At 36.1% G+C, this 54,895-nt stretch carries 42 protein-coding genes; 16 read left to right on the top strand and 26 right to left on the bottom strand.

Annotated elements, in window-relative coordinates; all coding sequences use genetic code 11:
• Positions 1 to 313: 313 nt before the first annotated feature.
• Positions 314 to 979 carry a uracil-DNA glycosylase gene (locus tag L1967_RS18040; RefSeq protein ID WP_249602899.1) on the bottom strand — a complete coding sequence of 222 codons (666 nt, stop codon included), beginning with the start codon at positions 977 to 979 and terminating at the stop codon, positions 314 to 316.
• 169 nt (positions 980 to 1,148) lie between these two features.
• Between L1967_RS18040 and L1967_RS18035 the strand changes: the two genes are divergently transcribed.
• The 3 genes from L1967_RS18035 (at position 1,149) to L1967_RS18025 (ending at position 4,307) form a co-directional block, all read left to right on the top strand.
• Positions 1,149 to 3,335: an endonuclease MutS2 gene (locus tag L1967_RS18035; protein ID WP_249602898.1), complete on the top strand. Its 2,187-nt coding sequence runs from the start codon at positions 1,149 to 1,151 to the stop codon at positions 3,333 to 3,335.
• Complete coding sequence (locus L1967_RS18030) at positions 3,335 to 3,748, top strand: thiol-disulfide oxidoreductase DCC family protein (RefSeq protein WP_249602897.1); 414 nt, start codon at positions 3,335 to 3,337, stop codon at positions 3,746 to 3,748. The genes L1967_RS18035 and L1967_RS18030 overlap by 1 nt, the downstream gene beginning before the upstream one ends.
• Positions 3,749 to 4,067: 319 nt before the next feature.
• On the top strand, positions 4,068 to 4,307 hold the full coding sequence (locus L1967_RS18025; protein ID WP_249602896.1) for a hypothetical protein: 240 nt from the start codon (positions 4,068 to 4,070) through the stop codon (positions 4,305 to 4,307).
• A gap of 328 nt (positions 4,308 to 4,635) precedes the next feature.
• Here the strand turns inward: L1967_RS18025 and L1967_RS18020 are convergent, their stop codons facing one another.
• Together L1967_RS18020 and aroC are read right to left on the bottom strand one after the other, a co-directional pair.
• Entirely contained in the window at positions 4,636 to 5,946 is a 1,311-nt protein-coding gene (locus tag L1967_RS18020) for a dicarboxylate/amino acid:cation symporter (RefSeq protein ID WP_249602895.1), read from the bottom strand.
• 21 nt (positions 5,947 to 5,967) lie between these two features.
• Positions 5,968 to 7,035 (bottom strand): chorismate synthase, encoded by a 1,068-nt coding sequence (gene aroC, locus L1967_RS18015; protein ID WP_249602894.1) that lies wholly within the window; start codon positions 7,033 to 7,035, stop codon positions 5,968 to 5,970.
• A gap of 257 nt (positions 7,036 to 7,292) precedes the next feature.
• Here aroC and L1967_RS18010 point away from each other — a divergent pair, with 257 nt between their 5' ends.
• The gene (locus L1967_RS18010; RefSeq protein WP_249602893.1) at positions 7,293 to 8,108 is read left to right on the top strand and encodes a UDP-2,3-diacylglucosamine diphosphatase; all 816 of its coding nucleotides are present in this window, start codon (positions 7,293 to 7,295) and stop codon (positions 8,106 to 8,108) included.
• 50 nt (positions 8,109 to 8,158) lie between these two features.
• On the opposite strand, the gene L1967_RS18005 is transcribed toward L1967_RS18010, so the two are convergent.
• Positions 8,159 to 9,370 carry a proline dehydrogenase family protein gene (locus L1967_RS18005; RefSeq protein ID WP_249602892.1) on the bottom strand — a complete coding sequence of 404 codons (1,212 nt, stop codon included), beginning with the start codon at positions 9,368 to 9,370 and terminating at the stop codon, positions 8,159 to 8,161.
• A gap of 97 nt (positions 9,371 to 9,467) precedes the next feature.
• Between L1967_RS18005 and aroB the strand changes: the two genes are divergently transcribed.
• Complete coding sequence (aroB, locus tag L1967_RS18000; RefSeq protein WP_249602891.1) at positions 9,468 to 10,532, top strand: 3-dehydroquinate synthase; 1,065 nt, start codon at positions 9,468 to 9,470, stop codon at positions 10,530 to 10,532.
• Between the two features lie 189 nt (positions 10,533 to 10,721).
• Entirely contained in the window at positions 10,722 to 11,018 is a 297-nt protein-coding gene (locus L1967_RS17995; RefSeq protein ID WP_249602890.1) for a hypothetical protein, read from the top strand.
• A 65-nt stretch (positions 11,019 to 11,083) separates the two neighbouring features.
• Here the strand turns inward: L1967_RS17995 and L1967_RS17990 are convergent, their stop codons facing one another.
• The 6 genes from L1967_RS17990 to L1967_RS17965 form a co-directional block, all read right to left on the bottom strand.
• On the bottom strand, positions 11,084 to 11,632 hold the full coding sequence (locus L1967_RS17990; protein WP_249602889.1) for a type 1 glutamine amidotransferase domain-containing protein: 549 nt from the start codon (positions 11,630 to 11,632) through the stop codon (positions 11,084 to 11,086).
• A 175-nt stretch (positions 11,633 to 11,807) separates the two neighbouring features.
• Positions 11,808 to 12,824, bottom strand: a complete 1,017-nt coding sequence (locus tag L1967_RS17985) for a YihY/virulence factor BrkB family protein (protein ID WP_249602888.1) — start codon at positions 12,822 to 12,824, stop codon at positions 11,808 to 11,810.
• Positions 12,821 to 13,342: a DinB family protein gene (locus L1967_RS17980; protein WP_249602887.1), complete on the bottom strand. Its 522-nt coding sequence runs from the start codon at positions 13,340 to 13,342 to the stop codon at positions 12,821 to 12,823. The genes L1967_RS17985 and L1967_RS17980 overlap by 4 nt, the downstream gene beginning before the upstream one ends.
• A 3-nt stretch (positions 13,343 to 13,345) precedes the next feature.
• Positions 13,346 to 15,928: a phosphoenolpyruvate carboxylase gene (locus L1967_RS17975; protein ID WP_249602886.1), complete on the bottom strand. Its 2,583-nt coding sequence runs from the start codon at positions 15,926 to 15,928 to the stop codon at positions 13,346 to 13,348.
• A gap of 93 nt (positions 15,929 to 16,021) precedes the next feature.
• Entirely contained in the window at positions 16,022 to 16,501 is a 480-nt protein-coding gene (locus L1967_RS17970) for an Lrp/AsnC family transcriptional regulator (protein ID WP_249602885.1), read from the bottom strand.
• Between the two features lie 76 nt (positions 16,502 to 16,577).
• A complete protein-coding gene (locus L1967_RS17965) occupies positions 16,578 to 17,741 on the bottom strand; it encodes a M14 family zinc carboxypeptidase (protein ID WP_249602884.1) in 1,164 nt (387 codons plus the stop codon).
• 277 nt (positions 17,742 to 18,018) lie between these two features.
• On the opposite strand from L1967_RS17965, the gene L1967_RS17960 reads away from it, so the two are divergent.
• Entirely contained in the window at positions 18,019 to 18,456 is a 438-nt protein-coding gene (locus L1967_RS17960; protein ID WP_249602902.1) for a helix-turn-helix transcriptional regulator, read from the top strand.
• Between the two features lie 31 nt (positions 18,457 to 18,487).
• Complete coding sequence (locus L1967_RS17955; RefSeq protein WP_249602883.1) at positions 18,488 to 18,865, top strand: DNA topoisomerase IV; 378 nt, start codon at positions 18,488 to 18,490, stop codon at positions 18,863 to 18,865.
• Positions 18,866 to 18,986: 121 nt separating this feature from the next.
• Here the strand turns inward: L1967_RS17955 and mscL are convergent, their stop codons facing one another.
• The 7 genes from mscL to L1967_RS17920 form a co-directional block, all read right to left on the bottom strand.
• Complete coding sequence (gene mscL / locus L1967_RS17950; RefSeq protein WP_249602882.1) at positions 18,987 to 19,442, bottom strand: large conductance mechanosensitive channel protein MscL; 456 nt, start codon at positions 19,440 to 19,442, stop codon at positions 18,987 to 18,989.
• Positions 19,443 to 19,444: 2 nt separating this feature from the next.
• Positions 19,445 to 22,072 carry a DNA gyrase/topoisomerase IV subunit A gene (locus tag L1967_RS17945; protein ID WP_249602881.1) on the bottom strand — a complete coding sequence of 876 codons (2,628 nt, stop codon included), beginning with the start codon at positions 22,070 to 22,072 and terminating at the stop codon, positions 19,445 to 19,447.
• A gap of 3 nt (positions 22,073 to 22,075) precedes the next feature.
• A complete protein-coding gene (locus L1967_RS17940) occupies positions 22,076 to 22,558 on the bottom strand; it encodes a hypothetical protein (RefSeq protein WP_249602880.1) in 483 nt (160 codons plus the stop codon).
• Positions 22,555 to 24,417: a DNA topoisomerase IV subunit B gene (locus L1967_RS17935; RefSeq protein WP_249602879.1), complete on the bottom strand. Its 1,863-nt coding sequence runs from the start codon at positions 24,415 to 24,417 to the stop codon at positions 22,555 to 22,557. The genes L1967_RS17940 and L1967_RS17935 overlap by 4 nt, the downstream gene beginning before the upstream one ends.
• A 446-nt stretch (positions 24,418 to 24,863) precedes the next feature.
• Positions 24,864 to 25,958, bottom strand: a complete 1,095-nt coding sequence (ychF, locus tag L1967_RS17930; RefSeq protein ID WP_249602878.1) for a redox-regulated ATPase YchF — start codon at positions 25,956 to 25,958, stop codon at positions 24,864 to 24,866.
• Between the two features lie 210 nt (positions 25,959 to 26,168).
• The gene (locus L1967_RS17925) at positions 26,169 to 27,371 is read right to left on the bottom strand and encodes a hypothetical protein (RefSeq protein WP_249602877.1); all 1,203 of its coding nucleotides are present in this window, start codon (positions 27,369 to 27,371) and stop codon (positions 26,169 to 26,171) included.
• A 116-nt stretch (positions 27,372 to 27,487) separates the two neighbouring features.
• Entirely contained in the window at positions 27,488 to 28,219 is a 732-nt protein-coding gene (locus L1967_RS17920; RefSeq protein WP_249602876.1) for a class I SAM-dependent methyltransferase, read from the bottom strand.
• A gap of 250 nt (positions 28,220 to 28,469) precedes the next feature.
• On the opposite strand from L1967_RS17920, the gene L1967_RS17915 reads away from it, so the two are divergent.
• The 3 genes from L1967_RS17915 to L1967_RS17905 all read left to right on the top strand — a co-directional run bounded on the left by L1967_RS17915 (position 28,470) and on the right by L1967_RS17905 (position 34,258).
• Positions 28,470 to 29,429, top strand: coding sequence for a glycoside hydrolase family 43 protein (locus L1967_RS17915; protein WP_249602875.1), 960 nt, complete (start codon positions 28,470 to 28,472; stop codon positions 29,427 to 29,429).
• A gap of 128 nt (positions 29,430 to 29,557) precedes the next feature.
• The gene (locus tag L1967_RS17910; RefSeq protein WP_249602874.1) at positions 29,558 to 31,852 is read left to right on the top strand and encodes a GH92 family glycosyl hydrolase; all 2,295 of its coding nucleotides are present in this window, start codon (positions 29,558 to 29,560) and stop codon (positions 31,850 to 31,852) included.
• 9 nt (positions 31,853 to 31,861) lie between these two features.
• Positions 31,862 to 34,258, top strand: a complete 2,397-nt coding sequence (locus tag L1967_RS17905) for a GH92 family glycosyl hydrolase (protein WP_262917464.1) — start codon at positions 31,862 to 31,864, stop codon at positions 34,256 to 34,258.
• A gap of 371 nt (positions 34,259 to 34,629) precedes the next feature.
• On the opposite strand, the gene L1967_RS17900 is transcribed toward L1967_RS17905, so the two are convergent.
• Both L1967_RS17900 and L1967_RS17895 read right to left on the bottom strand, forming a co-directional pair.
• Complete coding sequence (locus L1967_RS17900) at positions 34,630 to 36,498, bottom strand: hypothetical protein (protein ID WP_249602873.1); 1,869 nt, start codon at positions 36,496 to 36,498, stop codon at positions 34,630 to 34,632.
• Positions 36,499 to 36,996: 498 nt separating this feature from the next.
• On the bottom strand, positions 36,997 to 39,918 hold the full coding sequence (locus L1967_RS17895; protein WP_249602872.1) for an FAD-binding and (Fe-S)-binding domain-containing protein: 2,922 nt from the start codon (positions 39,916 to 39,918) through the stop codon (positions 36,997 to 36,999).
• Positions 39,919 to 40,055: 137 nt separating this feature from the next.
• Here L1967_RS17895 and L1967_RS17890 point away from each other — a divergent pair, with 137 nt between their 5' ends.
• Positions 40,056 to 40,550, top strand: coding sequence for a hypothetical protein (locus L1967_RS17890; RefSeq protein ID WP_249602871.1), 495 nt, complete (start codon positions 40,056 to 40,058; stop codon positions 40,548 to 40,550).
• A gap of 34 nt (positions 40,551 to 40,584) precedes the next feature.
• On the opposite strand, the gene bshA is transcribed toward L1967_RS17890, so the two are convergent.
• The 7 genes from bshA to L1967_RS17855 all read right to left on the bottom strand — a co-directional run bounded on the left by bshA (position 40,585) and on the right by L1967_RS17855 (position 49,633).
• Complete coding sequence (bshA, locus tag L1967_RS17885) at positions 40,585 to 41,733, bottom strand: N-acetyl-alpha-D-glucosaminyl L-malate synthase BshA (RefSeq protein WP_249602870.1); 1,149 nt, start codon at positions 41,731 to 41,733, stop codon at positions 40,585 to 40,587.
• 60 nt (positions 41,734 to 41,793) lie between these two features.
• Positions 41,794 to 44,730 carry a serine hydrolase domain-containing protein gene (locus tag L1967_RS17880; protein ID WP_249602900.1) on the bottom strand — a complete coding sequence of 979 codons (2,937 nt, stop codon included), beginning with the start codon at positions 44,728 to 44,730 and terminating at the stop codon, positions 41,794 to 41,796.
• Between the two features lie 2 nt (positions 44,731 to 44,732).
• Positions 44,733 to 45,218 carry an ABC transporter ATPase gene (locus L1967_RS17875; protein WP_249602869.1) on the bottom strand — a complete coding sequence of 162 codons (486 nt, stop codon included), beginning with the start codon at positions 45,216 to 45,218 and terminating at the stop codon, positions 44,733 to 44,735.
• A gap of 114 nt (positions 45,219 to 45,332) precedes the next feature.
• Positions 45,333 to 46,124 (bottom strand): (Fe-S)-binding protein, encoded by a 792-nt coding sequence (locus L1967_RS17870; protein WP_249602868.1) that lies wholly within the window; start codon positions 46,122 to 46,124, stop codon positions 45,333 to 45,335.
• Positions 46,125 to 46,148: 24 nt separating this feature from the next.
• The gene (locus tag L1967_RS17865) at positions 46,149 to 47,489 is read right to left on the bottom strand and encodes a 4Fe-4S dicluster domain-containing protein (protein WP_249602867.1); all 1,341 of its coding nucleotides are present in this window, start codon (positions 47,487 to 47,489) and stop codon (positions 46,149 to 46,151) included.
• Between the two features lie 7 nt (positions 47,490 to 47,496).
• Positions 47,497 to 48,447, bottom strand: coding sequence for an MlaD family protein (locus L1967_RS17860; RefSeq protein ID WP_249602866.1), 951 nt, complete (start codon positions 48,445 to 48,447; stop codon positions 47,497 to 47,499).
• Positions 48,448 to 48,502: 55 nt separating this feature from the next.
• The gene (locus L1967_RS17855) at positions 48,503 to 49,633 is read right to left on the bottom strand and encodes an N-acetylmuramoyl-L-alanine amidase family protein (protein WP_249602865.1); all 1,131 of its coding nucleotides are present in this window, start codon (positions 49,631 to 49,633) and stop codon (positions 48,503 to 48,505) included.
• A gap of 193 nt (positions 49,634 to 49,826) precedes the next feature.
• On the opposite strand from L1967_RS17855, the gene L1967_RS17850 reads away from it, so the two are divergent.
• The 4 genes from L1967_RS17850 to L1967_RS17835 all read left to right on the top strand — a co-directional run bounded on the left by L1967_RS17850 (position 49,827) and on the right by L1967_RS17835 (position 54,738).
• Positions 49,827 to 52,493 (top strand): putative LPS assembly protein LptD, encoded by a 2,667-nt coding sequence (locus L1967_RS17850; RefSeq protein WP_249602864.1) that lies wholly within the window; start codon positions 49,827 to 49,829, stop codon positions 52,491 to 52,493.
• 16 nt (positions 52,494 to 52,509) lie between these two features.
• Positions 52,510 to 52,896, top strand: coding sequence for a RidA family protein (locus L1967_RS17845; RefSeq protein ID WP_249602863.1), 387 nt, complete (start codon positions 52,510 to 52,512; stop codon positions 52,894 to 52,896).
• Between the two features lie 307 nt (positions 52,897 to 53,203).
• Positions 53,204 to 54,022, top strand: a complete 819-nt coding sequence (locus L1967_RS17840; protein WP_249602862.1) for a sulfurtransferase — start codon at positions 53,204 to 53,206, stop codon at positions 54,020 to 54,022.
• Between the two features lie 116 nt (positions 54,023 to 54,138).
• Positions 54,139 to 54,738, top strand: coding sequence for a GNAT family N-acetyltransferase (locus L1967_RS17835; RefSeq protein WP_249602861.1), 600 nt, complete (start codon positions 54,139 to 54,141; stop codon positions 54,736 to 54,738).
• Positions 54,739 to 54,895: the final 157 nt, after the last annotated feature.

Genomic DNA, 54,895 nt, shown 5'->3' with positions numbered 1-54,895 from the left:
GGTCAACAAACTTTTAAAGCAGGCCTTTGCTATTGCTACACAAAAAACCTATTACACCGAAAATAACTTAAATTTATCTTGTATATAAACACAGTTCATCTCGACCGAAGTGGAGAGATCTTTTTCTGATAGAAGTTAGAATATAGAGAAGAGACTAAGAGTTAAGAATCAAGAGTCAAGAGCTAGGAAACAGGACTGTGAATTTTGAATTTTGAAGGAGTTTATACCATATACCGCATATTGTATAATGTATACTGAAAAACTTCGCGATACAACAACTTTTGAACCTTGAACTTTTTAAACTTTAAACTTATTACCATTCAATCGGTTTTTTACCATGTGCTTTTAAATAATCATTTGCTTTGGTAAAATGTTTATTTCCAAACCAGTAACCACGGTTAGCACTTAAAGGAGAAGGATGTCCGCTAGTTAATATAAGATGTTTTGAGCTGTCAATTTTTGAGGCTTTTTTCTTGGCATAGCCTCCCCAAAGCACAAAAACAACATTTTCTTTTTCGGCAGAAACAATTTCGATCACGCGATCTGTAAATTGCTCCCATCCCTGCCCCTGATGTGATCCTGCCTGATGCGCCCTTACCGTTAATGTGGCATTAAGCAATAATACGCCCTGATCTGCCCAGCGTTCCAGATTCCCCGATTGTGGCATTGCGCTGCCGGTATCATTCTGGATCTCCTTAAAAATATTCACCAAAGACGGTGGTTGCGCGATTCCATCATTTACCGAAAAACAAAGTCCGTTTGCCTGTCCCGGTCCGTGATAAGGGTCCTGCCCTAAAATGACCACCCGGGTATCTTCAAAATTAGAATGATCGAAAGCAGCAAAAATGTGTTTCCCTTTAGGATACACTTTAAAGTTTGAATATTCATTTTTAACAAATTCAACGAGATTTTTAAAATAATCTTTCTCAAATTCGGTTTCTAAATGCGTTTTCCAGCCTTCGTTGATATTTACGTTCATTATAATTTTAAGTAAATTTGCAATGTTCCAAAATTAGGAAAAATAAAACAACCTTTGGGAATGGAACAAACGCTAGAAGCGATAAAATTTTAAAATTGCTATGAATACCGATGGATATCAAAAAAATCGGTTGAATATTGAAAATTAAACCCTCCATGAGGGATTGTCTATGATAAAGATTACAGAAAAAAGCCTTGCAGATTTAGAGTTTCCGGTAGTAAGAGAACAAATAAGCGAATTATGTGTGACAGATCCCGGAAAAGCTAAAGCTTTAGAGATTACACCTTATAAAACCTATAAAAAAACCTATTTTGGATTACATCAAACCAATGAATATGTAAGTTCTAAACTACAGGAAAGTCCAATTCCCAATCACGGGTTCGATCAAATCAATAATGAGCTTAAATTATTGAATATTGAAGAAACCATTCTGGAAGTTTCGGGCTTTAGGAAAATTGCGGGGTTATCGGAAACTGTAAATACCCAGATTCGGTATTTTAATAAATTTCAGCAGATTTATCCAAATTTGCACCAAACGGTTGCTGAAGTTGAATATACCACAGTACTCATCGATCAGATCAATAAAATTGTAGATCGTTTTGGTGAAATTAAAGATGATGCTTCTCCCCTTTTACAAAGTCTTAGGCGCCAAATAAATTCGGTTAAAGGACAGATTAATGGTAGTTTCAACAGTGCTTTAAGCACGTATTCTTCTTACGGTTATCTTGATGAAATTAGAGAAAGTGTCGTAGAAAATGTTAGGGTACTTGCCGTAAAAGCCATGTATCGCCGTAAGGTGAAAGGCGGAATTATGGGAAGTTCTAAAACTGGAAGCATTGTTTTTATCCAGCCAGAATCTACTTTTCGGTATACCCGGGAGCTTAATAACCTTCAGTATGAAGAAAAAGAGGAAGTCAACCGAATTTTAAAGGAATTAACCGAGTTTGTTCGACCATTTAGACCACTTTTAATTGAGTATCAAAAATTACTGACCAAGATCGATGTAATCGCGGCAAAGGCCAAATATGCCGAAAAGATCAATGGTTTACTGCCAACCATTACAACAGATCAGGAAATTCAGCTTAAAGAAGCCTATCACCCGTTATTGCTTATTAGTAACAATAAAAAAGGAGCAAAAACCTATCCCCAGGATATCGATTTAAGTAAGGATAACCGTATTGTAGTGATCTCAGGCCCCAACGCTGGCGGGAAAAGTATCACGTTAAAAACAGTGGGCTTATTGCAATTAATGTTACAGAGCGGAATATTAATTCCGGTTCACGAGTTCAGCAGGGTTTCTTTTTTCAATAGGATTCTAACCGATATTGGCGATAACCAGTCGATCGAAAATCATTTAAGTACCTATTCGTACCGACTAAAGAATATGAATTATTTTCTTCGGAAATGCGATGATAAAACGCTGTTCTTAATCGACGAATTTGGTACCGGTAGTGACCCGGAGCTGGGCGGTGCTTTAGCTGAAACTTTTCTTGAAGTGTTTTACGAAAAAGAAAGTTTTGGGATCTTAACTACACACTACGCCAACCTGAAGAAATTAGCGAGCGAATTGCCCAATATGAGCAATGCAAACATGCTATTTGATTCCAGAAGTTTAGAACCCATGTTCAAACTTCGGGTTGGGGAAGCCGGGAGTTCATTTACTTTTGAAGTAGCGCAAAAAAACGGAATCCCCTATAGCCTGATTAACCGTTCCAAGAAAAAAGTAGAGCGTGGTAAGATACGGTTTGATCGTAGTATTGCTAAACTTCAGCAGGAACGCAGTAAGCTTCAGAAAACAACCGATTCTTTAAAGCAAAAAGAACAAAAAGCTGCGGTACAGAAAGATAAGCTTGAAGAAACAAATTCCCGCATTCAGCAGAAATTAGAAGATTATCAGGAGCTTTTTGATACCAATCAGCGTATGATCTATTTAGGCCAAAAAGTAAATGATATCAGCGAAAAATTCTTTACCAATAATAACAAAAAGGAGCTTATTGGCGAATTTCTGAAGGTGGTAGCAATAGAGAACTCGAAACGTAAAAAACAAAACGCCAAACAGCGAAAAGCGGAAAAAGCGCGGGAAGAAAAAATAAAAGTTGAAGCTGAAAAGAAAGTTGAAGTAATTCGACAAAAGAAAAAAGAAGAGAAAAAGAAGGAAGAAATAGCGGCTCAAAAGGAAGCAAATAAACCTAAAGCTAAAGTAAAACTTGGTGATCGTGTACGTTTGGAAGACAGTCGAAGCGTAGGAACCCTCGATAAAATTGAAAAAGGAAAAGCAACGGTGAATTACGGAATGTTCACTACACAGGTGGATATTGAAAAATTAGAGCTGGTACAGGCCATGAAAAAATCATAATGAATATTCCTGAAAATAAGAAAATCGTGCTTTTTGATGGCGTTTGCAATCTTTGTAATGACGCTGTGATATTTATTATAAAACATGATAAAAACGACCAATTTCGCTTTGCCTCCTTACAAAGCGAAGTTGGCCGAAAACTTCTTGAAGAACGTAATATCGATCCTAATTATTTAGATTCGATTATTCTTATTAAACCGGGTATTGCCTGGTATGAAAAATCTGATGCAGCCTTAGAAATCGCTAAAGATCTTAATGGGATTTATAAAAGCTTAAAAATCTTCAAATTTTTACCAAAAGGACTTCGAGATGCAGCATACAAAGGTATTGCTAACAATCGATATAAATGGTTTGGTAAAAAAGAAAGTTGTATGATCCCAACACCACAGCTTAAAGCAAAATTCTTGGATTAATTTTATACCTTATCCTCTAAAAAATATATTCATGGAGCCTCATTAGCATTGCGAACTTTGCGAATATCAAGATATAAGTTTTAAAAAGGGAAATATTTGCGGATTAATCGGAGATAAACCGAGTTTTACAGATACTTGCCATAAAATCGAATTTGGAGAGAAAAGAGGACGAAAAATCGTTGATACCAATGCAGAATTTCAGAAAGTATTGAAAAATAAATGGTGGGTATATAGCTATTTTATTCTGTTTAATATTTTTGCTATTGCACTATTCTATTTAGATTATTTTTTCCTGGACTATTTAAAATACTTCTCCGTTATGACTTATGTAGTCCCTATTATAATCGCTGCAATTGCAATAACATTATTGGGAATGGGATGGGGTGCTTTGAATAATTATAGAAATAATCTAAGTATTGCTGAAGCCAATAAATCTAAAGTTGACTCCATACTTTTAGCCTACAATATTGATTATGAACTTAAGTTAGATTTTATAAAAACTTTTCATGAAGGACTAAAAGTAAAAAGCGATTTGAGATTTAAAATAAGAAAAGGTTGATGTAAAACTTCTTATCGTAAACTTATAATTGCTTTATCCATCGTTTAAAAAGAATGGATTAGTATAACAATACATTAGGCCTTAGCTTAGCGTAATTGAGAAATCTGTTTACAATTAGCAATGTGCCGTGCCAGGAAAAAAGAGCAACTCTTATCAAGTGTTTTTATTGAACTTTAAATTTTAAACCTTGAATTTAAAACCTAAATACTTTGAACTTTTAGACTTTATACTCTGAAAGAATCAAGAACCGGGAAGAAAGACTAAATTTCGGAATATTGAAAACTTTTAACTTTATAACCTTGAACTACTTTTAACTTGGAATCATTTTTTAATGCTTCTTTTTCGAATATTCTTCGTCCCATTCTTTAACGTTTGGTGGTCCCATCATGCCTACAGATTTTGCAACCATCACAGAAACGGCTGCATCTCCGGTAACATTTACCGTAGTTCTGCACATATCTAATGGTCGGTCTATGGCGAAGATAAGGGCTAAACCAGCTTCCGGAATTCCCGCTTGCGCTAAAACAATTACCAGCATTACCATCCCTGCTCCCGGTACGGCGGCCGAACCTATTGAAGCAAGTGTTGCTGTAGCGATAATCCCTAATTGCGCGCCTATACTTAAATCGATACCAAAAGCCTGCGCGATAAAAACTGCTGCAACTGCCTGATATAAGCTAGTACCATCCATATTAATTGTGGCTCCAATGGGTAACACAAAACTGGTCACTTCTTTATGTACCCCCATGTGTTCTTCTACCCTCTCCATCGTTACCGGCAAAGTGGCAGCACTAGAACTTGTAGAAAATGCCAATAGTTGCGCAGGAGCAATTCCGTTGATAAAAAAGGATGGTTTGTTTTTAGTGAAAACCCAAACCAGAAGAATATATACGCCAATCATTAATACCAAACCAATCAACACGGTTAACGCGTACATGGCCAGGGCAGCAAAAAGATCTGTACTCGGCGATTCTACAACCAATGCGGCTAGTAAAGCAAAAACACCAAAAGGCGCAAAAAGCATGATTAAATCAATTAATTTTAGGATCACCTCGTTAAATCCATCAAAGAAATCTTTAACCGGTTTTGCAGTTTCTTCATTGATTAATATTAAACCAATCCCAAAGAAAATAGCAAAGAAAATCACCTGAAGCATATTTCCGTTATCACTTGCTGCGGCAAAGATGTTACCGGGTACCAAATCTTCCAAAGCCTGTAAAGGGCCTGCTTCTTTTTGTTTAGCGGCATTAGCCTGTACGCCTACGGCATCACCTTCGTAACTGGTAATTAATTCCTGTCTGGTATCTTCCTCAATCGTTCCGCCGGGATTAATAAGGTTTACCATCACCAGACCTATACTAACCGCAATAATGGTGGTGGCAATATAAATCCCAATGGTACGAAAGCCCATTTTAGATAATTTGGAGATATCTTTTAAATCTGAAATCCCTTTAATCAAAGAGGCTAAAATTAGCGGAACTGCAATAAGTTTTAAGGCATTAATAAAAATGTTCCCAAATGGTTTTATCCAATCACTAACAAATTCTGCTCCCCAGCTAAAATTGGTCATGATCAGGGCAAAAACAACTCCAGCAAACATTCCTAGTAAAATCTGCCAATGCAGCGCTAATTTCTTCATAGTGTGATTTTCTGTATTGTTTTATTCTAGTTTAGAAGATTTATCCTGAAGGAAAAAATCGGCTATGGTAAGTGCGGCCATGGCTTCTACAATGGGTACCGCTCTTGGAACTACACATGGATCATGGCGACCTTTCCCCTGCATTTCAATAATTTCTCCGTCTTTATTAATAGTATCTTGTTTTTGCATAATCGTAGCTACAGGTTTAAAAGCGACATTAAAATAAATATCCATTCCGTTTGAAATTCCGCCCTGTATACCTCCACTTAAGTTGGTTTTTGTAGTACCATCTTCATTAAAAAGGTCGTTGTGTTCACTTCCTTTCATTTTAGTACCTTCAAAACCACTACCATATTCAAAGCCTTTTACAGCATTTATAGAGAGCATGGCCTTTCCTAATTCGGCATGCAGTTTATCAAAAACCGGTTCGCCCAATCCTTTAGGGACACCGCTAATCACGCAACGCACCGTACCTCCAACGGTATCGCCTTCAGATCTGATTTGCTTAATATAAGCTTCCATTTCTTCAGCTTTTGCTTTATCCGGGCAACGTACCGGATTGGTTTCAATTAACGAAAAATCTACTTCATAATGCGGCTTATCCAGGAAAATCTTCCCTACAGAATCTACATAAGCTGTAATTTTAACCGCTTTAAGCATCTGCTTTGCAATAGCACCTGCTACTACCCTGCTCGCTGTTTCCCTGGCCGAACTACGGCCACCACCGCGATAATCCCGTACGCCATATTTTTCATCATAGGTATAATCGGCATGCGAAGGACGATAGGTATCTTTTATGTGAGAATAATCTTTTGATTTTTGATTGGCGTTATGAATTACAAAACCAATAGGTGTCCCTGTAGTCTTGCCTTCAAAAATACCGGAGTAGAATTCTACCGTATCCGGTTCTTTCCGCTGTGTAACAATAGCAGACTGGCCGGGTTTTCTTCGGTTTAATTCTTCCTGAATTGCTTCAAAGTCTAGTTGTAATCCTGCCGGGCATCCATCGATGATCCCACCAATTGCCGGCCCATGTGATTCACCAAAAGTGGTGAGTTTAAAAAGTTTTCCGAAGGAATTTCCTGCCATTTGATCGATTTTGAACAAATGTAATTTTTTAGCCTATAAATTAAAAATTGATTTTAGTAAAACATTTCATTTATAGTAGAAAATGCGGGATATCTGCCTAAACTTTAATTTTTGTTTTGAAAATTTTAATGGAAACCTTCACTATTCTCCCATTTTAAAATTAACTGACCAGAATAACAATTAATTGAAGATTGCTTAAAATCATCTTAATATGATTTTTTAAAAAACAGCATTTCTTTGCAAAAAAGAAGACTATATTGGGAAGTAAGCGAAAAATTGATTTGTTAGTGATTTCAGATGTTCATTTAGGGACATTTGGATGTCACGCAAAAGAATTATTGCTATATCTTGATAGCGTAGCACCTGAGAAAATAATCCTGAATGGTGATTTTATCGATATCTGGCAATTTAGAAAAAGTTATTTTCCTAAATCCCATCTGGAAGTCATCAAAAAAATTATCGATTTAAGTACCAGCGGGACTGAAGTAATTTATATTACGGGAAACCACGACGAAATGCTTAGAAAGTTTAGTGAAACTTTTATGGGCTCGTTTTCAATTGTAGATAAACTTGTTTTAGAGCTCGATGGTAAAAAAGCCTGGTTTTTTCACGGGGATGTTTTCGACGTTTCGATACAAAACGCTAAATGGATCGCAAAACTTGGTGGTTGGGGCTATGATTTTTTAATTTTGATTAACCGGTTTTTAAACTGGTGCTTAGTAAGAATGGGGAGAAAAAAATATTCTCTTTCTAAAAAGATTAAAAATAAGGTTAAGGGTGCTATTAAGTTTATAGATGATTTTGAGAAAACCGCAACCGATCTTGCTATAGAAAATGGCTATAAATACGTGGTATGCGGGCATATTCACCAGCCCAGAATTGTAAGAAAAACCAATAAAAAAGGGACGTGTTTATATCTAAATTCCGGCGACTGGATCGAAAATCTAACCGCTTTGGAATATCATAATAAACGCTGGGAACTTATCAGGTTTCCAGAACTTAATATGAAACAAATTAAAGAGCCGCAGTTACTCACCGCCATCACCGTGCTAAAACGTAGTAAGTCAAGGTAAAATATAAATGCCAATAACGGAACCATGGAATTAACCTCTTTAATGAGAGATTAGAAACTTTCCTTTTCCTGGCGATGATGTCTTGCTTCCTGGCCTTTTCTGCGTTTTCGTTCTTCTAATAACAATGAAAGTTCTCTACCTGTTTGCCCTTTTACCGAAGAATTTTCCTGTGCTCTACGCATTAAATACGGCACTACATCCTTAACGGGGCCAAAAGGAACAAGTTTAGCCGAATTATAGCCCTTCTTTGCTAAATTATAACTTAAGTTATCACTCATCCCAAACAACTGACTAAACCAGATATGTGGATGATTTATGGCATAACCCTTATCCTCGATGATCTGTAATGCCAGGTAATTGCTTACCTCGTTATGGGTACCAATATACACAGAAATATCATCGAGATTAGCCAAACAATAGGACATAACGCTATTAAAGTTCACATCGGTAGCTTCTTTACTTTCGCAAATAGGAGAAGGATAACCTAAACGCTTGGCGCGTTCATTTTCTTTTTCCATATAGGCACCACGAACAATTTTAGCCCCTATTTTAAAACCTTCAGCCTTTCCTTTTTCATGCAGGTCTTTAAGATATTCTATCCTATCCCAACGATAACATTGTAACGTATTAAAAATGAGTGCTTCGTCTTTGTTGTATTTGCGCATCATTTCTTCCATTAAATCATCTGCTGCCGTTTGCATCCAGGTTTCTTCACCATCGGCATATAATCTTACTTTTAGATCGTAAGCGGTTTTACAAAGTTTTTCTACCCGATTTTCGATATTTTCCCACTCTTTTTTTTCATCGTCAGATAAACTGACTTTGGCGGTCATTTTTTCCCAAATTTCAAACCTACCTACACCAGTGGGCTTAAAAACAGCAAAAGGGATTTCTTTTTCTTCTTTTGCAAACTTAATAAGCTCTAATTTTTTAGCCACTGCGGCATCAAACTGCTCTTCTGTTTCTTTTCCTTCAACCGAATAGTCTAAAATACTATGCAATTTGGCCTGGTACATGGTTTTAATAGTAGGCTTGCAGTCCTCCATTGTTTCCCCACCGGCAAATTGTTCAAAAATGGTCTTTTTAATTAGGCCTTCTACGGGCAAATTCAATTTTAAAGACATTTTGGTAAGTGCAATACCAGATTTCACTAAAGTTGGCTTTCCCATCATACTAAATAAAAAAATCGCTCTATCTAACTCTGTATCTGATTTTAATTTAAAAGCCGTTTTGGTATCGTTAAATATCTTTTTTCTAATCATGGAGATCTCATTAATTAGCGCAAATATAATTATTGAATATTGATTTCGATTTAATATTTTCTCCTTATTTTCGAAACTGATTTAAAGATTAAAAATCATGACAAACACGGCAAAAGGAACCGTTTTTTATAAAGAAGAAGCATATCAAAAAATTAACGAATATCTATTAGAACAAAAACCGTCTAAGATATTTATTCTCGTAGATACAAATACACACGAACTTTGCTTACCGGCATTTTTACCTAAAATAACAACAGAAATCGCCATTGAAATTATAGAAATTGAAGCTGGCGAGCCTTTTAAAAACCTGGATACCTGCATGGGGGTTTGGCAAACAATGTCTGATCTTGAAGGCGATCGTAAAAGTTTAATGATTAATCTTGGTGGTGGCGTGGTTACCGATCTTGGGGGATTTGTAGCTTCAACTTTTAAACGCGGTATTACCTATATTAATGTCCCTACTACCCTGCTTTCTATGGTAGATGCTTCAGTTGGTGGTAAAACCGGCGTGGATCTTGGGAATCTTAAAAATCAGATTGGTGTGATCTCGAATGCTGAAATGGTGATTGTAGATTCTGATTATCTGGCTACACTTCCTTCCGAAGAGATGCGAAGTGGCTTAGCTGAAATCTTAAAACATGGCCTGATTGCCGATGAGGCCTACTGGGAAAAAGTAGGTAAACTTAGTGAACTAACCCTAAATGATCTGGATGATATTATACGAGTTTCAGTAGCGATTAAAGCAAAGGTGGTTTCCGAAGATCCTTATGAGAACGGGTTACGCAAAACCTTAAATTACGGACATACTTTAGGGCACGCTATAGAATCGTATTGTTTAACGCATACCCAAAAGAAGACTTTATTACATGGAGAAGCCGTAGCTTTGGGGATTATCCTGGCTACTTATATTTCTAAGGAGTTAAAAGATTTTCCTACGGAAAAACTTGATAATATCACCAGACGTATTGTAGAACTTTATGGCAAGGTCGAGTTTTCTAAAGAAGATATTGATGCGATTATCGATTTAATGAAATATGATAAGAAAAATGAAGCCGGAAAAATAAACTTTGTACTCCTTAAAGACATAGGAGAAACTGAAATTGACTGCCAGGTACCAAATAATATAATATTTGATGCCTTTGAATTTTATCAAAACGCCTGATTATTATAAATTTATTGGCACCGCCAAAGGGTTTAATACCCCGAGGCTTGCCTCGGAATTGAAATTTTATGTCTATCGAATGCCTCGTGGGCTTGCCCCTAGGTAGTTTACTATTCTATTAAAATTTCACTCTAAGCCTTTAAGGTTTTATATTTTTATTTATAATTGCAAAAAAATCAACCCTATAAAATGAAAAGAGTAATTGTTGACTTTAAAAAATTAACACCGGAGATATTAAGCCTTCTTGTAGAGAAATATCCTGATGGCTATGATGACGATCACATCATCTCCTTTAAGAATGCGAAGGGAGAAACGATTGATGCGGTTGAAGTACGAACTGAAGATGCTATTTATCTTGTTAAGGTAAGTACACGTTTAGAAAATACCATGGCTAATTTTGATGAAGAAGATTATGATGATGACGACTTTAACGAGCCAATCGTAGATATCCCGGAAAAAGATAACGACGAAGAAGACGACGATTAAGACATAAAAAAAGGGAGTTAAAAATTAAAACTCCCTTTTTATATTTTGTAGAATGTCTTTAAGAATTATGCATGTTGGTAATCATGCTTTCCTTCTTTAATTTCTTCAATTAATTTATCATTAAATGCTGGTAGATCGTCTGGAGTTCTACTGGTAACAAAACCTTCGTCTACGACCACTTCTTTATCTACCCAAAGTGCTCCTGCATTTTCTAAATCTTTTTTGATAGATGGATAAGAAGTCATTGTTCTTCCTTCAACAACTTCTGCATTGATTAAGGATTGCGGGCCATGACAAATAGCGGCTACAATTTTACTTTGTTTAAAGAAATCTCTAATAAATATTAATGCATCCTCATTAGTACGTAAATTATCGGGGTTTAATACACCGCCTGGCAGCACCAAAGCATTGTAATCTTTAGCACTTACTTCACTTACTAATTGATCTACGGTAAAATCTTTACCCCATTTATCTACATCCCAACTTTTAATAGAACCAGACTTTACACTTACGATATCTGCTTTAAAACCTGCTTTCTCGATCGCTTCTTTTGGTGAGGTTAATTCACTTTCTTCAAATCCATCTGTTGCTAAAATAGCTACTCTCTTTTCCATAATTTTTATTTTTTAAGCGTTTTTCCAAATTTAAAAACTATAAAAGAGAACCTGTATTAAAGGCATTTTAAATTAGAGTAGAGCAAAGTTAATAAGCGTTAAAAATGGATTACTTAAAGTTTATAACGAATTTTCAATTGATAATAAGCTAAATAACCAAGGATTTTGAAAAGTTTTAGCAATTATCACTGGTATCCTTTTTTGAAATATGAACACTTTCTTTTAGCTTATCGATAATCTTTTTTTCTTCTTTTAACTGAACCTTTTTCTTCTCTAATTTTTCCATCTCCTGATAAATTGCGGGTTCCCCATTTTTGCCCATCTGAATTTTATCATTTTTCACCAGAGCATATTGTACGGTAAACTCGGCCCCATAAAACATGATCATGCAGGCGTAATACACCCATAATAAAATTAGTACTACGCTTGAGGCTCCTCCATACACCGATGTTGGCTCACTAGCACCAAAATAAAAGCTGATAAGGTACTCCCCTATTAAAAATAGAAGTGTGGTAAGGCTAGCACCTAAAAAAGTAGTTTTCCATTTAATCTTGATATCCGGAAGGATTTTAAAAATCGCCATAAACAAACTTGTAATCACAAGAAAAGAGATGATAAAATTGGCAATTTCTAGCATGGTTCCCGTAACATTAGGAGCAATAAAATGAATGCGTTCTTTCACTACATTGAGTAAGGCTGCAATTACCAGAGATATTAATAATAAGAGTCCGATCACCAGAATCATCCCGAACGAAATAGCACGATCTAAAAGTAAACTCCAAAAGTTGCTACGTTTCTCAGCTACGTTCCAGATGTTATTCATGGCAAGTTTAAGCTGTACAAAAACTCCGGTTGCACCAAATAACAACATGCCAACACCAAAAATAACCGCAAATGTAGATTCGTCAGAAAGCCAGGCGTTAGAAATCATTTCTTCAATTGCTTCAGCGGGATCACGGCCAATAAATCTGCTAATTTCTGCGGTAATCCTGCCCTTCACCGCTTCCCTACCAAAAAACGAACCGGCCAGCGTTACCACAATAATCAACAAAGAGGGTAACGAAAATAGTGTGTAATACGCTATAGTAGCACTACGCGCGTAAGGCTCGTTTTTGTTCCAGCTGGTAAAAGCTTTAGCCATAAGCTTAAAAAATGCTCTTACCGATTTTATAAATTTTGGAGGATTTTTCAAATGCCGTATCGTTCTTGTAAAATTTTTAAATGATGTATGGTATGCCCAATAATAATAAAACCTATAGCACGTGGCGTTGCCGAAGAACCATTCATTTGCCCTACTTGTTTTAGCATGCCATCGGTAAAGGAATCAAATAAAATGGAGGTCGATTTTCGTATAATTTCAAATTCATTTTTAAGGCTTTCCAAACTCCGGTTTTCAGCCCCACAAAAATCTACATAAGCATCATGATCAAAACCAGATAATGGTTGTGTTTCCCCTCTGGCCACACACAGTGCTCTATACTGAAAAATTCGCTCAACATCTATTAAATGTTGCAATACTTCAACCACCGTCCATTTTCCTTCTTCATATCTAAAAGATAATTTTACTTCATCTATTCGTCCCAGCATTTCAGAAATATCTTTCAGATTCTCTAAAAATAATATCCCCAAAGAAACTTCTTTGGGGATACTCTTAATATAATTTTCATAGAACGAATTGTACTCTGAAGCATTTAACTGCTCTACCGTCATATTTTAAGCTGAATTTCTACTTGCATTAATATTACCGTACAACGATCGGGTAACCATTTTTTCGTATTCATCCAATCGTTCACTATCGCTTCCGTTCTGTAGTTTTTGTACCATTCTTAAAGCATGTTGCTGTATTGTTAGCAACGGAAGAACGATACGTTCCCTGGCCTGGATTGAAGCCCTCATTGCAGGCTCGTTTTCCATAAGTTCCTTATATCCGGTAACTTTTAGTAACATTTCTTTAGAGCGCAAATACTCATCATGAATAATTTGCCAAAATTCACCAAACTCCTCATCTTCTTTCATATAAGCCGTTAACTCGAAAAAGGATTTGGTTAAACTCATCATGCTATTTTCAAGCAAAGTTTTAAAGAAAATCGAATTATTATAAAGTTGTTTTACTTTATCAAACTCTCCTTTTTCCTCGTATTTCTTTAAGGCTGTACCCACACCAAAGAATCCAGGAACGTTTTGCTTTAACTGGCTCCAGCTACCTACAAAAGGAATCGCGCGTAAATTATCCAGGTTTAATGCATTATTGTTTCTCTTAGAGGGACGGCTACCAATATTTGTTTTTGCATAATATTTAAGCGTACTCATCTTCTCTAAATACGGGATAAATCTTGGATGCGCTTTAAATTCCATATAGGTATTATAGCTGGTCTCTGCAAGATCTACCATTGTTGCACGATCATCATCAGATAAATTATTTTTACCATGATTAAAAATCTCGTTAGAAACTCCGGCACTAATTAATTGCTCCAGGTTGTACTGGCAACTATCTTGAGTTCCAAAATTACTACTAATGGTTTGTCCCTGTACTGTTAACTGAATTTCTTCATTTTCGATAGCCGATCCTAAAGAAGCATAGAACTGGTGTGTTTTACCGCCTCCACGTGCTGGTGGTCCTCCACGACCATCAAAGAAGGTCACTTTAATATCATATTCCCTAGAGATTTGGGTAAGCTCCTGTTTGGCCTTATAAATACTCCAGTTAGCCATAAGATATCCACCATCTTTAGTACCGTCACTAAAACCAAGCATGATGGTTTGTTTGTTTCCTCTGCGCTCTAAATGCTCACGGTACACAGGATTACTGTATAAGGTTTCCATTACCTGTGGTGAAGCCTTTAAATCTGGTACGGTTTCAAATAGCGGAATGATATCTACACTTGGTTCATCCCAACCACATAATCTTAAAAATGCAAAGGGCTCTAAAACACTCTGTGGAACTTCACTGTGACTAATGATGTATCTGTTAGCTCCTTTTTCTCCATTGCTTTGCTGGATTTGTTTCATCGCGTGTATAGAAGAAATGGTTGCTTTACCCATTCCGTCTTCACTATCAAATTCGTCTGCAGACAGATTTCCGGTAACTTTTGTAAGAATTTCGATTTGTTCTTTATCTGAAAGTTCTTTATAATTTTTTGGGATTAGATGATCCCCTCTTTTCTCACAAACCGCAATAATTTCTGAAAGCACTTCTTCGTGCACTCCACTATCCTGACGGATATCTAAAGTCGCAAGATGATAGCCAAATAAATTTACTTTATTTAAAAGATCATCTACTTCTTCTAAGAATAATGATTGATGCTTGTTAATAAGCACTTCTCTGATAGCATGCAGCTTACCTTTTAATTCTTCAAGCGATAATTTAATTGTAGCACCTTCTGAAACAGCTCCTTCATAAAGTGCTCTTTCGATTTCTTCAATGGTTTCATTTACCCCTTCAAAGGTGAGTCTCCTTTTTAATTTTCTGGCATCACGATAGTAGCAAAAAAGTATTGTACTCTTCAGTCGCTTGGCTACCTGTAAAGTAATATCTGTAGTTACAAATGGATTTCCGTCGCGATCTCCACCGGGCCAGAAACCTAATTCTATAATTTCATTGCCAATGCTATCACCATCAAACATATTCTGTTGGATATAGCTATATATTTTACTTACACTTTGATAGAATACATTCTCAAAATACCAGATAAGACTTATAGCTTCATCAAGCGGTGTAGGTTTTTCTTTTTTAAAGAACGGTGTTTTACCAAGCTGGGATAAAAGTTGTTTTATCTTTACAAGGTCATCATTTTGAATAGCCCTATCAAGGTCTGTAATAATCCCTAATACAGCGCCAGGGTAAAATTGCGTTGGGTGAGCTGTTAAGGTTGGTCTAACTTTAAATCGGGTTAAAAACTCCCGCAGTTTTTCATTCTGATTTTGGGATTCAGTTTCTTCCTTAATATTTCGAAGAGTCCCAATTCCGTCCATATTGTTAACAATGGGGAAAGCAGCATCCTCGATTGCGTCAAATAATACTACCTGTCTTTCAATATATTGTATGAACCTAAATAGAAGATCATTCATATCTTTTTCTGAGGGATCATCAAGATATTTTCTAAAAAATGCCTCTACGATTTCAGAGGGATTTTTATTCTTTTTAAATCCTTCTTCGCAAACTTCCTGAAAAAGTGGCAACAAAGAGCCCGTTTTGCGAATGTCATTAAAAGGCAGGGTTAGAAAAAGACTGTTATAAATTTGATACTTAGAAAGAACATTTTCATTAAAACGTTCTAACTTAGGTTCTCTATGCATAATTTTGGGTATTTGGTTGTCTTAAAATTATAAAAAAACCCTTCAAACAAGTGAGCTTAAAGGGTTTTTAATAAAAGTTTAGTATTCCTTTTATTACAGGTCCTTAAATATAGAATGCATTAAACGTTTCTTATCGTTAATGCTTTCTTCTAAAGAGATCATGGTTTCTGTACGGTATACTCCTTCAATATCATCTAATTGAAAGATAATTTCTTTAGCATGCTGAGTATTACGCGCTCTAACTTTACAGAAAACGTTGAATTTTCCCGTAGTAACGTGAGCAACAGTTACAAAAGGAATTTCGTTAATTCTCTCTAAAACAAATTTTGTTTGTGAGGTGTTCTTAAGAAACACACCTACATAAGCGATAAACGCATACCCCAGTTTTTGATAATCTAGCGTTAAAGAAGAACCTATAATGATTCCTGCTTCTTCCATTTTCTTTACACGAACGTGAACCGTACCGGCAGAAATTAGAAGCTTTTTAGCGATATCAGTAAACGGAGTTCTAGTATTCTCGATAAGCATGTCGAGAATCTGGTGATCTGTTTCGTCTAATTTAAATTTGGCCATTTTCTTAACTTCTTTTTATTATATGAAGTTCAAAAATAATACAAAAACTTTGAAGTATTTATAATTTTTTGAAGAATTAATCACATTTAACCATTAAAATCTCTTTATTTAAGAATATTTTATCAACTATAACGTTTGCGACTGGTGTTTTGTGCCCTGCCAACTCCAGTATTTTTCCTTCTCCATCAATCTCCTTATGCCCATATTTGTCAATTTTATCCTCAATTTTTTCAATTTTCGGTATAAATTCAACTTTATTCCCAACTAATTTTTCTGAATATTGAATACTTACGTCCTTAATACTATCCAGTATTCGTACGTTTTTAATCAAAATATCATTGAATTTCTTATCATTTTCAGGGATTTCAAAGTAGTCGTTGGTGTTGAGTTTTTGGTAAGTCTCAGTGCCAATGCTTCTTAAGGAAGAAATAATACTGGCAACGACAAATTCCCTCGTGGTTTCTCTTGTATAATCGTTAGGGAAATGTCCTTCTTCAAACAAAATCGTTGGTACGCCTTCACTTTGAAACGTATCTCCTGTACAGTTAATATTAAAAGCATCGTCATAACGGCCAATCTGCCCGGGTAATACTTCTTTAAGGTCTGAAACAATTTGAGCGATGACCTTCATGCTCTCGCTTCGCATGGCAGTGACTTTACGTTCTATATCTTCCGCGGGCGTTAAAAAAGATAGTACTGCTGACTTATTTGTGGAACCTGCACTAAAAATGGTGCGCTGCCCATGCAGGTTTAAACAAAACTGCGGCTTTACATCTTCAAAAACTTTTCTAAGTACACGGCTTTCGGGCTGTGTTAGATTTTGGGCATCACGGTTAAGATCAACATTGTTATAATTAAAGCGTGTATATTTTCTGGCACCATCAGGATTTAACATAGGGATACAGTATAAACTGATATTCTCTAAAATATCAAGGGTTTCTTTAGTATCTAAATGTATCAGGGCATTGATAACGTCTAAAACTGCTCTGGTCGTTGTCGATTCGTTACCATGCATTTGGGACCATGCCAGGACTTTTGTTTTCCCTTTACCAATTCTAATAAGATGAATAGGTTCTTTATTTACAGAGTAGCCAATTTTAAATAGTCTCACATCTTTTTTAAATTCTTTTAGTATGGGATGAATATGAGACTGATTAATATAACGACCTTTTATCTGATTCAATTTAAAGTCTGGATAGCGATCCATGATTTCTTTAATAGTAGCTGCGTATGCTTTCATGTTCACAAAAGTAAAAAACCTTTATTTTACAATTGTAAACAACAACAATTCATTTTATTGTTTACAATTGTAATTAGGTAGCGGATAGCGGGCAAGATTAGACTTGGATATACTCCAAAAAACCATTATTACGAATATAAAAACCTTAATTTTAGGACTTTATATGGTTTTATTTAAACAGTAGCTTTAATTTAAAAACAAAGTTTACAATTGTAATTAGGAAATTAAAATTAAATAATTTACATTTGTGAATACTGCTTATATATTAGATTTCACAATGGTAAACACGAAGGAGTTTACAAATAGATTACAGGAAATTATCGAATATTACGATTTAACGGCCTCTTCTTTTGCTGATAAAATTGAAGTGGGTAGGTCTTCTATTAGCCATTTATTGTCGGGTAGAAATAAACCCAGTCTGGAATTTGTAATGAAAATAGTAAAGACATTTCCCGAAGTTGAGCTCTATTGGTTGCTTAATGGGAAGGGAAGTTTCCCTAAAGCTGAAAATACGTCACCTAAAAAAACACCTAGTTATTACTCTAAGAAAGATCAAGTTCCTGCACAGAACTTCGAGAATGATTTATTTTCTGAATCTGTACAGGTAAATGAAATTGGCAAAGCAGTATCCTCTTTTCCTTCTAAAACAGATAAAAAAATATCACGGGTGATCATTTTTTATGAAGATGGTACTTTTGATGCCTTTGAAAATTGAATATTCAGGCCATTTCGATTAATTTTGCCCTATGAAAAAATTAATCTTCTTTTTTGTTCCATTCCTATTTTTAAGTTGTTTTGAACCTGAAAAAAACTGTCAGGATTTTCGTACCGGAACTTTTGAATTTCAATCCTATTTAAACGGAGAAATGGTAACCTCACGATTTGTGCGGACAGACAGTTTAGAGATTGATACCTTTCAGGGGAAAACAGATACTTCTTCTGTACGATGGATTAATGACTGTGAATTTATCCTTAAAAACATTCACCCTAAAAATATGCAGGAAAGGCAGGCCATCCACATGCGTATTATTAAAACCGATAAAGATGGCTACACGTTTGAGTATGGCAAAGTAGGTGATCCCCGTAAGGAAAGAGGATCGGTATATCGAGTTAAAGAAGAATAATCAGATTTTTCTGGATAATCATCTATTAAATGCTTCTAACCCGTTAATGATAGTTGTCGAAATATCTTAAAATAAAATCTGTTTTATAATAAATCCTTATTGCGCTACCTCTTAAAGTAACTTACTTCCTATTATTTTGTTTTAAAATTTCATTTTGCTCTTTTATGAGCAAATTCAAATTAGAAAGTAATTCGATATCTTTTGGAGTATTAACTTCTTTATTCTCTGGATCCTGAGCCTTGGCCCTAAATCGGTTCATTAGTTTTACCACTATAAAGATGGTAAAACCTATAATGAGAAAATCAATTAAGGCCTCCAATAAAGCACCGTAGGCGATAGCTACTTCTTCTACAGCTTTTCCGGTAGCGCTGGCTGAAGCGTCAATAGCTTCTCTTAAGACAATTTTTTTATCTGAAAATTGAATTCCATCTGTCATTAAGCTTAAAGGTGGTGTAATCACCTCTTTTACCAGAACATCGATCACTCTATTAAAAGCAGCGCCAATAATTACACCAATGGCGATGTCTACCATGTTCCCTTTAATGGCAAACTCTTTAAACTCTTTAAGTATTCCCATTATTATTCGTCATCAAATAATTTGGTCTGATTCTCTTCGGAAGAGTCTTTATCTTCTTTAAAGCTGGTTCCCGTCTGGTTAAAATCCACCTCTTCACCTTCCTCATTTTCTTCTTCAGGATCTGATTCATCGGGAAGTGGATCAAGTAAATTTATTGCCTTTACTTTATCTGTAGTTAACTGGTTTCCAAGTGCCTTAATCCCTTTTACCGAAATAAACTCTTCAATACTCACTTCTTCGTTTGGTCGGCGATCTTTTCCTTTTAATTTGGTGAATTCAATCTCTATCATCGGGAAATAATCTGTAGAAACCATTTCTAAATAGGCATTTTCATGGTCGCTAATAAACTTCTCTTCTTTGTCGGGATGTTCGATTAAGAAACGCTTTACATAAAACCGTTCTTTTTCGGGCTCCCAATAAATGGCTGAAATTGGCTTTTTAGGGGTCCATTTCTCTAGCACGATCATTTCCTCGTCAAAACGCGTTGTTAATTCAGGTTTTATGGTTTTTGCAATACCATCCTGAGTAATAATTAACAGGCGATCTTCACCTTTAAATTCTCCTAATAATTCACCACGTTCGTCTACATTAAGTCGTTTAACCACATCATCAAACCAGATCTTTCTCGGTTTTAAGGTAGAAACTCCTTCTTCTTTTAATTCTATTCGTTTTACAGAATATTTAGTAACAATATTTCCTTTTACGTTTCTTCCTTTTATTAAGATCTCGGCAAAATCTAATTCAAATTTTAATTTTTTGATACTACCTACCTGTCTTAAGAATACGGTAATCACTTCGGCTTCACCATTAGGATTAGCTGAAAAATAAAGAACTTTAGAATCTTTTTTACCCTGAGTAAGATCATATTCACGATCTCTGGTTACCGATGTTACCGCAAAACGTTTTACATAAGTGGTTCCGCCTTTTCCGTCGCGATAAATCATGTTATAAATGGTACGCTTATCTTTTTTCTTAAAAACAGCGACATGAATAATATCTTTACCGATAAAAGTTTTGGTATCCACTTTGGTCACCATCATTTTACCATCGGCAGTAAAGCAAATAATATCGTCGATATCTGAACAATCGGTTACATACTCATCCCTTTTTAGAGCGGTTCCAATAAATCCTTCCTTACGATTTACGTAAAGCTTGGTATTTCTTATCACTACCTTAGAAGCTTCAATATCTTCAAACAGTCGCAGTTCAGTCTTGCGATCTTTATCCTGCCCGTATTTCTCTTTTAAATTTGTGAAATAATCAACGGCATAATCAATAAGATTATCAAGATGATGATTCACCCTCGCGATTTCATCTTCTAAAGCGTCTATTTTTTGCTGCGCTTTGTCGATATCAAATTTTGAGATTCTTTTAATTCGAATCTCGGTAAGTCTTACGATATCTTCTTCGGTTACCGCTCGTTTTAAATGCTTAATATGTGGTTTTAAACCTTCATCTATAGCACTAATTACTCCTTCCCAGGTTTCTTCTTCTTCAATCTCACGATAGATCCTGTTTTCAATAAAAATACGTTCTAAAGAAGCAAAATGCCATTGTTCCTCCAGTTCATCTAGTGTAATTTCAAGCTCACGCTTTAAAAGATGAAGTGTATGATCTGTAGAAGATCTTAAAATATCTGAAACCCCTAAAAACTCCGGCTTATTATCAACGATTACACAGCCCAGTGGTGATAATGAATTTTCACACTGGGTAAACGCGTAAAGCGCATCGATAGTACGGTCGGGTGATATATTATTAGGAAGATGAATTTGTATTTCAACTTCAGCCGCCGTATTATCTTCGATCTTTTTGATCTTTATTTTTCCTTTCTCGTTCGCTTTTAAAACCGAATCGATCAAGCTTGTGGTGGTGGTACCAAAAGGAATTTCGGTAATGACCAGCGTATTTTTGTCTAACTGACTAATTTTAGCCCGAACTCTAACCCGGCCGCCTCGTTTGCCATCATTGTAATGGGAAATATCGGCAATACCACCGGTAGGAAAATCCGGAAATAATTTGAAACGTTTCCCTTGTAGATGTTTTATAGAAGCCTCAATAAGCTCGTTAAAGTTATGGGGCAATAAACGGGTACTTAAACCTACCGCAATTCCTTCTCCACCCTGTGCCAATAGCATTGGGAATTTAACGGGAAGATTTACCGGTTCTTTTTTACGGCCATCATAAGATAACTGCCATTCAGTAAGTTTTGGGTTGTATAGTACTTCCAGCGCAAATTTCGATAATCTCGCCTCGATATATCTGGGTGCTGCTGCACGATCACCGGTTAAAATATTTCCCCAGTTTCCCTGTGTATCAATTAAAAGATCTTTTTGGCCAATCTGTACCATGGCGTCACCAATACTGGCGTCACCATGAGGATGATATTGCATGGTATGCCCAACGATATTCGCTACTTTATTGTAACGACCATCATCAAGATCTTTCATAGAATGCATAATTCGGCGTTGTACCGGTTTAAAACCGTCTTCCATTGCCGGTACAGCACGTTCTAAAATCACATAAGAAGCATAATCAAGAAACCAGTCTTTATACATACCGGTAACCCGCATTATTTCTTCTTTAGGATTATTTAATTGTTCGTCTTTAGATTCTTCGGGATTCTCTTCCATATGTTAAGCCACAGCTTTAGGTTTGTCCAAAACATTTTGCAAAGAAGCGACCAGGCCGCTTTTCTTTTTTCTGCTTAAAAACGTGGTGTTAAATGTATATTTTTTAAAACCTTTTCTTCGTCTGGATTTAATATAAATAGTTATGCTTGAATATATTCCGTAATTGGTAAACTTATATTTTGCTAATTTTCTCTTTGGAAATTCTGCTTTCTTAACTCGGTATTCCATAAATTTTGAAAAGAAGACGCCGTTATTCTTAAAAATCAGGGTTTCACCGTCACTATCAAAATCAAAACTCACACCTATTTTATGTACAAAAAAGAAAATAAGTAGCGTGATGATATTAGGTAAAAAATGACTGAATCCTATAGGCTCATCACGCCCTATTAATTCTACATTTACAAAAATGTTAGTTAAAAACACCGCAACCAGAACGATATAAACAGGTGGGATTATTTTTATTTCATTCTTGTTGTTACACTTCATATTCCTAATTCTTCGATAAGATCAAGCTCTACTTTTAAGTTATCAATAATAAATTCCTGGCGATCTGGTGTGTTTTTACCCATATAGAAACTAAGCATTTCTTCTATAGATTTATCCTTATCCAGCATAACGGGATCCAGCCTGATATCATCTCCGATAAAATACTTGAATTCATCTGGAGAAATCTCCCCTAAACCTTTAAATCGGGTTATCTCAACCTTTCCTTTAAGCTTTTGCACGGCCTGTTTTCTTTCGTATTCTGAATAACAATAGATTGTCTCCTTTTTATTCCGTACTCTAAAAAGTGGCGTTTGTAAAATATATAAATGATTTTCTTTAATCAATTCAGGAAAAAACTGAAGAAAAAATGTAATCAATAATAATCGAATATGCATCCCATCAACATCGGCATCTGTTGCGATCACAATATTATTATAACGAAGATCCTCTAAAGATTCTTCTATATTTAACGCGGCTTGTAGCAGGTTAAATTCTTCGTTTTCGTAAACAATTTTTTTACTTAATCCGTAGCTGTTTAAAGGCTTTCCCTTTAAACTAAAAACAGCCTGTGTATTAACATCCCTGGATTTTGTGATCGATCCACTAGCCGAATCTCCCTCAGTAATAAAAAGTGTGGTTTCCAGATAACGCTCCTTTTTATTGTCACCAAGATGAATCCTGCAATCTCTTAATTTTTTATTGTGTAAGCTAGCTTTCTTAGCCCGCTCTTTAGCTAGTTTCCGAATTCCTGAAAGATCTTTACGCTCGCGTTCTGCCTGAAGTATTTTTCGTTGAAGTTTCTCGGCAGTTTCCTGATTTTTATGCAGGTAATTGTCAAAATTACGCTTTACAAAATCATTAATGTAAGTTCTAACCGTAGGAAAATCCCCTCCCATATCTGTAGAACCCAGTTTTGTTTTGGTCTGACTTTCAAAAACGGGCTCCATCACTTTTATGGAAATAGCGGCAACAATCGATTTTCGAATATCTGAAGCATCATAATTTTTACCGTAAAATTCCCTAACCGTTCTAACAATGGCCTCTCTAAAAGCAGCTAAATGCGTTCCCCCTTGCGAGGTATTTTGTCCATTTACAAATGAGTGATATTCTTCACTGTACTGCGCTTTACTGTGTGTTACGGCAATTTCGATATCATCACCCCGTAAATGAATAATAGGATATAATCGATCTTCTTTATTTAAAGTATCGTTTAATAGATCTTTTAATCCATTTTCTGAATAGAACTTCTCACCATTAAAAATAATGCTTAACCCGGGATTTAGGTACACATAATTTTTAATCATTTTTTCGATGTACTCATTTCTAAATTTGAAGTTTTTAAAAATAAGCTCATCAGGAACAAAGGTCACCTTTGTACCACGACGGCGTGAAGTTTCCTCCAAAGATTCTTCATCTTTTAAATTTCCCTGCTCAAATTCAGCCGCATGGGATTTTCCATCCCTATTCGATTCTACTCTAAAATAGGAAGAAAGCGCATTTACCGCTTTTGTACCAACACCATTTAAACCAACAGATTTTTTAAAAGCTCTGGAGTCGTATTTTCCACCGGTATTCATCTTAGAAACTACATCCACTACTTTTCCAAGTGGAATACCACGGCCATAATCACGAACAATAACACGTTGATTTTGAACAGATACCTCGATAGTTTTACCGGAACCCATTACAAATTCATCGATACAGTTATCTAAAACTTCTTTTAGTAATATATAAATCCCATCGTCTGCACTAGAACCATCCCCCAATTTCCCGATATACATTCCCGGGCGCATTCGAATATGTTCTTTCCAGTCCAGCGACCGAATATTATCTTCGGTGTACTTTGTTTCCTGACTCATGTTTATAAATAGTGGAGTTTCCCGGCTAATATAAGATATACCGTTAAAAGTTAAAACCCTGCGGCTACAAAGTAATTAACAAAGGCTTTAGAAAAATTGTTAATTGCTGAATTTTATGTAATTCAACATCCAGTATGTTTTTTTGAATAGCTTATTAAAAGAAAATTGATATCAATGCAATTATAACTGACTTTGCTCTTGTTTAGATATCTATTAAAACTTAAAATGTGTTTTAAGCTGATACGTATTTATTGGTACCGCCAAAGAGGGTAATACAAATCGGGATGCCTCGAAATTGAAATTTTGTTTCTATAGAATGCCCAGTGGGCTTTCCCCCAGGTAGTTTACTAAAATACATTTTTACTAGGACGTCATTGAAGCTACATGAATATAATTTCTATTTAAAAATATCCTCGCATTAACTTTCAAACTTTAAGACTAAATGGCTATACATTAAATCTAAAGTGCATTACATCACCATTCTGAACCACATAGTCCTTTCCTTCTACTCGCATTTTTCCGGCTTCTTTCACTTTAGCTTCAGAACCTAATTCTGAAAAATCATTATAAGAAATTACTTCTGCACGAATAAATCCTTTTTCAAAATCAGTATGAATTACCCCTGCTGCCTGTGGTGCTGTTGCTCCAATGGGGATGGTCCAGGCTCTTACTTCCTTAACTCCGGCAGTAAAATAAGTTTGTAGATTTAATAAGCTATAAGCACCACGAATTAATTTTGCCGATCCCGGCTCTTCCAGCCCAATATCCTGAAGGAACATCTGGCGTTCTTCGTAATCATCTAATTCGGTAATATCAGCTTCAGTCCCAACAGCAAGTACTAAAACTTCAGCATTTTCATCTTTTACAGCTTCACGAACACGATCTACATGAGCATTGCCATTTACCGCAGCCTCTTCATTTACGTTACATACGTACATTACCGGTTTATCGGTAATAAACTGTAAAGGTTTAATAAACTCTTTATGTTCATCTTCGGTAAATTCTACCGCTCTTATCGATTTTCCGGCTTCTAAACCGGCTTTCGCTTTTAATAAAGCCGCTTCTTCTTTTTGAGCTTCTTTATTACCGGTTTTAGCAGCACGCTTTACTTTTTCCAGCTTTTTCTCTACGGTTTCCAGATCTTTAAGCTGAAGTTCCATATCAATGGTTTCTTTATCACGGATAGGATCTATAGACCCGTCTACGTGTACGATATTATCATTATCAAAGCATCTAAGTACATGAAGAATCGCATCGGTCTCTCGTATATTGGCCAAAAACTGGTTTCCTAAACCTTCTCCCTTACTCGCTCCTTTTACCAGTCCTGCGATATCCACAATCTCTACGGTTGCCGGCTGTACCCGCTCTGGATTTACCAATTCCTCTAATCTTTTAATACGAGGATCTGGAACATTTACCACTCCAATATTAGGCTCGATCGTACAAAAAGGGAAATTCGCGCTTTGTGCTTTTGCATTCGATAAGCAATTAAACAAAGTTGATTTTCCTACGTTTGGTAATCCAACAATTCCGGCTTTCATATATTAATTTTTGATGCTGTTTATTTTGCGGCTGCAAAGATAGCAATTAGATACGAATTTCTCACCCCCCAGATTCTTTATAATTTATTTTAAAAATATAGCTTAAAATCACGAATCTTAAAATAAAAAGGAGAGCTTTAGCTCTCCCTATCTATTATTAATCCTATATTACTTTCAAATTTTGAACTTTCTAACTTTAAACTTATAATCTCACTCCACAATATACATCTCGTTAGATGCTTTAATGTATTCCTGGGGATTAAAAGTGCTTTCAAAGCTATTCTTAACGATATCCAATTTTAATTCTAAATCACCCATCTTATCCTTTAAATAAGGATCTTTCTTATATTTTTCGATCAATCCTTCATATTTATTCAGGTTTTCTAAAATTCTAAAAGTAATATCTCCAAAACGGATTTTTAGATTCTGAACGGCTAGCATCTGGTCGTGATAATTTTGTTTCCAGTTTTCCGGATTGCTTTCGCGCTCTTCAACAATTTTATTTTCAGCGATTTTTGAAATATCCAGGATATACTGTGTTCTCTTTTTCGCATCGGTTTCATTAGTAAACTTGCGCTCAAAAGTCTTTAGATCGATCCCGAGCATTTGCTCAAAATTTTCAGCCATTGCTTTGTCCTGAATATTTTTTAATTCATCCAGACTTTTGTTGATCGCATCCCATTCGGTTTCAATAAGATCTTTATCGTGGGTAAATTGTGAAACCGAAGTTGTTAACTTCAGCATTTGAACACTTTGTTCCCGTAATTCCTTATCTCTTCTATTTAAAGAATTAATAAAAGTTCCTATTCCGTCGAAAAGACTACCGGCAAACATGCCCACAAATGGCGTCCCCTGGCTCAAATCTCCGGTTACTTCAATAATATGATTTAAAGCAGCCAATCGTGCATTATCTTCCTGATTTTCTTTTACAAACCCCTGAAATTTACCAAACCATTCCTGGTACCCTTCATAATGCATGGGGTTACTTACTTTATCTAAAGTAGAATAGAATTCGCGGGAGCTGTTAAATAGATTAAGGGGTTTAATCTCACGCTCCATACTGGCCAAATTTAGCACAGCCGAGCTATAATTGTATTTGTAAACACTAATCGTATTTTTATCGATTTCAGACTGGCGTTCCTCTAAAAATTTTACGCGTTCCAGAAGCTTTTCTACTTTGTCTGAAGCATTTCTGGAATTCTTAATGCTTTCATCAAGATTGTTGATTTTTGAATCAATTTCTTTAATCCTGAAGTCAAGATTCTGACTCAACAGTGCTCGTTCCCGATTTAATTCTTTTAAAACCTGATCGGTTACCCTTTCGTTTGAAGCGGTTGATGAAAGGCTCTGCGCCACGGCGCTGCCGCTTACCACTACAAAAAGGCTTAAGCTTAAGGTTAATTTTTTCATCATTTGGTTTACTTAATTGGTATTTAGATTTTCAGCATTTTTTATGCCAGGCTAAAATATTAAAATTTCATTGATCAATGAATGTCAGCTTTCATGTCTCTACCGAATCTCTAAATTTTTCAAAAAAGTTTCCCTATTTTTAATATTATTGGGAATTCGATAAAATTTTCATCTCCAAAGCTTTCTTTTAGCTGCTGATAGATATCATCTACCGGATTAAAGCCGTTTTTATCTGAAAAATGTTTAACTGCGGACCAGGTTTTTAAATACCCTACTAACCTTTCGAACTCCCATTCTTCTTTAAAATACACTTGTGGGGTGCTTATTTCCTGAAAAGGAAAAGGAATACTAGTATAGCCATCATCTAAATATTTGCGTTCTTCATCCCAATAAGGCCCTATGATATTGTAATAAAAATGATCAATTATTTTGTTGGTTTCGGGATTGCTGCGAAAAAGACTGTAACCCAAAACAGCCAAAATCCCATTATCTTTTAAGGTACGTTTTACTTCAGTATAAAATTCATCGAATTTAAACCAGTGAATGGCCTGCGCTACGGTAATAAGATCAAAAGATTTATTTGGAAAGTTTACCTTTTCAGCTTGCTGGATACTATAATTGATATTCCCCAGTTTAGGAGCCTCTTTTAACTGATTCTCACTAATATCAGTTGCTTCTACCCTATCAAAAAATGTAGAAAGTTCTCTGGCTACCTGTCCATTACCCGTGGCACAATCCCAGGCGTGGTGGTGGTGATTTAAATGCTTTTTTATTTCATCGAATATGGACTTAGGATATTGTGGCCTAAAATTGGCATAGTTAGCTGACTGGTGCGAAAAATTATCTTTCATGGCATAGAATATAGCATGATAAAGATATAAATTGAATGCTTAAAACCTTATCTCAAAATCAAAAAAAGATACTTGAATTTTAAAGATCGAAAGAGTAAACAGGGATTGCAAATTTAATGTTTGCAGGTGGTTATTATTTTTTGTAACATAGTAAAAAATTAAGGAATCGTTAAAATTTTAGCTAAATCGATTTACTTATTAGTGTTTAATTTTGTATCATAGCAAACTGAAAAACCAGATTTCTTTTATCATGAAAAAATTAACTATAATCCTAATAATGCTTTGCTTTGGGGGCATTATTGCTCAAAATAACAACCCTGTATTCCCAGGTTGGTATGCAGATCCTGAAGGCATTGTTTTCGACGATCAGTATTGGATTTACCCTACATATTCTGCACCTTATGATAAACAAGTATTTTTCGACGCTTTTTCTTCTCCGGATCTTGTAAACTGGACCAAACATGAAAAAATATTAGATACCGTAGCCATAAAATGGGCTAAACGTGCAGTCTGGGCGCCTTCCATTATCAAAAAAGAGGATAAATATTATCTGTTTTTTGGCGCAAACGATATACAAAATGATGAGGAATTAGGCGGAATTGGTGTTGCCGTGGCAGATTCTCCAGAGGGACCGTATAAAGATCACTTGGGTAAACCGCTTATTGGTAAATTTCATAATGGTGCACAACCCATAGATCAGTTTTGTTTTAAAGACAAAGATGGCCAGTACTACCTTTATTATGGAGGATGGGGACATTGTAATATAGCGAAATTAAATGAAGATTTTACTGGTTTTATCCCTTTTGAAGACGGAACTGTTTTTAAAGAAATTACGCCTGAAGGTTACGTAGAAGGACCATTTATGTTCATTAAAGATGGAAAGTACTATTTTATGTGGTCTGAAGGTGGCTGGACGGGACCTGATTATTCGGTAGCTTACGCCATCGCAGATTCCCCGTTGGGACCTTTTAAAAGAATAGACAAAATTCTTCAGCAGGATAAGGACATTGCTACAGGTGCAGGTCATCACTCCGTAATTAAACATCCAAAAGATAACGACTATTATATTGTTTACCATCGCAGACCGCTTACAGAAACCGATGGAAATTCCAGAGAAACCTGTATCGATGTGATGGAATTTGATAGTAATGGCCACATAAAACCTGTGAAAATTACCAATGAAGGTGTGGCAGCACATCCTTTAAAATAAACATGCAACTATCTTTTTGGGCTTGCCCCCGAAGCATTCAATTTGAATAAAACATTTTCAAAACCAGACAAGTCACGGATCATTTAATCTCGATTATCCAGTAAAATCTAAATTATTCAATATACACTATGAAAAAAAAGTTCTTATCGGTACTGGCTTTCCTTGCCATATTTAATTATGCGGACGCCCAGACCCATCTTATAGAATCTGTTGAAAATCCTGTAGATTTTGTAAATCCTTTAATGGGAACAGATTCTAGCCCTGGATTATCCAATGGGAACACCTACCCTGCCGTTGCTGTGCCGTGGGGAATGAATTTATGGACGCCGCAAACAGGACCAATGGGTCATGGATGGGCGTATACTTATGACGCTGAAAAAATACGCGGATTCAAGCAAACACATCAGCCTTCTCCATGGATGAACGATTACGGTCAATTTTCGTTAATGCCGGTTACCGGAGGAATAAAATTTAACCAGGACGATCGTGCAAGCTGGTTCTCTCATAAAGCTGAAGTTTCTACCCCATATTATTACAAGGTGTATCTGGCTGATCACGATGTAACCGTAGAACTTACCCCTACAGAGCGTGCTGCCCAATTTAAAATGACCTTTCCAAAATCAGATAGCTCATACGTAGTTATTGATCCTTTCGATAAAGGTTCTTATGTAAAGGTTATTCCTGAAGAAAAAAAGATTATTGGGTACACCACAAAATATGCCCGCGGAAAATTAACCAATTTCAAGAATTATTTTGTTATTCAGTTTGATAAGCCATTTAGCGATGTAAATACCTGGGAAAGTGATACACTAGCTAAAGGAAAAGTTGAAATGAAGGCCGATCATGCCGGTGCTATCGTTGGTTTCGATACAAAAGATGGTGCGGTGGTGCATGCTAAGGTCGCCTCATCTTTTATTAGTTTTGATCAGGCTCAATTAAATCTGGATCGTGAAATTGCCAATGACGATTTTGAAGCTACAAAGCAACGTGCTCGCGATCTTTGGAATGAAAAATTAGGGAGATTAGAAGTTTCCGGGGGTACTATAGATCAGGTAAGAACTTTCTATTCCTGTCTTTACCGAACGCTTTTCTTTCCCAATAAGCTATACGAGATCAATGAAAATGACGAGATTGTTCACTGGAGTCCCTACAATGGGGAAATCCTTCCGGGATATATGTTTGCCGGTACAGGTTTTTGGGATACGTTTAGGGCTCTTTACCCTTTCTTAAATCTAGCGTATCCTTCTATTAACGAAGAAATGCAGGCTGGTCTTGTTAACGATTATAAAGAAGGTGGATGGTTACCAGAATGGTCCAGCCCGGGTTATGCCAATATTATGGTAGGTAACAACTCCGCCTCTGTAGTAGCCGATGCCTATATTAAGGGGTTAAGGGGTTACGATACTGAAACTTTATGGAAAGCTCTGGTAAATGGCGCTAACAACGAAGGGCCAATGACGGCGGTAGGACGTGCCGGTGCTCCTTATTACAATAAACTTGGTTATGTTCCTTATGATGTTGAAGTAAATGAAAGTGCCGCAAGAACTTTGGAATATGCCTACGACGATTTTGCAATTTACCAGTTTGGTAAAGCCATAGGAAAACCAAAGAAGGAGATTAAAATTTATGCTGAAAGAAGTATGAATTACAAAAACCTTTTTGATCCTTCCTACGGATTAATGCGAGGTAAAAATAAAGACGGTAGCTGGCAGAAAGATTTTAATCCGTTTAAATGGGGTAATCCTTTTACCGAAGGAAATAGCTGGCACTATAGCTGGTCTGTATTCCACGATGTAGAAGGTTTAATCGGACTTATGGGTGGAAAAGAAAACTTTGTGAAGAAATTAGATTCGGTTTTCTCTATGCCTCCAATTTTCGACGAAAGTGTATATGGCGGTGTGATTCACGAGATCCGTGAGATGCAAATTGCCAATATGGGGCAATATGCCCACGGTAATCAGCCCATTCAGCACATGATTTATTTATATAACTATGCCGGTGAACCCTGGAAAACTCAGAAATGGGCAAGAGAAACTATGGATAGAATGTATAAAGCTACGCCAGATGGATATTGTGGTGATGAGGACAACGGGCAAACCTCTGCATGGTATGTATTTTCTGCTTTAGGTTTTTATCCCGTTACTCCCTCTGTAGACCAATATGTTATGGGAGCACCATTATTCAAAAAAGTCACTGTAAATCTCGAAAATGGAAATAAGATCGTAATTAACGCTCCTAAAAACAGCGATGATAATAAGTACATCGAAAGCATGAAGATGAATGGGAAATCGTATGATAAAAACTATGTAAAACATTCAGATTTGATTAAAGGCGCTGCTATTAATATCGAAATGACCGATACTCCTAATAAAGATCGAGGTATCAAAAAAAATGCTTTCCCTTATTCATATTCTAACGAATAGCATTAATTTATGACTATAAATTCAATAAAAAGCAAATCTTCAAAACAAAAGAGATTGCGATTACTAGGGACTACTATTTTGCTTGGGACTCTGGGAATCTACACTTCTTGTGATAATGCTGAAGCCGATACAACATCGGCTTTAGCTTCTAAAATTGAAAACGCAAAAGACTTTGCAAAGTATGTAGATCCTATGATTGGGACGGCTAAAATGGGACACACCTACCCTGGTGCTACCGTTCCTTTTGGTAGTGTTCAGTTAAGCCCGGATACCGATACTATTCCTTATGCCATAGATGGTCACTATAATCCCGATGTTTATAAATATTGTGCAGGGTATCAATACGATGATAATACCATTGTAGGTTTTAGTCATACCCATTTTAGCGGAACAGGCCATTCAGATCTTGGTGATTTTTTAATCATGCCCACTACAGGTGATCTTAAGCTAAATCCTGGAACTGCTTTAAATCCAGAAAGTGGTTATCGTTCCAGGTTCTCCCACGATAAAGAAACGGCAGAAGCTGGTTATTATAGCGTGATGCTAGATGACTACAATATAAAGGCAGAAATGACGGCCACCACCCGAGTAGGAATGCATCAATATTCATTTCCCGAAGGAGAAAATGCGCATATCGTTTTCGATTTAATGCATGGTATTTATAACTATGACGATAAGAATGTCTGGACTTTTGTTAGGGTAGAAAATGATACTTTAGTTACCGGGTACCGCCAAACCAATGGTTGGGCAAGAACCCGCCGGGTTTATTTTGCCATGTCTTTTAGTAAACCAATTAAAGACTACGGAAGAGCACGATATGACCGCCAGCCTTATGGTGGTTTTTGGGGAAAATTCGATCAGGCTAAAAACTTTCCTGAAATCGCCGGAGAAAAAATCAGAATGTATTTTAATTTCGATTTAGCACCCCAGGAAAAACTGATGGTGAAAATGGCTATTTCTCCGGTAAGTTCTGAAGGCGCTTTGAATAACATGAAAGAAGAAACTCCAAATTGGGATTTCGAAAATGTAAAAAAAGAAGCCAGAGCAAATTGGAACCGAGAATTAAATAAGGTACAACTATCTTCTGAAGACGAAGATGAATTAACTAATTTCTATACTGCGATGTACCATGCCTTTTTAGGCCCAACAGAATATATGGATACCGATGGGAAGTATATGGGTTTAGATATGAATGTGCATCAGGCCGATGGTTTTACCAATTATACAAGTTTTTCGCTTTGGGATACCTACAGAGCTTTACATCCATTATTCAATATTTTACAGCCAAAACGAAATGCCGATATGGCCCAATCGATGATGGCACATTACGACCAGAGTGTCCATACGATGCTTCCCGTTTGGTCGCACTACGCCAATGAAAACTGGTGTATGATTGGTTATCACAGTGCCTCTGTTTTAGCTGATGCCATTGTAAAAGGAAATGCAGATTTCGATCAGGAACATGCTTTAGAAGCTATGGTAAATACAGCCCGAACCAGATATTATGATGGTTTAGGCTATTATATGGATATGGGCTATGTCCCAGAAGACAAAAACGGAGCTTCAGTATCTAAAACTCTGGAGTATGCTTATGATGACTGGGCCATCGCTCAGGCAGCTAAGAAACTGGGGAAAACCGAGATCTACGAAGAGTTTATTAAAAGAGCCGAAAACTATAAAAATGTTTACGATTCTAAAACTGGCTTTATGCGTCCTAAACTAAGTGATGGTACATTTAAAAAAGATTTTGATGAACTAAATACGCACGGCCAGGGCTTTATAGAAGGTAATAGCTGGAACTATAGTTTGTACGTTCCTCACGAGCCTGCTAAAATGATTGAAATGATGGGCGGTAAAGAGCAATTTTCACAACATCTGGATTCACTTTTTACGATGGAACTTCCTGATAAATATTTTGAGAACACTGAAGATATTTCTCGTGAGGGCATTATTGGTAACTACGTTCATGGTAACGAGCCTTCACATCACGTAGCATATCTTTATAACTGGACCAATAAGCCCTGGAAATCTCAGGATAAAATTAGAATGATCCTGGATATGAAATATCAAACAGGAGCTGACGGACTAAGTGGTAATGACGATTTTGGGCAAATGAGTGCCTGGTATATTTTTAGCAGTTTAGGCTTCTACCCTGTTGCTCCGGGATCTATAGAGTATGCCATAGGAAGTCCTGCAGTGAAAAACGCCAGTATACATCTTGAAAATGGTAATACATTTAGCGTCATTGCTGAAAACCAAAGTAAAAAAAATGTATACGTGGATAAAGTGGAATTAAATGGAAAGGAATTAACCAGACCCTTTATTTCTCATGAAGCCATAATAAATGGTGGTGAACTTAAATTTTACATGACCAACAAGCCCAATACAATATTGTTTATTAATTAGTTTGTATATGTTTATATTGTTTTGAGTGTTAAAAGCGGACTGTATTCTTTAAGTCCGCTTTTTTATTTCTTGTCTATTTTTTGTTTGATTATCCGTAATTAGTAATAATTTGTTGTTTTCGTCATTCCGTTCCGATAGCTATCGAGGACAAGCTCGCCTGCCGGAAAAGCAGGTTTAGGAAGACAATAGCTTATGATGATTCATTCCGGACATTCACTATTTTTATAACTGAAGATAGAAAATCTTAAGAATGAAATCCAATTCTAGGCTTGCTTATAAAAAACAAAAAAAGCTCAAATCTTTTTGAAATGAGCTTTTTAATTAAATAGTTTTTCAATTTTTTACTAATCCGAAGTTGGAATGCGTGCTAATTAAATTCCATCTATTTTTTCTAATGTCAAAGAGCAAGCATCTTCCATTAAAGAAATATTATGTCCCCAACTAACGGAAATTAAACCAAGATCTCCAGCTTTCTTTACATAAACAGCCACTTGTTCATTTTTCTCTAATTTCATCAATTTATTTAACGCAACAGTATGTTTTTTACCTACTTTTACAAACTCCGGATCAAAAGTCATATAGACTGTAGACCCCACTATTTTTTGCCCTTGTATTGCCAAGTAAAATTCGTAAATATCATCTTCAGCACTACTATCATCAATTCTAATAGAAATTGTAGCATTTACTTTAAAAATACCACTTTCTTTTACCTGTATGCCATTATTATTTTGCTGAATATTTTTAGAAAGAGTGGTTTTATCAAATTTTGCGATATATGCATTTCCATCTTTCGGAATTGCTTGTCTTTTACTAACATATAGATCACCATATACCTTACCTGAATTTCCATTTAAATCTTTCCAACTGGCATTTCCCTGAGCATCTGAAGTTAAAACCTTATTTTCCCCCTGGGTACCATCAACAATCCTTAAAGAACCATTCACGTGAAGTTTGGCGGTTGGATCACTTGTTCCGATACCTATTTTAGAGCCATTCCAGTTTGATGCTGCTGTATTATTTCCTAAAACTATAGAATAAGCGGTGTTGGCGGTCGATTGATAACCAATGGCTGTAGAATTTTGAGCATTGGCATTAGAATTTGAACCTAAAGCAGTAGCATTTTGTTGTGAAGCTTTACTATTGTAACCAATCGCTGCCGCATATTGTCCAGAAACATTTGAGGAATGACCTATCGCCATACTGTTATTCCCTGAAGCCTCAGAATTAACACCAATGGCAAAAGCATTTTGCTGATTTTTGGTAGTGGCGCCAACCCCTATAGCCATTCCCTGATCACTGGAAGAGCTTGCATTTGTACCTATTGCGAACGCCTCATTTGAAGTCGCCTTAGCACTATTCCCTATTGCAAAAGCTACATTTTGGGTAGCTTGAGCATTTGAACCAATAGCAAATGAACTGCTTCCACTTGCTGATGCAGCCTGCCCTAAAGCAACAGATTGATTTGCTGAAGCTTTGGCAGAATGACCTATCGCTGTCGCCTTGCTACCAGAGCTATTAGCATTAAAACCTAATCCAATAGCCTCATCATTTGTCGCCAATGCGCCATTTCCCAAAGAAATGGACCTACTTCCAGATTTTGCATTTTTACCTATAGCAACAGCCTCATCTGCTGTGATACTTGCGGAATTTCCTATCGCAACTCCTGCCCAGTCTGCTTTGGTATTAAAACCTAAAGCGATACCTCCATGAGGATCAAATTCAGCAATTTGCTTATTATTTGACCTTAAAAATAGTGAATGCCAGGTTGTAGTTCCTAAAAACTTTTTATCGGCATTATTCACATTATCAAAATTATTACCCTCTAAAGACCATCCAGAGCCTCCAGAACCAGACCCCTCTTCTAATTCTTTAATGCGCTCATCAATTTCTTCCATTACTTCGTCCACATCAGACTTGTTCTCTACTTTGTCCCATTTTTCATTATCCCAGATGTAGAAGCCCTTTCTTAAATTATTGTAATTGTCTTCATTTTTATTGTAAACCAATAAACCTTCTGTAGGATTATTAACCGTATTTTTATCTTTTAGGTTTTTTAAATCCACTTTAGGTAATAAAACCCCTTTATCGCTACTTTGAATATGTAAAATAGACGATGGATCTGGATTTGAAGTTCCTATCCCTACCTGTGCAGATAAGCTAGTTGTACTCATAAGAGTTACAAAAAGCACAGAAAAAACGGTTAGGGCGAAGTTTCTTTTTAAAGGGTAATTTTTCTTCATCGTATTCTTATTTTAACAATTTATAATGAGTCGATAGTAGGTTAATACTCAAAAACAGAACAATATTAATGCATAAAATCTTATCCAAAAAAGATAAACGATTAGCTACCCAAATAATCGTTTAATAACCAAATCTGACTATTATTCAGGAGATTGGGCGAAATAAAAGGAATAAAATCTTTTAAAAAAATGTGAATATTCTACAAAATTTTAATGCACAACTAGTTACTTGCATAATTTATCGAAGAAGAAAAGTTTATGATAATCCAGAGAGGTATAAACAGAAAAACTTTCTTTATAATTTGAAAAAATGGAAACATTATGATCAGAAAAATCAAGAACCTCCAGGCAAGCCTGTAAGGTTGAATCGAAAAAACTTTTTTATAATTTAGAGTCAAGCCTCGGGGAATTAACCCCTTAATGATGGATTAAAAAAGGGATCAATTATAAAAACTAATCCCTTTAAATTCGGTTTAACACCTGTTATCGTCTCAATATTTAACGTTTAAGAGCTTTTAGTAAAATGCTTACCGGATGCTGTGCCTTGCGATTTGTACCATCATAGATTTGATGTCTGCAACTGGTCCCGTTAGCAGAAATTATGGTTTCTTCCGTCGCTTTTCGTACCGCAGGAAATAAGGTCTGTTCCCCAACTGCCATACTTACCTCATAATGTTCTTTTTCGTATCCAAAACTACCCGCCATTCCGCAGCAACCCGAAGGGATTATAGTAACCTTGTAATTCTCAGGTAAATTTAAAATATCGAAAGTTACCGCTGTATTCGATAATGCTTTTTGATGGCAGTGGCCATGAATCTTTATATTTTTTTCTTCAGCAATGAATTGTTCTTTTTTGATGTTTCCAAGAGCGATTTCTTTTTTTAGAAATTCTTCAATGATAAAACTGTTTTTGGATAATTCAGCAGCCTTTTTTCGGTCGTCGGCTAATCGTAAATATTCATCCCTAAAACTAAGTATCGCTGAAGGTTCCACACCAATTAGCGGGGTATCTTCAGAAACAAGATCGCTAAAAACAGAAATATTGGTATTGGCCATTGCTTTAGCTTCTTCTAAAAAACCTTTAGAAATATGTGCTCTGCCGCTTTCTTCGTGATCTACGAAAATAACCTTATAATTCAGCTTACTTAATAATTCTAATGCATCGATACCAATTTCAGCATCCAGATAATTGGTAAATTCATCATTAAAAAAGTATACCGATTTTATCGAATTTCGAGGTTCTAAGCGCTCTTTATTGTTATAATAATAGGCTTTTAAGGTAGTTTTTGCTAATTTTGGCAGGCTTCTTTGTGGGGCTACGCCCATCACTTTTTTCGCCACCCCGGCGGTAAAACTATTGGTAAACATAAAATTGGCCAGCCCGGGAACCTTAGAAGCCATTTTATTCATTTTACCATTATTGGCAAAAGCTTTACTCCTCTTCGAAAAACCGTATTCCTTTTGATATTGATATTGAAATTCGGCTTTTAAAGCAGCCACATCTACACTACTTGGGCATTCACTTTTACAACCCTTACAACTTAAACAAAGATCATAAGCTTCTTTAATCTCCTGGTGGCTAAACTTATTTTCCTTATCTGAATTAGTTAAAAATTCCCGTAAGGTATTGGCCCGTGCCCTGGTTGTATCTTTCTCGTTCTTTGTAGCACGATAACTTGGGCACATGGTGCCGCCACTTTCGGCAGATTTCCTGCAATCCCCACTCCCATTACACTGCTCGGCCAAACGTAATATGCCCTGATTTTCATCAAAATTCATCAGGGTTTTTATTTCCGGTTCTTTTCGATCGGGTTGATAACGCAAAGAAGTATCCATTGCCGGTGCATCAATAATTTTCCCGGGATTTAAAATATTTTGAGGATCAAACGCCGCTTTTATCTGCTTTAAAAGGGCATAGTTCTTAGCGCCTACCATCATTTCCACAAACTCTGCCCTAACACGGCCATCGCCATGCTCCCCACTCATAGAACCATTGTATTTTTTTACCAATTTCGCTACATCTGTAGTGATCTTTCTAAAAAGCACTACATCTTCCTTTTTCTTAAGGTCTAAAATGGGACGTAAATGAAGTTCTCCGGCACCAGCATGCGCGTAATACACCGCATTTTGCTGGTACGATTTCATGATCTGGCTAAATTCATTAATATAATCGGCCAAAACCGGTAATGCTACTGCTGTATCTTCAATACAGGCCACCGCTTTTTTATCCCCAACGATATTTGCCAACAAACCTAAGCCTGCTTTTCGTAATTCTGAAGCCATGTTTATTTGCTCTCCATGAAGAATCGGGTTGGCATAGCTTATTCCATTATTTTCAAGGGTTTGCAGCAAAGCTTTCGTTTTTTCCTGAAGTTCATCTGCCGTATTCGCCCTTACTTCTAACATTAAAATAGCTTGAGGATCATCTTCGATAAAAAATCGATTTTCCCGATACTTGATGTTTTGCTTGGTACAATCTAAAATGGTTTTGTCCATCATCTCGCAGGTAAACAGCGAATGTTCCATGGTAGAAGCTACATCTTGTAGACAATCTTCGATGCTTCTATAATGTGAAGCGATCATAGCAGCTTCAGGGGGCTGTAAATCGTCTAATTGCAGGGTAAGTTCGGTGGTGAAGGCTAAAGTTCCCTCGCTTCCGGCAAGCAGGTGACAAATGTTTATAGGTTCATCTGAATCTTCAGAAAAAACATCAGAATAAATTAATTCATCTATCGCATAACCCGTATTCCGACGATGTAATTCTCGTGGTGGGAATTCTTTGATGATCTCTCTTTTGTTTTCTTCAGAAGAAAGTATCTCGAAAATAGCTCTATAAATATCACCTTCTAAATTGTCTAATTTCAGCTTTTCTTTAAACTCTTCTTTAGAGATCGCCTTAAATTCAGCTTCACTTCCATCACTAAGGATCGTTTTTAAAGCGACCGTTTTTTCACGGGTTGTACCATATTTAATTGAAGTAGTCCCGCTACTGTTGTTCCCTACCATTCCACCAACCATACAACGATTAGAGGTAGAGGTATTAGGTCCAAAAAAAAGTCCGTATTCCTTTAGCATTCGGTTTAGATCGTCTCTAATGACGCCGGGTTGCAAGGTGACCGTTTTATTCTTGGTATTTACACTTAATATCTTTGTGAAATGTTTAGAAACATCTACAACGATACCTTTACCCACGCACTGCCCAGCCAGCGAAGTACCGGCCGTTCTTGGTATTAATGAGGTATTGTTTTCTTTCGCAAAAAGAATAAGTTCTTTGATGTCCTTATTGCTTTTTGGGTAACAAACTGCTAAAGGTAATTCTCTATATACCGATGCATCTGTGGCATAAATAGAACGCCATAATTTATCATCGAATAACTGTCCGTCCAGACGCGCTGCTAATTGCTGAAGATTCTTTTCCATACAGCCTTTAAAAGTAAGCAAAATAGGTTAAACAACTTAACAGATTTTTAAAGATAATTAACAATAGATTGGCGACAAGAAGCTTTTAAAAATAACTTCAAAAACTAAATTTGCCCTTAAATCAATAAAATCAAAATATGAAGAAGTTTTTAGTAATTGCAATGGTTGCCTTAGGGTCTGCTTTATTTACAAATGTAAATGCACAGGAAATTGCTGATAATGCTTTAGGACTACGAATTGGTGGTAATGATGGTTTTGGACCTGAAATTTCGTACCAAAGAGCCGTTGGAAATGATAATAACCGCTTAGAATTCGATTTAGGGTGGAGAAACAGCAAACATTATGATATCGTAAAGCTTGTTGGTTTATACCAGTGGGTATGGAATATTGAAGGTGGATTTAATTGGTATGCCGGTGCTGGTGCTGGTTTTGCAAGCATTGACGATGATCGTCCTGATCCTTATGATGATGAATCTTTTATATTTTTAGCTGGAGATGTAGGAATTGAATATAATTTTGATATCCCGTTGGTACTTTCTCTTGATTTAAGACCAGAAATTAGTTTTATCGATAATAAAGCTATCGATGATTTTTCTCCAGATTTTGCAATAGGTATTAGATACCAATTCTAAACGATCTAAAAAGATTATATAAAAAAAGTGGAAATTAATTTTCCACTTTTTTTATGCTTTTTTCTAAAAGTTCAGCGTACAACTCTTCGTACATAGGGACAATTTGATTAATATCAAACTTCTGTGCCACTTTGTAAGCATTTTGCTTAAAGGTTTGCAAGGTATGATTATCACTTAAAATTGAAATTGCTTTTTGAGCCATCCCTTTAACATCACCAACATCACATAAATATCCCGAAACGCCTTGCTCATTTACCTCGGGCAATCCACCGGTATTTGTAGAAATTACCGGCACACTGTTTATCATCGCTTCTAAAGCCGCCAAACCAAAACTCTCTCTTTTTGATGTAAGCAAAAATAAGTCTGAAAAACATAGAATCTTATCTATCTCGTGACTTTGTCCCAGGAACATTACTTTATCCTGAATGCCAAGTTCTTCAGCCAGTTCTTCAGCTTTTTCTTTTTCAGGGCCTTCTCCTACCATCATTAAACGGCTTTTTATTTTCTTCTGAATTTCATAAAAAACCTTAACCGTATCCTGAATTCTTTTTACTTTCCTGAAGTTACTGATGTGCGTAATAATTTTCTCGTCTCCTTCAGCCATCATTTCCCGCTGGCAATCGGTAAACGCTTTTTGCTGATATTTGGACACATCTATAAAATTGGGAATAACCTTAATGTCTTTTTTAATTTCAAAAAGATCTAGCGTGTCCTGTTTTAAACTTTCAGAAACCGAGGTTACCATATCACTCGCATTAATACTAAAGGTCACTGCGGGTTTATAAAAAGGATGGTTTCCTACCAAAGTGATATCTGTACCATGTAATGTGGTGACCATAGGAATAGTAATGCCCTGTTCTTCCAGCATCTTTTTGGCCATGTAACCAGCATAGGCATGCGGAATGGCATAATGCACATGAAGCACTTCAATATCGTGTAATTTAACCATATTTACCAACTTACTGCTTAAAGCAAGCTCATAAGGCTGATAATGAAAAAGTGGATATTTAGGAACGTGAACTTCGTGAAATTTAACATTGCTGGAAAGCTGATCGAGTCTTACCGGCTGTTTATAGGTTATAAAATGAATTTCGTGACCTCTTCTGGAAAGTGCTAGCCCAAGTTCTGTAGCTACTACTCCACTACCACCAAAGGTGGGATAACAAACAATTGCTATTCTCATTAATGCGTTTTTAAAACCGGCGATATCCGATTCAATTTAATCATTTTTGGGCAGTTTTCCTTAATAATCGATAGCATCATAAATAACCTGCTGAATTTTTGTTCGGATATCTTCATGAATCAGTTTCCTGTTTGTAGAATCGGGATACACTCTATTCGATAGAAAAATATAAACTAATTCTTCTTCAGGATCTGCCCATGCAAATGTTCCTGTAAATCCACTATGCCCAAAACTACTTTTTGAAACACAAGAACAGGCAGGACCACCACCTCTAATTTGTGGTTTGTCGAAACCTACCCCACGCCTTACATTTTCTTTGCAATAATAACAGGTATTAAATTTTTCAATTGTACCCGGCTTTAAATACTTTTCACTTCCGTAGGATCCACCCTGTAAATAGGTTTGCATAATTTTAGCAACATCGTTGGCATTACTAAATAATCCGGCATGTCCGCCAATACCTCCCTGCATTGCTGCTCCCTGGTCATGAACATAACCATGTACCAGTTGTCCACGCCATAATTTATCATTTTCGGTTGGTACAATTTCGTCTAAAGAAAATCTGGTGAGCGGTAAATATCCTGTATAATTTGCACCTAAAGATTTATACAAATGATCCTGTGTTAAACTGTTAAGATTGGTTTTGTAATAGGCCTCCAAGTAATATTTAAGAATATAAAAAGGTAAATCACTATACTTATATTCCTTTTTTCGGTTTAAATCGCTTTTGGCGATAATATCGACAATCGTATCCTGCATATCTTCCCTTATAAACATATGCTCGGCCACTTGTGCATTAAAACGATCGTCGGCAGTTTCATGATAATATAATTTAGAAGGTCTTTTGGTGACGGCATCGATTGTGGGTACATAAAAAGGAATCCATGCTTTTAAACGTGCGTAATGCATTAGCATATCCTGTAGTCTTATGTTCTCTTTATTGGTGCCTTTAAAAACGGGCATTATTTCGCCCAATTTTGTATCAAAATCTATAATTCCTTCTTCTACCTGTTCCATAACCAGTGGTAGCGTAGCCAAAATTTTAGTAAGTGAGGCCAAATCATAGACCGAAGTGTCTGAAACGGGTTTGATATGCTCGTAAGTATAAAATCCAAAATTTTTACTATAGATAACCTTACCTTTTCTAGCCACTAAAACCTGTGCCCCAGGAGTCATTTTCTTGGCAATCGCATAATTAACGATAGAATCGATTTTCTTTAACTTAAAAGAGTTCATACCTACCGTTTCAGGAACGCCGTAACTTAATCGCTCAATCGCTTTGGTGTCGTATCCCGTACCTTCTGGAAACTCAATTCCCGTACTTACCGGTAATTTTCCTTTTGCCTCAATAGCTCCAAAAATCACCTGAGCTGCTTTTTGCTGTGCAACTTCACTATTTTGATAGGCTACTAAAATGCTTTGAAGATTGGTTGTACTACGAATATCTAAAAGTGAATATGGACTGGTAAAAACGGATAATAATGTATTATTTTCTTTCGCAATTTCATGCAGCCACAATAAGTCTTTACCACTAAATCGATACGATTTCCAAGGATTTTTATTGCTCTTGTGGAAACCAACAATTACATAATTATAATTTTTAAGCTTGTATAAAAGATCGGGTAATCTTTCTGCGGAAATATGATCTACTTTCGCATATTTCTTTAATTGCTGAAGAAAAGGGCTGCCATCGTCATCTCCTAATTCAACATAGGCTATTTTTTGCTCATCCAGGTGTTTGATAGGAACCATTCCTTTATTATTTCTAATTAAAGTCATGGCATTTTCCATCAATTTCTCATACAAAGCATCATCTCGAACATTATTTAGTTCTTCATAAAGAAATCGTTCTGCAATAGGCTCGTAATGGTTTAAACCGGCTTTATATTTTGCTTTTAAAATCTTTTTTACCGAATGTGCTAAGCGATCTTCGGTAATTTCGCCTGAAAGATAAGCCGACTTCAGTTTGGCTATGGATTTTGGAACATCTTCAGAAATTAATAAAATATCGTTCCCTGCCCTAAAAGCAGCAAGGTCAATTTCTCCCGGTTCATCATAATTCGATGCGCCGCGCATATTTAAAGCATCCGTAAAAATTAGGCCTTTAAATTGTAGATTTTCGCGTAACATTTCTGTTACTACTTTTTTAGAAAGTGAGGTAGGTCTTCCCTCCTGAGTGCCCAAAGCAGGTACGTTTAAATGGGCAACCATCACACTGCTGAGACTATCCTTAATAAGTTCTCGATAAGGATATAATTCTACCCCTTCAATACGTTCTTTTGGAAAATTGACCGATGGTAAGGTTTTATGCGAATCCTGATCGGTATCACCGTGCCCGGGAAAATGTTTTGCGCTGGATAATATTCCTTCGCGGTGCATCCCACGCATAAAAGCCAGGGCTTTTTCAGTAACGTTTATTTTGTTTTCTCCAAAGGAGCGATTACCGATGATGGGGTTAAGCGGATTGGTATTGATATCGACTACCGGAGCAAAATTAATATGAATTCCCAGTCTTTTGGTATGTCTGGAAATCGCGGCGCCAGCTTCTTCAATTAGTTTGTTATTCTGAATAGCGCCTAAAGTCATATTCCACGGGAGAGCAAAAGTAGAATCTAAACGCATGGCCAATCCCCATTCCGCATCCATACCTACCAGAAGCGGAGTTTTACTTAACTCCTGAAATTGGTTAGTGATCCTGGCTTCTCTCCCCGGTCCTCCTTTAGAGAAAATAACTCCACCAATATGATTTTCCTGAATTAGATTTCGTATTTTTTTTATACCCGCTTCACTTCCATTTGTAAAAACATCGACCATAAATAGCTGCCCTAATTTTTCTTCCAGGGAAAAACCGGAATAGATACTGTCTACCCATTTTTTTTGTGCTACGCTATCTTTAGTTAATAACGGATCTGGAGTGGTACCGCTTTGCGCAGATCCTCTAAAAACAAATAGAAATAAAAATGCTGGTAAGAATAACCTGAAACTGGTTCTTAACATCATTAGCTCATAAATCGCTTATGCCAACTATCTGATGCAGGAACCTCCCAATCTGAAAGATACTCAGCTTTGTTATTTACAAGATTATTGAAGACAATGGTATTAGGGGAAACCGACTTGTTTTTTGCCAGTTTTCTAAAATCGGTTAATGTTTTATAAGCTACAAATTCACCCTGTTTAAAAGACACATTCATCTTATCTAATAAGTCGACATTGTATTCTTTTTCAAGCCTTTGAATAAAATGAACTGAAGCATCAATTGAACATCCTGAAGCTGCATTAACTTCCTGATCTAAACCAATGGTAATAAACCTTTTATATTTTATCTCGTAACCGGCCTGAAGGTTGGCGCCGTGTACCGTCCATTGGGTTAAAAATTCATCTAATTTTTGCTTAATTTCAACAAGTTCTTCATCGGTAAAAGAACGATTGGACTGATAAATCCACACACGGGAATTATCTGGTAAGGATTCAAAAGGTACTAACATAGTGTGGTGGTCATTTTATGATTAAAAGCTGATTTGTAAAATTATAGTCGCAAAAAGACTGCCAAATTTCATACAAAATCGGCTTTATCGGATTTTATTTTTTAAATATCTGAATTAAAGATCGTTGGCATTTGCGATCATTTCGGCAACATCCATAACCGCGACACTATCTTCTTTTTCTTTACTTTTAACACCGTCGGTCATCATCGTATTACAAAAAGGGCAGCCTGCGGCGATTATTTCAGGATTTGTTTCCATGGCCTGCTCGGTTCGGGCAACATTTACGTCTTTATTACCAGGTTCTGGCTCTTTAAACATTTGTGCACCACCGGCGCCACAACATAACCCGTTGCTTTTGCACTTGCGCATTTCGATAAGCTCCACTTCAAGCTTTTTAAGAAGATCACGAGGAGCTTCATATTCTCCATTAGCTCTTCCTAAATAACAAGGGTCATGAAAGGTAATACGTTTACCTTTAAATTTCCCTCCTTCAACCTTTAATCTTCCTTCGTTAAGCAACGATTTAAGAAATTGGGTGTGGTGCATTACCTGATAGTTGCCTCCCAGAGAGGGATATTCATTTTTAATGGTATTAAAGCAATGAGGACATGCGGTAACTACTTTTTTAATCTCGTAGCCATTTAAAACTTCAATATTCATTGCAGCCTGCATCTGGAATAAAAACTCATTTCCGGCACGCTTGGCAGGATCACCGGTACAACTCTCTTCTGTACCCAATACAGCAAAATCTACCCCTGCTTCATTTAAAAGTTTTACAAAAGCTTTGGTTATTTTCTTGGCACGATCGTCAAAACTTCCTGCACAGCCAACCCAAAACAGCACTTCAGGTTTTTTACCTTCAGCCATATATTCTGCCATGGTTGGTACTTTAATCGCTTCTGCCATAGTCTTAAAATTCTATAATTTCAATTAGTTTTCTTTAGCCCAATTTAATCGATCCATCTGATTATAAGGCCAGGGAGCGCCATTGTTTTCGATATTGGTTAACGATACGGCTAACTCGTTTGGAGCGGCACTTTGCTCCATAACCAGGTATCTGCGCATCTCTAAAATGATAGAAAGCGGATCGATACCTATCGGGCAGGCTTCTACACAAGCATTACAGGTGGTACATGCCCAAAGCTCTTCCCTTAAAATATAGTCGTCTAGCAATTGCTTGCCATCATCTTCAAATTTGCCGTTTTTATTGATATTATCTCCTACTTCTTCCAGACGGTCTCTGGTATCCATCATAATCTTTCGGGGAGATAATTTCTTGCCGGTTTGATTAGCGGGACACTCTGCCGTACATCGTCCACACTCGGTACAGGTATAGGAATTTAATAATTGAACCTGATTGAGATCCATCACATCTGAAGCGCCAAATTTCTCGGGTTCCCCTTCCTCCTCACCTTCAGGTGGTGCAGCAAAAGGATCGGCATTGGGATCCATCATTAATGCGACTTCTTTTTTAACCGCTTCAACATTATCCATTTCTCCTTTAGGTTTTAGTTTAGAGAAATACACATTAGGAAAGGCTAAAAGAATATGAAGATGTTTTGAATAATATAGGTAATTCAGGAAAAATAAAATTCCGATAATATGCAACCACCAGGCACCTCTTTCAATAATAATTAAAGTACTATTGGATAACCCTTCAAATAAGGGAGCGATAAACTGACTTATAGGAAAACCGCCTATAATTCCGCCTTCGTGTGCATAATGGACAGCTCCGTTTATCTGAAGCTGATAATCGGCAGCATTCATTACCAGAAAAAGGGTCATTAACACCATTTCAAAATAGAGAATATAATTGGCATCATTTTTAGGCCAGCCTTTTAATTCTCTGCTCAAAAATCGATAAATATTCAGCACATTTCTTCTAATCCAGAAAATGATCACTCCAATAAAAACAAGCAATGCTAAAACTTCAAAAATCCCAATGAGAACGTTGTAGAAACCTCCCATAAAAGAAAGTACGCGGTGCGTACCAAAAAGGCCATCAATAATAATCTCTAGTACTTCTATATTAATAATAATAAACCCCAGATAAACGATCACATGTAAAAACCCGGAAACAGGTTTTCTAACCATTTTACTTTGCCCAAAAGCAATTCTTAAGGTTTTAGACCAACGCTCTGAAGGATTATCTGATCGGTCTATGGTTTTACCCAGCTTTATATTTCTGAGCATTTTTTTAATATTCCTTACAAAAAAAGAAATACCAAAAACCAACGCTATTAAAAATACAATTTGTGCTACGATTTGCATACTGCCTTTATTTTAAAGAATCCTTAGGCTCTTCGTAAGGGCCAGGATTTTTTCCGAAAACAGAGAAATGAACATAACGTTTCGGGTTCAGTTTTATATCCTGAAGTAGTTCTTCCAATTGTTTGGTAGCGCGATCTAAATTATCATAAACTTTATCGTCATTAAGCAGTTTTCCTGCTGTCCCTTCACCATTATTTAAATTATCTGCAATTCCTCTAAAATCGGCCACTACCGTTTCTAAATCATCTGTAATCTGACCTAGATTTATCGCTTTTAAAGAATCTGAAACCGTTTTAAAGTTACCAGACATCGCATTAAGATTATCGAATGTTTGGTTTAAATTTTCAGCATTTCCCTTTACTATACCCTCTAAAGAGGTACTGGTTGCTTTTAGAGAACGCATGGTCTGATTAAGATTTTTAAACGTATTATTGATATTATAAGTGGTACTATCGTTTAAAAGGTCATTGATAGAGGTTAAAAGCGAATCTGCACTTACCACCGTACGTTCTAATTTTTGCTGAAGCGGTGTAAGGCGTTCATTAACGAGTTCCATAATGCCTTCTTCAACATTACTTTGCAAAGTATCACCAGATTTTGCCATTTGTCCCGATTCATATTCTGGTACAATGGCTAGAGATTTTCCGCCAATAATTCCACCTCCATAAACTTGTGCCGTACTGTTTTTAGAGAAATTGAAGTCTTTTTCAACAGTAAAAGTTACTAAAAGTTGTCCTTGTCTATTCAAGAAATCAATATCGGTCACCTGTCCTACTTTTAGACCATTAATAGTAACCGCAGATGATGGGGATAATCCTTCGACCTCATCGTAAACAGCGTAAAATGTTCGGCTGGAATCCAGTAAGTTCTTACCTTTTAGAAAACTATAACCAAAAATTAATAGTACAATAGCTACTATGGCAAGTATAGCGGTTTTAACCTCATTAGAAATTTTCAAAAGCTAGTAATTTTATTTATGCAAACAAATTTAGGGATAAATATAGGAAAGTCCTTTAATTGAGATTAGTTTTTAACGCCTCATTAACTGTAATCTTCTCTCCATTTTTAAAGGCTACGATATAACTACTGGGGTAACCTTTGCTAATTGCTTTTTGATGTATCTTCTGAATATCAATATAACTAGAGGTCTCGCCAAGGTAATATTTGTAAAGTTTGCCTTCTTTTTTTCTAAAGACACCGTTTAGTCCTTTAAAATTATATGATTTTGTTTCCAGTTTTTTAGAGCCTGCCGCAAGCTGCACACTAAAAATGATTCCCTCGTAATAATCTGCAGGTTTACCATCTATACTTACACCCGACTCAGATTTTGGTACATTGGGGTGAGACTGACTTATACTTTCTATTGCTGATAAATTAATTTGATCGCCATAACCTAAAATTCCATCTACGATGGCACCGGCCATTCTATTCTGTCCTGCAGTGCTGTTTAAAAATGCTCCTTCGCTATTATTGGTTAAAAAACCAACTTCAACCAACACACTGGGCATATAGGTTTGGTGCAATACAATTAAAGCGCCTTCTTTTACCCCCCTGTTTTTACGCTTAAGATCATTCGTAAATTTCTTCTGAATTAAATCGGCTAAAAGAATACTTTGATTAAGGTATTCTTCCTGCATTAAAGTCATTCCTATAAAAGATTCTGGAGAATTAGGATCAAAGCCATTATAAGTAACTTTATAATCCTCTTCCATATAGATTACCGAGTTTTCTCGTTTGGCAACTTCAAAATTCGTTTCATTCCTATTGAGCCCCAAAACAAAGGTCTCGGTGCCTGACGCCTGAGAGCTGTGTGCATTACAATGTACAGAGACAAATAAATCGGCTTCGGCATCATTTGCAATCTGGCCACGCTCCATTAACGGAATAAAAACATCTGTACTTCTTGTATAGACTACTTTTATACCTTTACGCTCCAATTCTTTGCCTACTTTTAAAACTATACTTAAGGCAATATCCTTTTCTTTATAGCCATTCCCCATATTCCCGGGGTCTTTGCCGCCGTGGCCCGCATCTAACACAACCACAAATGGATCTGTTGGCATTGGTTTTTCTGCAGCAAAAAGTTGCTGATTAAAAACTAAAAAAAATGATAATACTAAAAGATAAAGTACTTTCGTTCTCATAAATAAGTAACGCTAATTCTTGGGTGAATATTTTAATTACTATTTTCGCGCAATCACAAAAGTTAGCTAAAAAAATATATGTAATTTTGGAAACTCAAAAAGTAAGCCATTCTTTACAAAAATAGTACTTAAAGCATTGCAAACAAATATACCTAATATACTTTTTTGCTGTATTTTTCTATTGTTCTCGAGTATGTTTCTACAGGCTCAGGAACTAGAACAAAATCAAAGTATTAGAATAGAACCGAAAAAAGATTCACTTGTAATGGTGAGTACTTTGCCATTGGCAGAATTGGTAAGGACCCAGGATAGTATTCTTGGCCTTTTTGAAAGAGATACCTTAAAACAGTCTCGCCAAAACCGTATGATTACCGATGTTGTAAAGTATAAAGCAACAGATTACATGCGCCTTAGCAATCGTGAGAAAAAAATGTACCTGTATAACGAAGCTCAGGTAGTTTATCAGGATATGACCATTGATGCCGGTTATATCATCATTGATAATGAAAAAAATGAAGTATATGCCTACGGGATAACCGATTCTACCGGCACATATACACAAACCCCTGTATTTACGCAAGGTGGCAAAACAGTAGAACCCGATTCCATCCGCTTTAATTTTGATAGTGAACGGGCTTTGGTTTATAACTCCAGGACGCAGGAAGCTTCTTTTAATGTGAAGGGACAGGTCACTAAGCGAGAAAATGACTCGGTGTATTTTATGAAGAATGTACGCTTTACAACTTCAGAAAATGTAGATGATCCCGAATATTACTTTTATGCCCGAAAGATTAAATTTGTTCCAGACAAGAAAATTGTATCGGGGCTTGTAAATATGTATATCGCCGATATTCCCACGCCACTAGGTTTGCCTTTTGGATATTTCCCACTTACACAGGAGCGTACTTCTGGTTTTATCATTCCATCTTTTGGAGATAGCCAGCAGGGTTATTTTCTGCAAAACGGAGGGTATTATTTTGCTTTAAGCGATTATGCCGATCTTTTAGCTGTAGGGGATTATTATACCAATGGTAGTTACGCTATGCGTTTAGAGTCTAGCTATACCAAAAGATATAAATTTAGAGGGAATTTTAGTTTCAGGTACGAGAGACAATATAATAGTGAAAGAGGTTTTCCAGATTTTTCAGAAAGCTCGGTGTATAACATACGATGGTCGCATAGCCAGGACGCTAAGGCCAGTCCATCTTCAAGATTCTCGGCTTCGGTAAACCTTGGTAGTAGTAATTACTATCAACAGTCTGTAAACCAAAGTAACACGGCAAACTTCCTAAATAACACACTTAGTTCTTCTATTTCGTACAGCAAAACATTTGAAACTACACCTGGAATAAACTTTAGCCTTACCGCTACACATAGCCAGAACACCAATACCGGAGAAATTAATATGACGTTGCCTACCTTACAGGCTAGTGTTGATAGGATTTATCCTTTTGCACCAAAAGGGGGTTCTAAAAAAGGTATTATTCAGAATATAAACCTTCAGTATAACCTACGGGCAGAAAATAGGTTTAAAACGACAGATGAACTTTTCTTTCAGCCAGAAATGTTTAAAGATGCCATAACAGGAGCGCAACATAGCATTCCACTTGCCACAAACTTTAAAATCCTAAAATATTTTAGTGTTAGTGCAAGTACCAATTTTCAGGAAAACTGGGTGTTTAAAACCTTCGAAAAATCTTACGACCAAGCCAATAATACTGTTATTACAGATACTATAAATGGTTTTGATGCTTATCGTACGTATAACTTTAATGCAAGTATAGGTACTACCTTATATGGCCGTAAAGATTTTAGCAAAGACAGTAAGATACAAGCTATTCGACATGTAATGCGCCCATCGATTAGTTACGGAATCAACCCTGCATTCGATCAATATTACGATACTTACGAACGTACTTCTTTAACCGATGGTTTAACTGAACTGGTAGAATATTCGCGTTTTACCGGAACGCTTTATGGTGCCCCTAATCAAAACTACTCCAGTTCTATAGGATTAAGCATCAGTAATACTTTAGAAGCCAAAGTACGGGATAAAGACAGTACGGCTACCGAGCCTAAAAAGATTAAGTTATTAAACAATTTTAGTTTAAGTACTTCTTACAACCTTGCGGCAGATTCGGTAAAACTGGCACCAATTTCGGTTCGTGGAGGTATCCCAATTGTTCAAAACAAACTAGATATTAATTTTACAGGGAATCTGGATCCTTATGCCCTTAACAACAGTAACCAGCGTATCGACAAGCTCAATATCGCAAATGGTGGTAGTTTGTTTAGACTTACCAATGCCAATGTAAGTTTTGGGTATTCCTTTTCAACTAAAGATTTTTCAGATAAGGATAACGAAAACGAAGATGAGATTGATAATGAATCTAAGCGAAATGGTGGACGTCCCGATGATCTCTTCGGAAAAAATACCGACTTAGACGGCAATCTTTATGAAGATGAAGATCCTTTTGAAGGGAAAGATGACAAAGAAAATAGAGAATGGTATAATTATAAAATTCCGTGGGATATACGCTTATCTTATACCATGACCTATAATAACTCAAGAAGGCAAAACGAAATTACCTCACATTCTATCATGTTTTCTGGTGATGTTGAATTATCCCCAAAATGGGCGGTTGGAGCATCTTCTGGATTTGATATTAGGGAGCATGGTTTTACCTATACTCAATTTCGCTTTCAGAGAGATTTAGATAGTTGGCGAATGAGCTTTAGCTGGGTACCTTTTAGTGCGCGTAGATCTTGGAATTTCTTTATTGGTATAAAAGCCTCTATGCTTAGTGATATTAAATACGATAAGCGTAGACAACCAACAAGAGTTATAGGAAGAAATTAAACCAAAACCTTTAATTATGAAAAAAGAAATCATTAAAACAGATAAAGCCCCTGCTCCTATCGGACCATATAATCAGGCTGTAAAAACCGGGAATATGGTATTTATTTCAGGGCAAATTGCTATTAATCCAGCTACCGGAGCATTAGAAACCGACGACTTGGAAACCGAAACCAAGCTGGTGATGGAAAACTTAAAAGCCATTCTTGCTGAAGCCAATTGTACTTTTGAAAATGTGATTAAAACATCGATTTTTATTAGTGATATGAATAACTTTGGAAAAATAAACGAGATTTATGGTACTTATTTTCAGGCTGAAACTGCTCCGGCGAGAGAAACGGTAGAAGTTGCCAATCTTCCTAAATTTGTAAATGTAGAGATTAGTGCCATTGCCGTGATCGATTAAGCAACAGGAAATTTCAACAATAATCACCTGTAAACTTTATAATATCGGCTATAATTAGTTACTGCAATATGTAATTAATTATAGCCGTTTTTTATTTCTTCTCTATTTTCTAAATATTGTTTCAAACGTTTTTCCAAAAAGAATCACCTGAGCTTTTTTAAGAAAAAGTCTCTGCATTAGTTAAACCATTCTTGTAAATATTTACCATTAGAAAATACGAACTAGCATGAAATTGGTGCCTTTTTGAGTATTTTAGTTCCTGAAAGACCAAACGAGGATTAAAATTTGAATAGATATTTCGTTGCTAATGAATAATCTTATTACAAGTACAGAGGAATTAAAAGATATACTAGATGATCCTCATCTTATAATTTTAGATTGTAGTGCGCCATCTAACCAAGCAGGATTAAAATCTAATTGCAGCAACTTAAAGATAAAAAATTCAAGATATTTTGATCTTAAAAATGACTTTAGTAATCAGGAATCAGAATTTCCCAATATGCTACCCACTGTAGAGCAATTTGAAATGGCTTGCAGAAAAATGGGTATAAGCAATCATAACCAGATAGTTATTTACGATAATCTTGGTATTTACACAAGCCCCAGGGTCTGGTGGATGTTTAAAGTTATGGGGCATAATAATGTAACCGTTCTTAATGGTGGGCTGCCAGAATGGGTAAATAGCAATTATCCACTTCAAAACGATTATGATATTAACTATGAAAAAGGTGATTTCAAATGTAATTTTCAGGAAAATCTAATTGCAACGTTTCATAAAATTGAGAATAACAGGGAAAAAGAAAATGCCCTAGTCATTGATGCTAGAAAAACAGAAAGATTTAACGGAATAGAAAAGGAAACCAGAAAAAACTTACGAAGCGGGAATATACCTAGTTCCATAAACATTCCGTTTAATGAGGTTTTAAACAATGGTAAGTTTAAAAACAAGGCAGCATTGAAATTGGTCTTTCAAAATTTAGAAAATGAATCTAAAGAATTGATTTTTAGTTGTGGATCGGGAGTTACTGCGTGTATAGTTTATATGGCAAGTGAATTTATTCTGAATAATCCTAAATCCCTGTATGACGGCTCCTGGACTGAATACGGAACTTTGGTAACTTCTTAACTTAAGCCTTTGGTAAAAAAATAGGAATCTCTGAAACGAAATCCTTAATTAGGCAATAACACGATAATAAGACTTACGGTCTAAATTTTTGTTTTAATTAAACCAATATCATAAACATGAAAAAGTGGATTGAAAAATTAGAATTAGAGGGTGAAAATATAAGATTGATTCCATTAGAAAAATCACATAAAGATTTTTTATTAAAAGCGGCTGCCGATGGAAAATTATGGGAACTTTGGTTTACCTCTGTTCCATCGATAAAAAATATAGACCATTATATTGAAAGCGCTCTTGAAAAAAAGAAAAAAGGAACTGAATTTCCATTTGTGGTTGTTGATCAAAAAAGTGGAGACATTATTGGCTCAACAAGATTTTGTAATATGGATTTTGAAAATAAAAGATTAGAAATTGGCTATACCTGGTATGCGCAAACATATCAACGTACCGGCGTCAATACGGAATGTAAATATTATTTATTAAAGCATGCATTTGAAGAGATGAATTGTATCGCTGTGCAATTTATGACCAATTGGTTTAATTTACGCTCGCGAGCGGCGATTTCCAGACTTGGAGCAAAGCAAGACGGAATTTTAAGAAATCATAGATTAAACCCAGATGGTAGTTGTAGAGATACGGTAATATTTTCCATAACTAATCATGAATGGGCCGGAGTTAAAAAATCATTGAGATACGAAATGGAAAAATACAGGAAGTAAAAAAATTATTGATTATCCGTAAATACTCATAATTTCTTAATTTTGATTATATTCACCTCAAATTCAATATAATGAATATCTTCACTTTTACAGCTCATTTTGATAGTGAGCAATCCTGTCGGGCGCATTTTAAAGAAGCCCGTGACAAGAACGGGGT

The organism is Zunongwangia pacifica (genome assembly GCF_023499215.1).
In the GTDB taxonomy this organism is placed as follows: Bacteria; Bacteroidota; Bacteroidia; order Flavobacteriales; family Flavobacteriaceae; genus Zunongwangia; species Zunongwangia pacifica.
This window is presented reverse-complemented; position numbering and strand designations above follow the sequence as displayed.

Bases quoted from the DNA above. Each gene is read 5' to 3' on its own strand.
- L1967_RS18040 (WP_249602899.1), bottom strand. From the start codon at position 979: ATGAACGTAAATATCAACGAAGGCTGGAAAACGCATTTAGAAACCGAA.
- L1967_RS18035 (WP_249602898.1), top strand. From the start codon at position 1,149: ATGATAAAGATTACAGAAAAAAGCCTTGCAGATTTAGAGTTTCCGGTA.
- L1967_RS18030 (WP_249602897.1), top strand. From the start codon at position 3,335: ATGAATATTCCTGAAAATAAGAAAATCGTGCTTTTTGATGGCGTTTGC.
- L1967_RS18025 (WP_249602896.1), top strand. From the start codon at position 4,068: ATGACTTATGTAGTCCCTATTATAATCGCTGCAATTGCAATAACATTA.
- L1967_RS18020 (WP_249602895.1), bottom strand. From the start codon at position 5,946: ATGAAGAAATTAGCGCTGCATTGGCAGATTTTACTAGGAATGTTTGCT.
- aroC (WP_249602894.1), bottom strand. From the start codon at position 7,035: ATGGCAGGAAATTCCTTCGGAAAACTTTTTAAACTCACCACTTTTGGT.
- L1967_RS18005 (WP_249602892.1), bottom strand. From the start codon at position 9,370: ATGATTAGAAAAAAGATATTTAACGATACCAAAACGGCTTTTAAATTA.
- aroB (WP_249602891.1), top strand. From the start codon at position 9,468: ATGACAAACACGGCAAAAGGAACCGTTTTTTATAAAGAAGAAGCATAT.
- L1967_RS17995 (WP_249602890.1), top strand. From the start codon at position 10,722: ATGAAAAGAGTAATTGTTGACTTTAAAAAATTAACACCGGAGATATTA.
- L1967_RS17990 (WP_249602889.1), bottom strand. From the start codon at position 11,632: ATGGAAAAGAGAGTAGCTATTTTAGCAACAGATGGATTTGAAGAAAGT.
- L1967_RS17980 (WP_249602887.1), bottom strand. From the start codon at position 13,342: ATGACGGTAGAGCAGTTAAATGCTTCAGAGTACAATTCGTTCTATGAA.
- L1967_RS17975 (WP_249602886.1), bottom strand. From the start codon at position 15,928: ATGCATAGAGAACCTAAGTTAGAACGTTTTAATGAAAATGTTCTTTCT.
- L1967_RS17970 (WP_249602885.1), bottom strand. From the start codon at position 16,501: ATGGCCAAATTTAAATTAGACGAAACAGATCACCAGATTCTCGACATG.
- L1967_RS17965 (WP_249602884.1), bottom strand. From the start codon at position 17,741: ATGAAAGCATACGCAGCTACTATTAAAGAAATCATGGATCGCTATCCA.
- L1967_RS17960 (WP_249602902.1), top strand. From the start codon at position 18,019: ATGGTAAACACGAAGGAGTTTACAAATAGATTACAGGAAATTATCGAA.
- L1967_RS17955 (WP_249602883.1), top strand. From the start codon at position 18,488: ATGAAAAAATTAATCTTCTTTTTTGTTCCATTCCTATTTTTAAGTTGT.
- mscL (WP_249602882.1), bottom strand. From the start codon at position 19,442: ATGGGAATACTTAAAGAGTTTAAAGAGTTTGCCATTAAAGGGAACATG.
- L1967_RS17945 (WP_249602881.1), bottom strand. From the start codon at position 22,072: ATGGAAGAGAATCCCGAAGAATCTAAAGACGAACAATTAAATAATCCT.
- L1967_RS17940 (WP_249602880.1), bottom strand. From the start codon at position 22,558: ATGAAGTGTAACAACAAGAATGAAATAAAAATAATCCCACCTGTTTAT.
- L1967_RS17935 (WP_249602879.1), bottom strand. From the start codon at position 24,417: ATGAGTCAGGAAACAAAGTACACCGAAGATAATATTCGGTCGCTGGAC.
- ychF (WP_249602878.1), bottom strand. From the start codon at position 25,958: ATGAAAGCCGGAATTGTTGGATTACCAAACGTAGGAAAATCAACTTTG.
- L1967_RS17925 (WP_249602877.1), bottom strand. From the start codon at position 27,371: ATGATGAAAAAATTAACCTTAAGCTTAAGCCTTTTTGTAGTGGTAAGC.
- L1967_RS17920 (WP_249602876.1), bottom strand. From the start codon at position 28,219: ATGAAAGATAATTTTTCGCACCAGTCAGCTAACTATGCCAATTTTAGG.
- L1967_RS17915 (WP_249602875.1), top strand. From the start codon at position 28,470: ATGAAAAAATTAACTATAATCCTAATAATGCTTTGCTTTGGGGGCATT.
- L1967_RS17910 (WP_249602874.1), top strand. From the start codon at position 29,558: ATGAAAAAAAAGTTCTTATCGGTACTGGCTTTCCTTGCCATATTTAAT.
- L1967_RS17905 (WP_262917464.1), top strand. From the start codon at position 31,862: ATGACTATAAATTCAATAAAAAGCAAATCTTCAAAACAAAAGAGATTG.
- L1967_RS17900 (WP_249602873.1), bottom strand. From the start codon at position 36,498: ATGAAGAAAAATTACCCTTTAAAAAGAAACTTCGCCCTAACCGTTTTT.
- L1967_RS17895 (WP_249602872.1), bottom strand. From the start codon at position 39,918: ATGGAAAAGAATCTTCAGCAATTAGCAGCGCGTCTGGACGGACAGTTA.
- L1967_RS17890 (WP_249602871.1), top strand. From the start codon at position 40,056: ATGAAGAAGTTTTTAGTAATTGCAATGGTTGCCTTAGGGTCTGCTTTA.
- bshA (WP_249602870.1), bottom strand. From the start codon at position 41,733: ATGAGAATAGCAATTGTTTGTTATCCCACCTTTGGTGGTAGTGGAGTA.
- L1967_RS17880 (WP_249602900.1), bottom strand. From the start codon at position 44,730: ATGTTAAGAACCAGTTTCAGGTTATTCTTACCAGCATTTTTATTTCTA.
- L1967_RS17875 (WP_249602869.1), bottom strand. From the start codon at position 45,218: ATGTTAGTACCTTTTGAATCCTTACCAGATAATTCCCGTGTGTGGATT.
- L1967_RS17870 (WP_249602868.1), bottom strand. From the start codon at position 46,124: ATGGCAGAAGCGATTAAAGTACCAACCATGGCAGAATATATGGCTGAA.
- L1967_RS17865 (WP_249602867.1), bottom strand. From the start codon at position 47,489: ATGCAAATCGTAGCACAAATTGTATTTTTAATAGCGTTGGTTTTTGGT.
- L1967_RS17855 (WP_249602865.1), bottom strand. From the start codon at position 49,633: ATGAGAACGAAAGTACTTTATCTTTTAGTATTATCATTTTTTTTAGTT.
- L1967_RS17850 (WP_249602864.1), top strand. From the start codon at position 49,827: ATGTTTCTACAGGCTCAGGAACTAGAACAAAATCAAAGTATTAGAATA.
- L1967_RS17845 (WP_249602863.1), top strand. From the start codon at position 52,510: ATGAAAAAAGAAATCATTAAAACAGATAAAGCCCCTGCTCCTATCGGA.
- L1967_RS17840 (WP_249602862.1), top strand. From the start codon at position 53,204: ATGAATAATCTTATTACAAGTACAGAGGAATTAAAAGATATACTAGAT.
- L1967_RS17835 (WP_249602861.1), top strand. From the start codon at position 54,139: ATGAAAAAGTGGATTGAAAAATTAGAATTAGAGGGTGAAAATATAAGA.